At 63.5% G+C, this 49,908-nt stretch carries 47 protein-coding genes, 1 tRNA gene and 3 pseudogenes (1 of these 51 only partly in view); 26 read left to right on the forward strand and 25 right to left on the reverse strand.

Features of this window, described 5'->3' with window-relative positions:
• Nucleotides 1-73 precede the first annotated feature (73 nt).
• Nucleotides 74-337: a DUF2285 domain-containing protein gene (locus I6F38_RS11905; RefSeq protein ID WP_225160440.1), complete on the reverse strand. Its 264-nt coding sequence runs from the start codon at nucleotides 335-337 to the stop codon at nucleotides 74-76.
• Between the two features lie 531 nt (nucleotides 338-868).
• Between I6F38_RS11905 and I6F38_RS11910 the strand changes: the two genes are divergently transcribed.
• Entirely contained in the window at nucleotides 869-1,102 is a 234-nt protein-coding gene (locus I6F38_RS11910; RefSeq protein WP_225160441.1) for a helix-turn-helix transcriptional regulator, read from the forward strand.
• A 170-nt stretch (nucleotides 1,103-1,272) separates the two neighbouring features.
• Nucleotides 1,273-1,689, forward strand: coding sequence for a hypothetical protein (locus I6F38_RS11915; protein ID WP_225160442.1), 417 nt, complete (start codon nucleotides 1,273-1,275; stop codon nucleotides 1,687-1,689).
• Nucleotides 1,690-1,742: 53 nt separating this feature from the next.
• Here I6F38_RS11915 and I6F38_RS11920 read toward each other — a convergent pair whose 3' ends face one another.
• The gene (locus I6F38_RS11920) at nucleotides 1,743-2,069 is read right to left on the reverse strand and encodes a DUF736 domain-containing protein (protein ID WP_225160443.1); all 327 of its coding nucleotides are present in this window, start codon (nucleotides 2,067-2,069) and stop codon (nucleotides 1,743-1,745) included.
• 637 nt (nucleotides 2,070-2,706) lie between these two features.
• Here I6F38_RS11920 and I6F38_RS11925 point away from each other — a divergent pair.
• From I6F38_RS11925 to I6F38_RS11935, 3 genes are all read left to right on the forward strand, one after another.
• Entirely contained in the window at nucleotides 2,707-2,874 is a 168-nt protein-coding gene (locus I6F38_RS11925; RefSeq protein WP_225160444.1) for a hypothetical protein, read from the forward strand.
• Between the two features lie 250 nt (nucleotides 2,875-3,124).
• A complete protein-coding gene (locus tag I6F38_RS11930) occupies nucleotides 3,125-3,268 on the forward strand; it encodes a hypothetical protein (protein ID WP_225160445.1) in 144 nt (47 codons plus the stop codon).
• Nucleotides 3,269-3,403: 135 nt separating this feature from the next.
• Nucleotides 3,404-3,682: an HU family DNA-binding protein gene (locus tag I6F38_RS11935; RefSeq protein WP_225160446.1), complete on the forward strand. Its 279-nt coding sequence runs from the start codon at nucleotides 3,404-3,406 to the stop codon at nucleotides 3,680-3,682.
• A gap of 276 nt (nucleotides 3,683-3,958) precedes the next feature.
• On the opposite strand, the gene I6F38_RS11940 is transcribed toward I6F38_RS11935, so the two are convergent.
• Both I6F38_RS11940 and I6F38_RS11945 read right to left on the reverse strand, forming a co-directional pair.
• On the reverse strand, nucleotides 3,959-4,399 hold the full coding sequence (locus tag I6F38_RS11940; protein ID WP_225160447.1) for a hypothetical protein: 441 nt from the start codon (nucleotides 4,397-4,399) through the stop codon (nucleotides 3,959-3,961).
• 146 nt (nucleotides 4,400-4,545) lie between these two features.
• The gene (locus I6F38_RS11945; protein ID WP_225160448.1) at nucleotides 4,546-4,713 is read right to left on the reverse strand and encodes a hypothetical protein; all 168 of its coding nucleotides are present in this window, start codon (nucleotides 4,711-4,713) and stop codon (nucleotides 4,546-4,548) included.
• A 312-nt stretch (nucleotides 4,714-5,025) separates the two neighbouring features.
• Between I6F38_RS11945 and I6F38_RS11950 the strand changes: the two genes are divergently transcribed.
• A complete protein-coding gene (locus tag I6F38_RS11950) occupies nucleotides 5,026-5,235 on the forward strand; it encodes a hypothetical protein (RefSeq protein WP_225160449.1) in 210 nt (69 codons plus the stop codon).
• Nucleotides 5,236-5,308: 73 nt separating this feature from the next.
• Here I6F38_RS11950 and I6F38_RS11955 read toward each other — a convergent pair whose 3' ends face one another.
• The 10 genes and pseudogenes from I6F38_RS11955 to I6F38_RS12000 form a co-directional block, all read right to left on the reverse strand.
• On the reverse strand, nucleotides 5,309-6,238 hold the full coding sequence (locus I6F38_RS11955; RefSeq protein WP_225160450.1) for a DUF2493 domain-containing protein: 930 nt from the start codon (nucleotides 6,236-6,238) through the stop codon (nucleotides 5,309-5,311).
• A gap of 329 nt (nucleotides 6,239-6,567) precedes the next feature.
• On the reverse strand, nucleotides 6,568-7,635 hold the full coding sequence (locus I6F38_RS11960) for a toprim domain-containing protein (protein WP_225160451.1): 1,068 nt from the start codon (nucleotides 7,633-7,635) through the stop codon (nucleotides 6,568-6,570).
• Nucleotides 7,635-11,635, reverse strand: a pseudogene (locus I6F38_RS11965) (strawberry notch family protein). The gene I6F38_RS11960 and the pseudogene I6F38_RS11965 overlap by 1 nt, the downstream one beginning before the upstream one ends.
• A 274-nt stretch (nucleotides 11,636-11,909) precedes the next feature.
• Nucleotides 11,910-12,323: a hypothetical protein gene (locus I6F38_RS11970; RefSeq protein ID WP_225160510.1), complete on the reverse strand. Its 414-nt coding sequence runs from the start codon at nucleotides 12,321-12,323 to the stop codon at nucleotides 11,910-11,912.
• Between the two features lie 99 nt (nucleotides 12,324-12,422).
• Complete coding sequence (locus I6F38_RS11975; protein WP_225160452.1) at nucleotides 12,423-14,567, reverse strand: ParB/RepB/Spo0J family partition protein; 2,145 nt, start codon at nucleotides 14,565-14,567, stop codon at nucleotides 12,423-12,425.
• Between the two features lie 256 nt (nucleotides 14,568-14,823).
• Entirely contained in the window at nucleotides 14,824-15,792 is a 969-nt protein-coding gene (locus I6F38_RS11980; protein ID WP_225160453.1) for a zincin-like metallopeptidase domain-containing protein, read from the reverse strand.
• A 104-nt stretch (nucleotides 15,793-15,896) separates the two neighbouring features.
• Nucleotides 15,897-16,387 (reverse strand): annotated as a pseudogene (locus tag I6F38_RS11985) (DUF932 domain-containing protein); the annotation flags it as partial.
• 711 nt (nucleotides 16,388-17,098) lie between these two features.
• Nucleotides 17,099-17,758 carry an isoprenylcysteine carboxylmethyltransferase family protein gene (locus tag I6F38_RS11990; RefSeq protein WP_225160454.1) on the reverse strand — a complete coding sequence of 220 codons (660 nt, stop codon included), beginning with the start codon at nucleotides 17,756-17,758 and terminating at the stop codon, nucleotides 17,099-17,101.
• Between the two features lie 170 nt (nucleotides 17,759-17,928).
• Nucleotides 17,929-18,861 carry an alpha/beta hydrolase gene (locus I6F38_RS11995; protein ID WP_225160455.1) on the reverse strand — a complete coding sequence of 311 codons (933 nt, stop codon included), beginning with the start codon at nucleotides 18,859-18,861 and terminating at the stop codon, nucleotides 17,929-17,931.
• Between the two features lie 293 nt (nucleotides 18,862-19,154).
• On the reverse strand, nucleotides 19,155-19,466 hold the full coding sequence (locus I6F38_RS12000; RefSeq protein ID WP_225160456.1) for a DUF4336 domain-containing protein: 312 nt from the start codon (nucleotides 19,464-19,466) through the stop codon (nucleotides 19,155-19,157).
• Between the two features lie 1,195 nt (nucleotides 19,467-20,661).
• Here I6F38_RS12000 and I6F38_RS12005 point away from each other — a divergent pair.
• Nucleotides 20,662-21,183 carry a hypothetical protein gene (locus I6F38_RS12005; protein ID WP_225160457.1) on the forward strand — a complete coding sequence of 174 codons (522 nt, stop codon included), beginning with the start codon at nucleotides 20,662-20,664 and terminating at the stop codon, nucleotides 21,181-21,183.
• Nucleotides 21,184-21,948: 765 nt separating this feature from the next.
• Here the strand turns inward: I6F38_RS12005 and I6F38_RS12015 are convergent.
• Nucleotides 21,949-22,227, reverse strand: a pseudogene (locus tag I6F38_RS12015) (helix-turn-helix transcriptional regulator); the annotation flags it as partial.
• 289 nt (nucleotides 22,228-22,516) lie between these two features.
• Between I6F38_RS12015 and I6F38_RS12020 the strand changes: the two are divergent.
• Complete coding sequence (locus I6F38_RS12020) at nucleotides 22,517-22,768, forward strand: DUF2285 domain-containing protein (protein ID WP_225160459.1); 252 nt, start codon at nucleotides 22,517-22,519, stop codon at nucleotides 22,766-22,768.
• A gap of 211 nt (nucleotides 22,769-22,979) precedes the next feature.
• Nucleotides 22,980-23,192 carry a hypothetical protein gene (locus I6F38_RS12025; RefSeq protein WP_225160460.1) on the forward strand — a complete coding sequence of 71 codons (213 nt, stop codon included), beginning with the start codon at nucleotides 22,980-22,982 and terminating at the stop codon, nucleotides 23,190-23,192.
• Nucleotides 23,193-23,265: 73 nt separating this feature from the next.
• On the opposite strand, the gene I6F38_RS12030 is transcribed toward I6F38_RS12025, so the two are convergent.
• Nucleotides 23,266-23,715 (reverse strand): PIN domain-containing protein, encoded by a 450-nt coding sequence (locus I6F38_RS12030; protein ID WP_225160461.1) that lies wholly within the window; start codon nucleotides 23,713-23,715, stop codon nucleotides 23,266-23,268.
• The gene (locus I6F38_RS12035; protein WP_225160462.1) at nucleotides 23,712-24,014 is read right to left on the reverse strand and encodes a hypothetical protein; all 303 of its coding nucleotides are present in this window, start codon (nucleotides 24,012-24,014) and stop codon (nucleotides 23,712-23,714) included. The genes I6F38_RS12030 and I6F38_RS12035 overlap by 4 nt, the downstream gene beginning before the upstream one ends.
• Nucleotides 24,015-24,570: 556 nt before the next feature.
• Here I6F38_RS12035 and I6F38_RS12040 point away from each other — a divergent pair.
• The gene (locus tag I6F38_RS12040; protein WP_225160511.1) at nucleotides 24,571-26,229 is read left to right on the forward strand and encodes a recombinase family protein; all 1,659 of its coding nucleotides are present in this window, start codon (nucleotides 24,571-24,573) and stop codon (nucleotides 26,227-26,229) included.
• Here I6F38_RS12040 and I6F38_RS12045 read toward each other — a convergent pair.
• A tRNA-Met gene (locus I6F38_RS12045) sits at nucleotides 26,186-26,262 on the reverse strand. The two genes, I6F38_RS12040 and I6F38_RS12045, sit on opposite strands and share 44 nt — an antisense overlap.
• Before the next feature lie 317 nt (nucleotides 26,263-26,579).
• Here I6F38_RS12045 and I6F38_RS12050 point away from each other — a divergent pair.
• Nucleotides 26,580-27,995 (forward strand): aldehyde dehydrogenase family protein, encoded by a 1,416-nt coding sequence (locus I6F38_RS12050; RefSeq protein ID WP_225160463.1) that lies wholly within the window; start codon nucleotides 26,580-26,582, stop codon nucleotides 27,993-27,995.
• A gap of 114 nt (nucleotides 27,996-28,109) precedes the next feature.
• Nucleotides 28,110-29,717: a GMC family oxidoreductase N-terminal domain-containing protein gene (locus tag I6F38_RS12055; protein ID WP_225160464.1), complete on the forward strand. Its 1,608-nt coding sequence runs from the start codon at nucleotides 28,110-28,112 to the stop codon at nucleotides 29,715-29,717.
• A 287-nt stretch (nucleotides 29,718-30,004) separates the two neighbouring features.
• Here the strand turns inward: I6F38_RS12055 and I6F38_RS12060 are convergent, their stop codons facing one another.
• Nucleotides 30,005-30,766, reverse strand: a complete 762-nt coding sequence (locus I6F38_RS12060) for an SDR family NAD(P)-dependent oxidoreductase (RefSeq protein WP_057017838.1) — start codon at nucleotides 30,764-30,766, stop codon at nucleotides 30,005-30,007.
• Between the two features lie 110 nt (nucleotides 30,767-30,876).
• Between I6F38_RS12060 and I6F38_RS12065 the strand changes: the two genes are divergently transcribed.
• The 3 genes from I6F38_RS12065 (at nucleotide 30,877) to I6F38_RS12075 (ending at nucleotide 33,294) form a co-directional block, all read left to right on the forward strand.
• Nucleotides 30,877-31,392 (forward strand): CvpA family protein, encoded by a 516-nt coding sequence (locus tag I6F38_RS12065; RefSeq protein ID WP_225160465.1) that lies wholly within the window; start codon nucleotides 30,877-30,879, stop codon nucleotides 31,390-31,392.
• A gap of 133 nt (nucleotides 31,393-31,525) precedes the next feature.
• A complete protein-coding gene (locus tag I6F38_RS12070; RefSeq protein ID WP_225160466.1) occupies nucleotides 31,526-32,308 on the forward strand; it encodes an SDR family oxidoreductase in 783 nt (260 codons plus the stop codon).
• Between the two features lie 38 nt (nucleotides 32,309-32,346).
• Nucleotides 32,347-33,294 (forward strand): NADPH:quinone reductase, encoded by a 948-nt coding sequence (locus I6F38_RS12075; protein ID WP_225160467.1) that lies wholly within the window; start codon nucleotides 32,347-32,349, stop codon nucleotides 33,292-33,294.
• A gap of 181 nt (nucleotides 33,295-33,475) precedes the next feature.
• On the opposite strand, the gene I6F38_RS12080 is transcribed toward I6F38_RS12075, so the two are convergent.
• A complete protein-coding gene (locus tag I6F38_RS12080) occupies nucleotides 33,476-33,889 on the reverse strand; it encodes a DUF3775 domain-containing protein (protein WP_057017842.1) in 414 nt (137 codons plus the stop codon).
• Between the two features lie 119 nt (nucleotides 33,890-34,008).
• Between I6F38_RS12080 and I6F38_RS12085 the strand changes: the two genes are divergently transcribed.
• From I6F38_RS12085 to I6F38_RS12100, 4 genes are all read left to right on the forward strand, one after another.
• On the forward strand, nucleotides 34,009-34,857 hold the full coding sequence (locus tag I6F38_RS12085) for an MBL fold metallo-hydrolase (RefSeq protein WP_225160468.1): 849 nt from the start codon (nucleotides 34,009-34,011) through the stop codon (nucleotides 34,855-34,857).
• 140 nt (nucleotides 34,858-34,997) lie between these two features.
• Entirely contained in the window at nucleotides 34,998-35,840 is an 843-nt protein-coding gene (locus tag I6F38_RS12090) for a fumarylacetoacetate hydrolase family protein (protein ID WP_050385678.1), read from the forward strand.
• 142 nt (nucleotides 35,841-35,982) lie between these two features.
• A complete protein-coding gene (locus I6F38_RS12095) occupies nucleotides 35,983-36,597 on the forward strand; it encodes a glutathione S-transferase family protein (protein ID WP_038385276.1) in 615 nt (204 codons plus the stop codon).
• Nucleotides 36,598-36,912: 315 nt separating this feature from the next.
• Entirely contained in the window at nucleotides 36,913-37,782 is an 870-nt protein-coding gene (locus I6F38_RS12100) for an MBL fold metallo-hydrolase (protein ID WP_225160469.1), read from the forward strand.
• Nucleotides 37,783-38,014: 232 nt separating this feature from the next.
• On the opposite strand, the gene I6F38_RS12105 is transcribed toward I6F38_RS12100, so the two are convergent.
• The gene (locus I6F38_RS12105) at nucleotides 38,015-38,557 is read right to left on the reverse strand and encodes a methylated-DNA--[protein]-cysteine S-methyltransferase (protein WP_057017846.1); all 543 of its coding nucleotides are present in this window, start codon (nucleotides 38,555-38,557) and stop codon (nucleotides 38,015-38,017) included.
• 144 nt (nucleotides 38,558-38,701) lie between these two features.
• Here I6F38_RS12105 and I6F38_RS12110 point away from each other — a divergent pair, with 144 nt between their 5' ends.
• Nucleotides 38,702-39,511, forward strand: coding sequence for an alpha/beta hydrolase (locus tag I6F38_RS12110; protein WP_225160470.1), 810 nt, complete (start codon nucleotides 38,702-38,704; stop codon nucleotides 39,509-39,511).
• Nucleotides 39,512-39,562: 51 nt separating this feature from the next.
• Here the strand turns inward: I6F38_RS12110 and I6F38_RS12115 are convergent, their stop codons facing one another.
• Complete coding sequence (locus I6F38_RS12115) at nucleotides 39,563-40,018, reverse strand: carboxymuconolactone decarboxylase family protein (protein WP_028341912.1); 456 nt, start codon at nucleotides 40,016-40,018, stop codon at nucleotides 39,563-39,565.
• A gap of 110 nt (nucleotides 40,019-40,128) precedes the next feature.
• Here I6F38_RS12115 and I6F38_RS12120 point away from each other — a divergent pair, with 110 nt between their 5' ends.
• From I6F38_RS12120 to I6F38_RS12140, 5 genes are all read left to right on the forward strand, one after another.
• On the forward strand, nucleotides 40,129-40,995 hold the full coding sequence (locus tag I6F38_RS12120) for a sigma-70 family RNA polymerase sigma factor (protein WP_225160471.1): 867 nt from the start codon (nucleotides 40,129-40,131) through the stop codon (nucleotides 40,993-40,995).
• Nucleotides 40,996-41,117: 122 nt separating this feature from the next.
• Nucleotides 41,118-42,299 (forward strand): M20/M25/M40 family metallo-hydrolase, encoded by a 1,182-nt coding sequence (locus I6F38_RS12125; RefSeq protein ID WP_249794148.1) that lies wholly within the window; start codon nucleotides 41,118-41,120, stop codon nucleotides 42,297-42,299.
• A 307-nt stretch (nucleotides 42,300-42,606) separates the two neighbouring features.
• On the forward strand, nucleotides 42,607-43,281 hold the full coding sequence (locus tag I6F38_RS12130) for a GntR family transcriptional regulator (RefSeq protein ID WP_212056821.1): 675 nt from the start codon (nucleotides 42,607-42,609) through the stop codon (nucleotides 43,279-43,281).
• A gap of 73 nt (nucleotides 43,282-43,354) precedes the next feature.
• Nucleotides 43,355-44,155, forward strand: a complete 801-nt coding sequence (locus I6F38_RS12135) for a phytanoyl-CoA dioxygenase family protein (RefSeq protein ID WP_050425629.1) — start codon at nucleotides 43,355-43,357, stop codon at nucleotides 44,153-44,155.
• Nucleotides 44,156-44,307: 152 nt separating this feature from the next.
• Complete coding sequence (locus I6F38_RS12140) at nucleotides 44,308-45,615, forward strand: Gfo/Idh/MocA family oxidoreductase (protein ID WP_225160472.1); 1,308 nt, start codon at nucleotides 44,308-44,310, stop codon at nucleotides 45,613-45,615.
• Nucleotides 45,616-45,837: 222 nt separating this feature from the next.
• Here the strand turns inward: I6F38_RS12140 and I6F38_RS12145 are convergent, their stop codons facing one another.
• Nucleotides 45,838-46,923, reverse strand: coding sequence for an NAD-dependent epimerase/dehydratase family protein (locus tag I6F38_RS12145; protein WP_225160473.1), 1,086 nt, complete (start codon nucleotides 46,921-46,923; stop codon nucleotides 45,838-45,840).
• 308 nt (nucleotides 46,924-47,231) lie between these two features.
• Here I6F38_RS12145 and dctP point away from each other — a divergent pair, with 308 nt between their 5' ends.
• On the forward strand, nucleotides 47,232-48,320 hold the full coding sequence (gene dctP / locus I6F38_RS12150) for a TRAP transporter substrate-binding protein DctP (protein WP_028341905.1): 1,089 nt from the start codon (nucleotides 47,232-47,234) through the stop codon (nucleotides 48,318-48,320).
• 267 nt (nucleotides 48,321-48,587) lie between these two features.
• On the opposite strand, the gene I6F38_RS12155 is transcribed toward dctP, so the two are convergent.
• Together I6F38_RS12155 and I6F38_RS12160 are read right to left on the reverse strand one after the other, a co-directional pair.
• Nucleotides 48,588-49,223, reverse strand: coding sequence for a hypothetical protein (locus I6F38_RS12155; protein WP_225160474.1), 636 nt, complete (start codon nucleotides 49,221-49,223; stop codon nucleotides 48,588-48,590).
• A 249-nt stretch (nucleotides 49,224-49,472) separates the two neighbouring features.
• A protein-coding gene (locus tag I6F38_RS12160; protein WP_225160475.1) for a hypothetical protein crosses the window boundary here: on the reverse strand, nucleotides 49,473-49,908 show its 3' portion. It continues 113 nt past the right edge of the window; the window shows 436 of its 549 coding nt (coding positions 114-549); its start codon lies off the right edge, out of view; the stop codon is at nucleotides 49,473-49,475.

The following is a 49,908-nucleotide window of genomic DNA, read 5'->3' on the forward strand; positions in this document are numbered from 1 at the left end:
TCCGGCAAACTAGACCCAAAGGTTGCATCGCGCGTGATCGCAATTTGCGCAATGGGAGAGCGCGAGCGCCTGCTCACTGCATCCGCGGTTCCAACAGATACCGATAACCTGCCTCCGTCATCCATCTGGCGCGAGCGAGGTGGCTATCATGGACAGTCTTGGCACGATCGGGTTCTCGGGCGGGGTCGAGACCGAAGATCACTTCGACGACCTCACGCCAGTCGGCGCCCTCTTCTTCAGCCATTAGCAACCGAAGATAAATTGCAAGGTGTTGCTCGTCATAGGCGTTGACGCGGTCGGTCAACGGCGGCTGATCCTGGAATGCCATCTCGTCCATTGCAATGATCCCCCTTCCGGTCGAAGCAATGCGTTCCATAGTTCCATGTACTGCGAAACTGTCTCAGAATGCGAAAAAGTCAGAAGACGTTTTGTCGCGCCGCGATGCGCGGGCCGCATCACGGCGCTCCCGGAAACGGCAAACAACGCCTCGGTTCGAGGTGGCGTGCAAGGTGCGTGAATCGCACACGCCACCGGATCCGACTCCACACAAAAATTTAGATACACAGAGTTCGTCCTGGTTTGTGAACTGATCCAAAGTTGCGAGGATTGTGTATTGAGCAATTCCTCCAACTTCCGGCCACTACGGTTCTCGTGCTTACGGTCCAAGGCCCGGATACATCTCACGATTTATCCAAAATCCTACCGTTGCCTATGAATTCTGTTCGCGAACCCGGAACGAGCTCACAAACCTTGAACCATCTTGCGAAACCTCGCACGCCGACATCGGACGCCATGAATAGCATGGCGCCGCACGAATCGGAACGATCGTTCCTAGAACGATCGTTCCGATCGAGGTTCCCTTATCGCCATGGATCTCAAGGAGGTCATGGCGATCAATCTGCGTCGATTACGTCATGCGAAGCAGATGACGCAGGAAGAATTGGCCGATCGCGCCGGAGTGAGCGCCCGTTACGTCGGCGCAATCGAGCGCGCCGACGTGTCGGCCAGCGTGACCGTGCTCGGCCAAATCGCGGAGGCACTGAACGTTGACGCAACCGTCCTGATCAAACGAACGGCGGTTCATCCTCACCGTAGTCGATAATAGGGTGTGTTTGTGTTGCGTCGCGGCCCTGGCACATTGCAAATCAACTCCCGCGTTGCATCACGCACAAGTGGATAGGCGGCTCCGCGCAAATCTGCTTTGTCTCCAACGACGCTTGTGCTGGTCCAGGGACCGAAGGGCGTAGTTCGCGAGACGGAACCGTAGGCTTTATGACCCTATACGAACACTTCCCCGCCGACATGCGCGACGTCGTGGACGCCTACGTCGCGGACCTCAAGCCTCAACCGTGGCCAATTCGCTTCCTCGCACTGATTGATCTCCTCGAAGAGAAGTTGGAGACGAAGTCCGCTCCTCAACGCCGGCATCTGATTCAGCAATGGAGTGGCATAGTGACGGCCACGTTGGAGCACTTGCAGTCCGACAGTTCGGTCGTCGAATGTCTGGGGCTGATGAGCATAAGTTTCAACGATCAGTGGCGCGCTCAGGCGCTCGGCCAGATCGAACGGGATCCTACGGTGCTGGATCGTTTGGTCGCAATTTGTCCCCACTGGGAGGACATCGTCGAGGGCGTATTGGATGCCAATCGAAGGCGACCGATCAAGGCGGCAGGGGTCGCCCGTCGCTGATCGGCAAGGTAATGCCCCGCCCGGACCAGCCGGGCGAGGCATTGTGGATCGGGTCAGTCGCCGTTGCGACGGCTGGGACGGGACCAGATCAGGCTGAAGCCCTCGCCTTCTTCGTCGGCGAAGAGGTTGGCGAAGATCGGAGCAGTGAAGCTCGGATCGTCGAGCTTGAGACCCAGATAATCGCGGCCCTCGTTGGAGCGCTTCGACCAGGCGGCCCCGATCTCCACACGGCCGACATAGATCCGGTGGCTGGGGGCGTTGTCGCCCGAGCGGGTGGTTTCGGGGACGATACGGACGTTCCTGGCCTGAAGCGAGAGGGTGACGATTTCGCCGTTGAACTCGTTGTTGCCGGTCTTCTTGAAGGTGCCGATGGTCGCCATGGTAGTTCTCCTTGATCTCTGTTTTCCGAGCCCGCACCTTGCGGCCTCGATGGTGATCGACAGGCCGGAGGCGATCGACGGCGCACCCCGCAGGGGCTCGACAGCAAAGGAGGAACTTTCTTGGCTTGCGCGAGGAATGACGGCGGAGCCGGCAGGGGAAGAAAGTTGTGACGCCGCTGTTGCGCCATAGGCGGTCGAGGCTTCAGCCGGCCTTCGGCCAGATCCATCCATCGAAGAGGCCGTTCGGTGCGCTCGATCCGAACAGAGCTGACATCAAGGAGAACATGGCAAGTTTCGAGTCCCGCCGAGAAGCCGGTCCACTGAATTCAGCAGTGATTGGCTCTTTGTGCTGACGGGCGCAGATTTCCGCTTCCGCGATCACTGCCTCGGGCACACGCTCCGCTCACGAGAGTCGCCGGCCGTACCTGTGATCCGCCGCTTGGTCGATCACTCACAACGATCGCCATCGTATCTGCCTCTCTGCGATGATCGGTCAAGCCTCGACGCTTAGGCCGCTCTCAATCCGGCTTCAAAGACAAGGACCGCGAGCACTCTGGGTGCCTGATCCAGTCCAGCTCTTCCGGTGTGACGCTAGCAGGTCCCCGGCAAGATCAGCCCTGTTGGTTCGGGCGCGGTCATGCCGGTGAAGCGGATGAACGCCGTGGTGCTGACGGCAATCGCACAGACGGCAGCAGATATTGTGTACCAGGTCGGTGAAGGCATCGCCATCTGGACGATCTCCATACGTGACGCCGTACCGGCGTCGGTGGCGAGCCCGACGCAACCTCACGAATGCCCTTTGTGACGTGGATATCTATACCGGAGCAGGGCAAACGCGCGGATGGAACAGTGTGTGATCGTCGATTGATTGGCGCGATATTCAAGAGCGACGGCCGCGAAGGTCACATTTTCATCAAGAACCACATGCAATCTGTCGCCTGATCGTCGCGGCCGGACGTACGCCGTGGCATGACGGGGCCCCGGCTTTCATGCCGGGGTTTTCCGTTTTCAGCGAGTTCGAAAGTCCGCCACTGCAAGGAATTTTGGATTGGCCGTTGAAATTTAAACTCGCCGATATTAAGCGCGCGCTACAAAAGAGCCGCGCTAATTATGACGAGCTCGGTCCGGCCATCACCCAGAAGAATGCAGCCAATCGCCGGCTTGCGCGCCAGACCCGTTCCCGAAAGCTGCCGACCTAAGCTGAATCTATGGGATAATTCGCGCAAGCGGCCAGGCCGCGTCTTGACGTGGCTGCGATGCGCGCCCCTCTATGCTGAGAGCGCCGAGGCTGCGCGCAGCCGATTGCAACCGACATCCCCGAGGAACGCCACACCATGACCACTTCCGCTGAAATCGCCGACGAGATCGCCAAGGCGTACAATCTGCCAAAGGCGCAAGCCAAGGCCATCGTGGACGGTGTCTTCAAGTCTATCGCCGATGCAGCGGCGAGCGACGCTGAAACCAATGTGCCGGGCTTCGGCAAGTTCAAGGTGAAGCACACCCCGGAGCGCGACGGCCGCAATCCCTCGACCGGCGCGGCGATCAAGATCGCGGCGTCGAGGAAACTGACGTTCGCCCCGGCCAAGGCTCTCAAGGATGCGCTGAACGGCTAAAGGCAGGGGCGCAAGGCCGGGACCCTTGTTAGGCCCCTTGTCCGAGGGTTCTCGATGCGGACCAGCCGTGCCGCGAGGAAGGCGAGCGTGCGGATCGGACCGGTCAACTCGTTGTTGCCGGTCTTCCGGAAGGTGTTGATGGTCGCCACAGTGTCTTCCTTGATCTCTGTTTCCGCGCTCGCACCATCAGTGCTCAAGCCGCGCTTAGCGCAGGCTCGATGATGAAGGCTTGGTGCCAGTCTGGATGCCTGAACGGGCCCCATCGTCGTGCCGATATCAGCCACGCGCCAAGCGCTGCTTGGCTGGTCCGCCTGCGGCCATTCCGGTGAGGCGGACGAAGGCCGTGATGCTGACGGCAATGGCCCCGACGCCCCCGAAAATCGTCTGCCAGGTGGGTGAAGGCATCGCAATCTGGGCGATTCCGTGCGCCGCGCTGTAACCCGCGAAGGTGGCGGGCGCAACATAGAGGAGGATGATCAGGAGCCGGAGCCAGGTGCATGTCACGAAGGCGAGCGCGAGTTGGCCGATGCCGAAGGTTGCGCCGCCCGCTACGAGAGCCACCGCGATGCCGCCGAGCACGCCAGCCCCCGTATGGAAGGCCCACATGCCGATCGTCACGCCAGCGAAGAAGGGCAATGCGCAGACGGCAAGCGTGAAGAGCAGCCAGCCGAAGAAGCCGATAGCGAGGATAACGAGCAGTGGTCCGAAGATGGTCATGGTGGTGGGCTCCGTGAGATAAGGGCCTGACGGTCGCGCCTTCCACCACCACCACGGCGCGAAAATGAGTATAGCTGCAGACAGGTGCCAGCGGGAGCGATAATCCCGCTGGCCTTGCGCAGTCCAACTCGCGTAGCGATGCACCTTCATGGTTGGAAGGGATCGAATTCGTGAACGATGGCGGCGGGATCGCCATCGTACTCACCGGACGGCATGACGCCGTAGGCGCCTGTACCAGACTGGAAGACGACGACACAGACCATGAGAGTGGTGGCGAGATTCCCGCCATTAGCGAATGCGAGGGCTTGAGACATTGATCCGGCTCCTGTGCTGAAGCGGGGACGATCCCCGCGCGACAGGCGCCCGATGTGTCGGGCCGAGGGCCGCAATCACCGCGCAGACGAAGACGGAGCGCCGGCACGCTCAGGCGTAAGCCGACCCCTTGTGGATTGATGGCGTCAGGCCTCTCGGTCCGACCAAGGATCAGCGCCGATAGACGCGGGGTGGCGCCCGCCGGCAGGAGACGTGCCTCTGAACCTGCAGCAACGGCGCATATCGCCGCTCTCTCCAGCCGTTGGCCGATCGGCTAAGGTGTATTGCGACTTGGCATGATGGAGTGAGGCGCCATGGCGGAATTCACGGGGCGCGACCTGCACCTGGTAAAGAAGGCGCTCGCCATTGCGGTGCTGGCGATCGAGCGGCAGCCGGGGCCGCTTCAATCTGTGTCTGACCAGAGCGACATGAAGGCGCTGCTCGACGAGCTGATCGAGAACGATGCGGAGTTGGCGCACTATGCCCGTGCGGCACGGATCGCCGTAACGGGTGAGCCGGACTGAAAAGTGGGTTTGCGGAAAGCCGGCGATCCGCCTTTCCGCTCTCAAGTCACTACGCATTGCGGCGAGAGCGGCGCTATGCGCCGCCGAACCTCCAGACCGGGATGCCGAGCTTCTTCGCCTTGTCGGCGAGATTGTCCTGGATTCCCGTGCCCGGGAAATGCATCACCCCGATCGGCAACTCGTTGAGCATCGCGTCGTTGCGCTTGAACGGAGCGGCCTTGGCATGCTTGGTCCAGTCGGGCTTGAAGGCGATCTGCGGAACCTTGCGATTGTCGGCCCACTTGGCGGCGATCAACTCGGCGCCCTTGGGCGATCCGCCGTGCAGCAACACCATGTCCGCATGCTTGGCGTGCACCTGGTCCAGCTTGGCCCAGATCAACCGGTGATCGTTGAAGTCGAGACCACCGGTCAGCGCGACTTTCGGGCCGGGCGGCATGAGCAGCTGATGGTCGGCGCGCTTCTTCGCAACCAGGAAGTCGCGGCTGTCGATCATCGCGGAGGTCAGATTGCGGTGGTTGACCTTCGACCCGTTGCGCGGTCGCCAGACGGAATGGGTGTGGCGTTCGAACTCATCGGCGGCCTGGTCGCGCATCAGCTCGAAGGCGTTGCGTCGCTCGATCAGCGTCTGCCCCTCCGCTGTCAGTCGTTCCAGCTCGACGGATTTGATCTCGCTACCATCCTGCTCCCGCTGCGAGCGCTGCTGCGCCAGTTCGTTGTCGTCGAGCTCGCGCTCGATCCTGTCGATGGCACGATGGAAGACGTTCACTGTCGACCAGAGCAGGTCTTCGAGGTCGGGCTCAAGACGGGTATCGGACAGCGCCACCACGAGGGCATCGAAGATGTCGACGATGCTGCCGACGAGGACTCGCGCCTCAGGGAGCCGCCGGGGATCGGGCTCATCGTGGAAGGGACGGTAGCCATGGAGCTGAAGTTCCTGGAGGACTTGATCGGTCGGAGATGAGTCGTGGTGCGGCTCGAAATCGTCGCCTCGGTTGGTGGTCATTGCGGCTTTCCTCTCGTCGGGTCGACCGCGCCCATCGCGGCCTTCATGGCGACGAAGGCGGCGGGCGGAACGGACTTGCACCCGCAGCGCAGCGGAGGGCCGGAGCGTTAGCGGAGGACCGAAGGGGGCCGACTATTTTGCCTCGCGATGTAAAGGCGGCTCAGCCGCCGACGGAAAATAGTCGGCCCACGAGGTTGCCGGTCCGGGCCGCTTGCCGCCCGATCGCCCTCTCAGAAGGTCGTGGGGCGGTCCTTTCCGGCGCCGAGGGGAAGCAGGACTACCGGCCTCGCGGTAACGAAGCGGCCGCATCGCCCCTCATCCCGTTACGGTTATGCCTCCAGCTCCACAAAGCGCGCGACGTCCTGCACTGCGATCTGCACGCGGCTTGTGGCCCGAAGGGCGTCAAATCCGAGCAGGCGAAGATCCTCGTTGAAGTCACCAAGCCGCGGCGAGATCACGATTGCTTCAATCCCGACCGCCTGCGCCCGATCGATCAAGGCCGTCATGGCGCCGTCACCGGCAGGATCGTCGTCGCGGGCGATGTAGAGCCGGCGGAGCGTGTCCGGAAAGAGGATGGCAGAAAGATGCGCCGCCGAGAGGGCTGCGACCATCGGCATGGTCGGCAAAGCACAACGGAGCGACAGCATCGTCTCAATGCCCTCGCCGGCCGCCATCACTTCGCCGGCTACGCCAAATCGAACGGCGTGACCAAGCAGGTCGCCCATCGCTCGTTTCGGCGTGTCGATCAGCGCCTTGCCGAGTGATGTCTCGCTGAAGCCACCGGGGTCAAGCCAGGTGCGATGCGCGCCGGTCAGGTGGCCTGAGAAATCGGTGACGGCGGCGATCATCGCCGGCCAGGTCTCGGTCGGGCCGTGGTCGTCGGGTCGGTAGTAGCAACGCGGGTGAAAACGCAGACATCCGGTTTCGTGCAAAGCCGTAATGCCGCGATTGCGAAGATACGTTTCTGCGAGCGTGCCTGCGATCGGCCGCGACACGCCGAAGAGCCGCCGCGCCGCCTCTGGCGACCCGAGTGGCGCGGGCGATTTTCGTGACGGGGGCCGATTTAGCTCTACCTCCAGTTCTGGACGCGGCAGACTTAGAAAGCGTCGGGCCTCATTGGCGACGTCGCGAAAGTGAGTGAAACCGCAGCTCTCGCGGATCACGTCGAGGAGGTCGCCATGTTCGGCCGAGGCGGCATCTCGCCAGTGCCCGGCGGCGCCAGGGCCAGATTCCGGTCCGCTGAGCCGGACGAACATCGACCGGCCGTGCGTATTGCGGACGTCGCCTACCGTCCAGTAGCGGCCCTGGCGCCGCCCATTGGACAGGTAATGGCGGCACACCGCCTCGGCGTCACGCGCGAGACGGCGGGCCAGTTCGGATGCGTCGTCGCGGGCCATCAGGCGGCTTCCCGCTCACTGACGCGCGCGACCGGATAATGGTCGAGCACCTTTGCCAGCACCGCGGCACCGGTCTCGTTGGTCGGCACGAACATGCGCAGCTTCCACGAGATGATCTCGCTGAAGAGGCCGTACGCGCGCAGCCGCTCACGCATCGCATCGGTGAAGCCGGACAGCTCGATGCGATGGGCGCCCATCACGCGGACGCGACGGAGCTGCAGATCCTCGGCGAGGTTAAGGACGGTGCGCCCCTCCATCAGCGCCGAGAAAGCCTCGTGTGGGGTCAAGCTGCAGGTCGCTGCCGGGCAAGCGTTCGCCGCCCAGGCCGGCGAGACCCTGCGACCGATGATGCGTTCGCCATCCTCGGTCTGAAGCCGATAGATCCGGGACGACTCGTTCGGCAGACGCTTCCAGATCGGCAACAGCAAGCCCGCGACAATGTGCAGTGTGTTCTCGGCGAACTCGGGGACGTCGAGGAATTCGCCGTTCCATGCTGCGGCGAACGTCTCGTGATCCGCCGGCTGCCAGTGGCTTTCGTCCATCATCTTCATCGAAGCATGATGGTGCTCCATCGGGCGGATCAGCCGGACGCGGCGTTCGATCTCGCCGTCATCGAGCATGAAGCTCGGCGCCGGAATCTGCACCGCGGCGCGCCCCGAGCGCGCGTTGACCAGCAGTACCGCTAGAGGATCGGCGAGACGATCGAGCGCTTGATCCAGCGTCATGGGGCGATTGCGCCGGCGTTCCGTGATCGTGAGCAGCCGGGTTTCTGCCCCGGTCGCGGGATACGTGTAGATCGGGTGCCGATCGGCGACGACAAAGCTCTCGGCCTGCAGTGTCTCCAGGCCGACGTCGTAGACGCCGCTGGCGATGGCGCCCTCGACCTTGGCGTTCAGCAACTGCTCGAAGGCCGTGAACAGCAGACCTTGCAGGTCGATGGTGAGCGCGAGCAGGCGGTTGAGGAACGTCGTGATCGGCGGCAGCTCGTCCTTGATGCCGTTGTCGTCCACGAGCTTCAAGCCCGTGGCGTCCTCGAAGGTCTGGAGCGAGCAGCCTTCTAGCTTGCCGCGCGCGAGCAGCAGATAGAGCTGCCGCAGCGCATCCCGGGCGTAGTGGCTCTCAAGATTGTCCTCGGGCCGGAACAGGCCCTGGCCGCCGGTCTGGCGCTGGCCGCGCGTGATGGCACCGAGCGTGTCGAGCCGGCGGGCAATGGTCGAGAGGAATCGCTTCTCCGCCTTCACGTCGGTTGCCACGGGGCGGAACAGCGGTGGTTGCACCTGGTTGGTGCGGTTCGTTCGACCGAGGCCCTGGATCGCGGCGTCGGCCTTCCAGCCCGGCTCGAGCAAATAATGGACGCGAAGCCGGCTATTCCGCGCAGAGAGCTCGGCGTGGTAGCTGCGACCCGTGCCGCCGGCTTCCGAGAAGACAAGCACTTGCTTCAAGTCGTCCATGAAGGCGGCGGTCTCTGCGAGATTGGCGGAGGCCGAGCGGTTCTCGACGGCAAGGCGGTCACTCCGGCGCACCACGCGCCGCGAACGTCCGGTCACCTCCGCCACAAGGTCCGTGCCAAAACGCTGCACGATCTGGTCGAGCGCGCCGGGAACCGGCGGCAGTGAAGCGAGCCGTTCGATCAGCTCATTACGGCGGCCGACGGCCTCGCGGCTCTCGACCGGCTGGCCGTCGCGGAAGACGGGCCGCGACGAGAGATTGCCCTCGGCGTCGGTGAAGGGCTCATAGAGCTGCACCGGGAAGGAATGGGCGAGGTAATCCAACACGTACTCGCGCGGCGTGATGTCCACGCGCACGTCGTTCCATTCCTCAGGTGGAATTTCGGCGAGCCGGCGCTCCATCAGCGCCTCGCCGGTCGACACGATCTGGATCACGGCGGCATGGCCCTCGGCCAGGTCCCGCTCAATCGAGCGAACCAGGGTCGGTGTCTTCATGCTGGTGAGCAGGTGACCGAAGAAGCGCTGCTTGGCGGACTCGAAGGCCGAGCGCGCGGCCGACTTCGCCTGGCGATTGAGCGTGCCGGTCTCGCCGGTGATGTTGGCGGCCTGCATTGCCGCGTCGAGATGATTGTGAATGATGGCGAACGCACCGGCGTAGGCGTCATAGATGCGCCGCTGCTCGTCGGTGAGCTGGTGCTCGACCAGTTCATACTCGACACCGTCGTAGGAGAGCGAGCGGGCGGTGTAGAGACCGAGCGACCGGAGATCGCGCGAGAGCACCTCCATTGCCGCGACGCCGCCCTCCTCGATCGCCTCGACGAACTCGGCGCGCGTGGCGAACGGAAAATCCTCGCCGCCCCACAGGCCGAGCCGCTGGGCGTAGGCGAGATTGTGGACCGTGGTGGCGCCGGTCGCCGAGACATAGACGACGCGGGCATCGGGCAGCGCATGCTGCAGGCGCAGGCCCGCACGGCCCTGCTGCGAAGGCGCGACATCGCCCCGCTCGCCCTTGCCGCCACCGGCATTCTGCATGGCATGGCTCTCGTCGAAAATGATGACGCCGTCGAAGTCGGAGCCCAACCATTGAACAATTTGCCGGACGCGCGAAAGCTTCTCGCCGCGGTCGTCGGACCGCAGCGTAGCGTAGGTTAAAAATAGGACGCCTTCGGCCAACCGGATCTCGCGCCCCTGAGGGAAGCGCGAGAGCGGCGTGACCAGCAGACGCTCCATGCCGAGCGCCGACCAGTCGCGCTGCGCGTCCTCGAGCAGCTTGTCGGACTTCGAGATCCAGACCGCCTTGCGCCGGCCCTGCAGCCAGTTGTCGAGGATGATGCCGGCGGACTGGCGACCCTTGCCGGCGCCGGTCCCGTCACCGAGCATGAAGCCGCGACGGAAGCGGACGGCGTTCGGTGCGTCGTCGCGGGCGGCCGTGACGAGGTCGAAGGTCTCGTCAACGGTCCAGGCACCGGCGAGATAGTTATCATGCGCTTCGCCGGCATAGATCACCGTCTCAAGCTGGGCGTCGGACAGAATGCCGTCGCTGACGAGGTTCGCCGGCAGGCGCGGCCGATAGCTCGGCTTCGGCGGCGCGACCGAGGCCATCGCGGCCGACTGCACCAGCTTGGTCGGGTGCGCCTGCGCGCCGGGGATCCGGATCGATTGGAGCCGGTACTCTTCGTAGATGGCCTCGCTGAGATGCGCGTCCTCGGGCGGCGTCCAATCGGTCGTCTCATAAACGAGGTCAACCGCTTCGGGGTCAACGACCGAGGCCTTGGCCAGCCGCCCGGCCGGCCGCGCGAGATAGCCGCGCACGCTGCGAGGCGCCGGCGCTGCTGACATGGGACGCGCGCCAATTGATGCGACGCTCAGACGAGGTGGAACGTGTTCACCGATCCAGCGGAGCAGCGTTGGAACGTCGGGCGCCATTCTCGGCGACTCCGGGAACGTGTTCGGGTCATCGGCCGGCACCTTGTCGATGATCGTCAGGCGCGTCTCGATCGTGATGCCGTGCTTGGCATAGACCGCGCCGGCGATCGCGGCGGTGAACACCACGCGGCCGCGTTCCTGCAACCGGACGAAGGCGTCGCGCCAGACCGAGGCTTCGGGAGAGAAGTTGGCGCCTGATATCGTGACCAGCCGGCCGCCATCGGCAAGACGCGCCAGGGCCGAGGCAATTGCTGGAAAGCCTCGCTCTCGGCAGAGCGGCGCGTGTGGGTCGGCAGAAGCCCCGCGATCTTGTCCAAAGCGAAAAGTCGTGAAGCCGCTGAATCAGCTTTGCGGAAGAGCGCCTTTCCGTATTTGCGCAGAAACAGGACGGTGGCGGCCTCGCAAGCGTCATAGGCCATCTTCCAGTCCCAGGCGCCTGTCGCGTCGGATGCGCCGAAGGCCGCTTCCATGGCGGCGCGGAGAATCGCGGTGTCGATACGCTGGCCACGTTCGAGATGCGGCAGGAGCTGCTCAGCCGCAGCGATGATGACACTGGCGCCCTCGGGAGCGCGAACAGGCGAGATCGGAGCGGCCGGGTCGGCCGCGATCGGGGAAAGGTCAGTCATGGAGGAAGCCTTCAGGAGAGCGGGAACGGGCGAGCCGATCGGCGCTCTCTCTGACCGCGCCGGCTCAAACCCGTCCCGGCCGTCCTCTCCCTCTCAGCATCAAGGCCGTGCCCGACATGAGAAACGGCGCGCCACCGGATGGCGGCGCGCCGCGCACAGAGCGTTCCTCAGGATCCGAACGGCCGAGATGGCGAGGCCTGACCATCGTCAGCGGCGGCGGCCGCTTCCGCGAGGTAGCTCGCATCGGCTTCGACGACAGTGACGATGTGTTTCGTCATGACGCAGCTCCCTCGATCGGGTCGTCTTCGCCCGCGAGAATGGCCTCGGCTTTGGCGATGGCGGCGTCCGCCCGCCGGCGCCAAAGCTCGACATCCACTGAGCCTGCTTCCGGCAGGTGCGTGAGTATCTTGAGCAGGCCGAGCAGCACCTCGAAATGGCCGGCCTTGCGCTGGACCTGCTCGCCGAAACGTGAGGCAAACGGCAGGTGCCGGCCGCTATAGGCAGCGTCGCGGCCTTCCCAGGCACCGGTAACATAGGTCTCACCAGACGATTCAACGTCCGACTTGTTGCCGTCCCAGCCCTCGTCGGCGATCGCAAGATCGCAGGCTTGGTCGAGCGTTTCGGCGTCGTAAGTTCGCTGCCGATAGATCGGCAAATGATAGGTCGTCTCGATGGTGAAGAGGGGCACGAGAGCCTCCAGAATGCAAAAGCCCGGCTTACGCCAGGGCTTTGGGGTGAATGGCAATGAAAAGACGCGGGACGGCTTCGGCCATCCCGCGCAGTCGAGTTATTCAGCCGCGATCATGTGCGGCTCGCCCGCTTCATCGGCCGAGGTTTCCTCCTCGTCGCCGGCGAGGAATTCCGGCAGCGCATCGCCATCGCCCTCGGGCTCCGCGGCATCGACAGCCGCCGCCAGTTGGGCGTCGGGCATCCGCAGGGGCTCGGGCAGCCAGCTGGTCTCGGCCAGGAGCCGTTCGGCCTCCTTGGCCATGTCGCCCTTCTTCAGATGATCGATGAGCTGCGCGGCCCGCTCGCCGGCACCCTCCCGCACCGCCTCCAGGATGCGGCGCTTCGGCAGGCGGCCGAGATAGTTCTCGACGGTTGGGCGCCAACCGGACGCCACCATGTCGAGGTCGACGGCCCGGGCAATGCGATCGGCCTCAGTGATCCGCTGCTCTACGGTGTGCGGCGTGGCGCCGCCGCCGTAGCGGTCGCCCTTCTCGTAGAGCGCGTTGACGCCGAATGAGGCGCAGTGTGCAAAGAGCGCCGCCTGCTCGTCGCCCGTCAGACCGGTGAGCCAGTCCCAGAGATCGACCTTGTCTTTCGGCAGGCGCTCCTCCCAGGTCTTGTGGCGCCCGTCGATCGCTTTGGCGGCCGGTGTGTCCTTCAGCCCTTGCGCCTGCACCGGGAAGCTGGCGTTGCGCACCGATACCTCCATCGCCGTCCCGTAGGAGGAATAGCGGGAGAAGACGTCGAGGCAGAACTTGTACAGCACTGCCTGGAAAGCGACCGAAGGCGTGATCGCCAGCCTGTCGCGCAGCGCCAAAGTTCGCTCCGCCGTGAGCTCGGTCAGCAGGCGGTCCGGCAGCGGCTTCACCGCATCATCATCCTCGTCCTCTGCCTCCGCGACCTGCCCGCCGATGGTGATGACGGCGCGCTGGATTCCCGGCGCTGATGGTTCGGCGCCGTCGAGGGGCGCGGCAGCGGGTCCGCCATCGCTGCCCTGCTCTGGCTCGGTCACGGGCGGCTCGTCCTCAGGCCGGACGTAACCGCGATCAACCAAGAGCGCGCCTTCGGCGTCGATGCCGACGAACACACCCGCGCGGGCGATGTCGGCAGGCTGATAACTGATGGGTCGATCGTCGAAGACGGCGAGAGCCGTCTCGATTTCGCCAAGTCGCTGGTCAACCTCGTCGGGAAGCTCATCCGCGCCGTCATGCTCGGCTTCGAGCCTGGCAAATTCGGCCTTGAGCGCCTCGATGGTCGCCTGCTCGTCGGCGGTGAGACCGGCGGGTACGCCGTCCAGCTCGCGCAAACCACGAGCATGCCCGTAGGGGAAGTCGATCGCGACCTCGATCCACTTCCAGCCTTCGGCGGCGATCGTTTCCGCCTCTGCCTTCAACTTCTCGGCGACCAGACGGTCGAGCAGAGCGACGTCCTCCAGCCAGCCGCCGTCGTCGGACTGGAACAGGTCGCGCAGCAGCACGCCCCCGGCCGCCTCGTATACGTCGAGGCCGACAAACACGGCCCGCCGGTCGGAGGCACGCACCGTCTTTTCCGTCAACATGCGGCGGATCTGGTAGGGCTCCTTCTGCCAGGAGCCGGAGATAGCTTGCCAGACCTGCTCTTGGCGGCCGTGATCCGCGGTGACGGGGAACGCCATCAACTGCTCGAGCGACATGCCGTCCTCGGCATAGACATCGAGCAGCGCGGGCGAAACCGAGGCGAGGCGCAGGCGCTGCTTCACCACGTTGACCGACGTGAAGAAGGCGGCGGCGATGTCCTCCTCGGACTGCCCCTTCTCGCGCAGAGCCTGGAAGGCACGGAACTGGTCGAGCGGGTGCAGCGGCGCGCGCTGGATGTTCTCGGCGAGCGAGTCGTCCTCGGCGAGAATGTCGGTCGCCGGATCGCGCACGACGCAAGGCACCGGCGCAGTCTTGGCCAGGCGCTTCTGCTTCACTAGCAGCTGCAGCGCCCGATAGCGACGCCCGCCGGCCGGGATCTCGAACATGCCGGTCTCGGCGCCTTCGACGTCGAGGACCGGCCGGACGTTGAGGCTTTGGAGCAAGGTGCGGCGGGCGATGTCCTCGGCCAGCTCCTCGATGGAAACGCCGGCCTTCACACGCCGGACGTTTGACTGGCCAAGCACCAGCTTGTTGAAGGGAATGTCGCGCGAGGACGACAGGGTGATCTTCCGAACGGCAGTAGCCATGGGTGATACTCCGCGACGGCCCGACCCAAAGCCTCTCTGGGCCTCCAAGCCGTCACGAAGCGCAGCGCCGCCCTCTTCCTCTCAAGGGCAGCGCTGCGAAACCGGCAATCAGGAAAGACGGAAAGCCACGAAACCGGAGACACGCCGTTCCGCATCTCCGGCTTTCCGGGTATCAGGTCGCGCGGTCGAGTAGCTTCCTCGCGCAGGCCTCCAGCTGGAGAACGTCATCGCCCAGCATCTTCAGGTCCGCGCCCTGCTATAACGTGCCAGCGACAAGAGGAAAATGAGACTGGTATGCGTCCGTCTCGTCGGGGGCTGCGGATGACGTCTGACGCTCCTCAGCAGATACGGGCTGCTGCGCGTGCATCCAGTCGGCGGCCTGCTGCGCCTTGCTGGCGGCAGTAAAGATAGCCCGAGGATCGTCCTTCAACACTTCGATCCACGACGCAATATACGCTGCATGATCGGGACGCGGATGATGGGCTATGCCCAAATCGGCAAGAACAAGCCCGCTGAGAATCTCCACGCAACATTCCTCGGCGGCATAGGCAGCCGAGCCGAACCGACCCGAGAGATCGCGGTCAAGGCGGTGCTTTGCCCCTGATGCATGGCCGTCCTCATGCAGCCAGACGGCATAGAATGACGCGGCATCGCGGAAGGAGGCGAAGTCCGGCATGAATACCGTGTCCGATGACGGGAGGTAGTAAGCCTCGGATCCGCCGAATATAGTCTTGATCCCGAGGTTGGCGATGAAAGCTTCCGCATGCGCCAGGCGCTCGCTCTCTGGTAGGACGTTCGTCGGCGGGCGCTCGTATCCGTCCACCTGAGCGACGTTGAACACCGAGAATGCTCGGGCAAACATCCGCCGATCGGCGCCATCGTCATCGTCGTCAGCCGGCTCGGACGGAGCGACCTGCTTCCACAGCACAACAGTGGTAGCGCGTTCGCCCTTGCACACCTGCGCGCCAGCGTCCCGCCATTGCCGATAGGTGCCCCACAGGCCATCGCTGTAATGGCTGGCCGTGGCTGCAACCCAGAGCGCCACCGTGTTTATACCCCGGTAGCGTTTACCCGAAGCGACGTTGGTTGGGCTGGCAGCACTCGTCCCGTTGTGGAACCACGGCGCACGCCACTGGCCTGCACCTTGCTCGATTGCCGCGATGATCTCGGCGGTGATATGCGTGTAAACATTGGCACGCGCTCCGGACTGCATCCTGAAAGACATCGTGATAGCTCCTTGGGAGCGACGCGAGCGCACGAGATCGCCACCGCTTGCGGGGCGGCGTCAGGCTCAACGTCGATGGGAAGGGATCAGTGAAAAGCTGGTGAGACAGCTTCATTGTTTAGATAACGGCCATATTCGGGACCCGTAGCGGCGCGAAGCTCGACGCGACCATCCTCTATCTCGAGCGTCTTGAGCTGCTCCGCCCGATGAGAGTTGAGGCCGAACTGCGGGTTGATGCCAGCGAGCGGGCGCCGCAAGCTGACGGAGGTAAGCCGCCGACGCTCCGACCAAGCTGACAAGTTGGCCGAAACTCCAGTGAGTCGGCGCGTCGGAACCGGGCAGCAGCAGAGCGAGGCGCTCGGCATCGTCGCGACGGCCTCAACCCGGATCGCAGCGCTCTCGAGCGTTCGGGTCCAGCTTCGCTCGGTCCGTCTACGCACCGTGGCATAGAGGTCCACAAGGATAGATAGCGCTCGTCCGCTGGCCGCGAGAACCATTCCGACGATACTCGGCCGACGCGCTCGCCGCGGGTCACGTCCACCTTGTAGCCGCCGACATGGTCGCGGGCGGCGCTCAGAACTTCGACTTGGGTCATGGGTTATCTCCACGACAGGCGCTGGAGGCCTCTCCTCCGTTCTTCAACCCGTCATGGCGAAGCCCGTCCGCCCTCTCACTCTAAGGGGGCGTTGTGGGGTTCTCCCCACAGAAGGGGTCGGCCGAGACCTCAGACTCGGGCGTAGGGGAAGGCTTTCCCCTGAAAGCGCATTTAAGGGCGGAATACGCGACATCCGTGCGTGTTCGGCGGCCTTGCCGTCTATCGCGACAAAGCGGCCGCGAACATGAAGCAGCGATCTTTCGAGCAGATGATCAGTGATCTTCACGGCGAAGGAGACGCAATCCCGATGGTGGACATTCACCAAGTTCAGTGGCGAACTTCAACGGTAACGGCGAACCTCAAATTTGAGGGCGTAGCTTCACCGTTTTTTGTGCACACGAAATTCAGAGAGAAGTCCAGGTAATCGTCCCGTCCATCTTAAACTCGATAGTGGCCTGCGACTGATCCTGCGCTTCAATCACGGCGGTGGTGGCTCCGGTCGCGGGTCTATGCCCGAGACTAGAGCCTGACCGACCGAAGAGCTGGCCGCGCAGACATCATTTCTCAGTCTCCTCCGATAGCAGACATCCGGGGGACTAAGGCGAGGGTCCGAAATGGGCCCACTTGCAGACATGGCTCGCTTGCTTCCTCTCTGAGATAGCAACGGCCCGGTTTGGTGAGGAGCATGCTTTCCCAAAGGAGGTTTGGCTTTCACCAAATCCCCGGGACGAGCCGCCATCGGACCCGCGCGGCGTAATCCGAATAGCCCGCAAGCTCTACCTGAAGAATTCGATCCTCCGTGATAATGCGATAGAGCAGAAACGGCAGGCTGAAGATCACAACAAGCGCGGCCGCGAGCCAAGATCCAAGTGCGGGTCCGCTTGCCGCTATGATCAGAATCCCGCCGCTGTATCCGGGATGGCGGACGAAGGCGTAGGGGCCCGTGGTGACGACACGCTGACCGCGGTCGGTCTGGATGCGAATGACCGAGGAGAAAAACCGGTTGACGTGCATAGCCCATAGTGCCAGCGCGTAGCCGGCTGCGAACGTGAACAGGCATATGCCTTGCAGCCAGCCGGGCACATCGTCGCTCCAATGCAAACGGCCACGGTCGAGCCCGGCAACGATCCAATGCATGAACAGAACCAGCGTGAAGACCCTCAACGCGAGCGGCGGCTTCTTGCCGCCCGGCCGCATGCGTTCGCGCAAGAGGTCCGGATCGAGTGCCGCGAACGAAACGATCATGACGGCGGCGAAAATTGCGAGATACGCCCAAAAGCCCAGGATTGCGACCGTCCCGGCTGGCGCGAACAATGCGGCGGCCGCGGCCACTACGAACAAGGCTGCCTTGAGGTAGGCCGAGACTGGCATCCGCTACCTTACCATTTCAGAGGAAGCGAAGTGGTGCCCACACATGACCCTAGATCCACCACCGTGGGAGCCTGCACTTGTGAGTCGGTAGGGTTTCCCGACTTTGACGATGCGATCGACATACGAAGCTAAATGCGCGCCGGGTTCGGTGGCCGATTCTGTTACCGGCACTAGGCCGTCGTACTCCGCGGCCCTGGCATGGCCAGGATTAACCGCGCCACCTGCTCCGGCTCATCCAGTTGGACGAAGTGTCGAGCACCCAGGATCAGGAATAGTTCGGAGCCCGGGAGGAACTCGTGGAAGGTTCGGGCGACGCCGCTGTTCAGGGAAGGATCGGCGTCGCCAAATATGATCCGGACCGGGCGTCTGAACTCTTTCAGCTTGGGGATCATTTGTGCGCGCGATCGGACCATGGGCAGTAAGTCCTCGTTCAGGCGAAAGAAGGCAGGGCGTGCACTGGGCGTGGCGTCGAACTGTTGATAGAGTAGCGGTACAAACTCACGTCTGACATCCGCATCTCGGATGAACCTCCCGACCTGCCACCAGTACATCCGGCGGAAGAGCCAGTTCCCGAACATCCGCGACACAGGCCTCGCGACGTTTCTGATCACCGGCGTGGAGAAGAGCCAGATCGCCTCCGGCCGCCGGAGGGTCGGCATTTCGCAGTAGTACGTGTTCAACAACACCAGGCCGGCTACGCGCTCAGGGCGGGCCAGTGCCAAATCGATGGCCGGAGGGCCCGAGGCATCGTGCGCGACGAGGACGACTTGCCCGAGCCCCAGTTGGGTTATGACGGCGTCGAGGTCACCAACTTGATTGTCGGTGGTGTAAGGGTAGCCGGACGGCTTATCCGAACTGCCCCACCCGAGAAAATCAAATAGCACGACCCGGCGCGGCGGCGAGAGGTAAGGAGACAGACGGTCGTACAGGTGTACGTTGTCAGGGAATCCGTGCATGAGAATAATCGCCGCTTCCGCCCCGGGGTGATCTCGGACGTAGATCCGGTGTTGGTGCCGCTGAACAAAGGTTTCTTGGTAGGCCATCATTCCCTCGGGACCGAGCTCCGCGCCGCCGACAAGCCTGATGAATTCGCGTCGTTTCATCGGATCACCTCGCCGCAAGCGAGGAGGTCCTGAATCGAGGTGGGCGCGGTCGGCGCCTCCGACCGAAAGGATAGCACATTTGTGTAAGGCGGGAGACTGCTGCGCTGCGGTTAGGACCGCTTGGGCCCAGACGCGGAAATTGGCTCTCGGCGCGGCCGAACGAGTTTTATTTTCAAGACGCCGGCCCTCCAAATATCCTCCTGATGACTTCGTCGCCATGAGACTCGAAACACCGGCCATGGCTGAGCACAATGCGCTCCGGACGCCAAGAGTGGATTTTTGCGAACGCTGCTTTAGCCTTGTAGTAGCGGCAGCCGCATGCCAAAGAATATTTGCCCGCGGGGATGGTACATCCCGCTGAGCCTTGTAGCCGTTCGCCAAGGTTCGGGCATCTTGTCCAACTCGATGTTGATAATCGTGTCCGTGAGAACCAGCGTCTTCGATTTCTTGTGAAAGAAGATGAACTCTTTGAAGTACCCACCGGGAAATAGCGTCTGGTCGATGTCTTGCCGCCATTCTTCTGGCGGATCGAAATCGAGGTCTCGCGCAACGTGACATCGATGTGCCGAGCGCGCGCTCTTTGGCGTACACGCGGTGAAGCCCATGGGATCGCATCGGGAAAGGCTTTCGACCACTCTCCGATATGAGAGTAGTGAAACTGGTTGGGTGACACGAGATGTCGGATTGTCCCCATCCGTTGCAGTTCGCTTGCCAGCGCCTCATCAAATCTGATCGGCGACTGCAGGAACAGATCACCATTCGAAAGGCGCACGACCGTCATTCGTGTAGTGAAAGGCAGCGGTAACCTGACGCCACCCACGGTCAAGTACTCGAATGGCCCGTCGACTATTCCGATGTCCGGCCCATCGGCTTAAATACGTTGATTGGTTCGTAGAGAACGGCACCCACAGTCATATTCCGGATAGCGTCTTGCATCGAGTATCTCTGATCGCGGGATGTCTGCAACGGGTCAAACTGCGACTTCACCCGACCGGCAAAGCGTGACCGCTTCCATCCTCGAAGGAGACATGTGGCGGGCCCTAAAAGGGGGCTTGACGTCAGAGATCGGATTACAGAAGGGGATCGTTACCCGCATGGGCCGAGACCCCGTTTCCGTAAGGGAGTCGGCAAGCGCAGCTCATAGAGCCCGGTTCGCGACAACGGATGCGCCCTATCTGCAATACGAAAATCGCATCTAGGACGTGGTCTTCGCCAGCGATGAACAAACCGCACCCCGATCTTGTCCAGTCTGTCTCGACGCCGTCAAGCCTAGGCTGCCGGGTCTCGACGAGCGCTTCAATAATGCATCAGGCGGTGACGTGTCGAACAGAGCCAGCACGACTCCTGTACGGGCTCTGCCTCTCTTGCGTCGAACTGGACGGCCCACGGGTCGATGTGATGGGCCTCGGTGACGCTTTCGTACTGAGCGCAGATGGTGCATGGACGCCGTGGGGTCGGGATCGAAGGCAAGCCGTGCCGCGGCTAAGACGCAGCCGTGGATGGTCTCTGAACTTGATGCACCTCACGCGAGATGAATTATGTGACCTCGTTGGCAGGATCGAAGGCGCCCGCTCCTGCTTCGCCCCAGTCACGACAGACCGGCTGAACGCCCTGACCAGCCTCGGCAACATCCGGCGCGTGATGGTGAGCAGGGACTTGCACTATTAATTGTAGATACCTGCACTCCGCTTGTCGTTTTCCCCAGCAAAGAGGACGGGCGCAGATGTCGAACGGTTCGAATTGGAATACCCATAATTACCCGCTGGCAATTTCGCGTCCCCCGCATCCATGGAGTAAAAAATGCTCGAAAGAGAGGAAGCGGTTGAGGCTTTAGCTGGTACCTTGATGGGCCTGGGCGCTCCATTCACGCTGCCCGAGGACTGGATCATCCTCTGCGACGACGACGATCTGCGCCATCTACCGCGGACAGCAGCAAAGAAGCTGCTGGCGAAAGCGAAAAAGGAAACGGCGCGTCGGTGGCTATGGGAACGTTTTGATCCCAGTGAAATGGACATGGAGCTCTCGGAAGAATCCGAAGACGGCACCGAGGAATTCGACGACAAGCTGCTAAAGCAGCGAGCCATCAATTCCATCGACGATGTCGTGTCCACGGTCAAATCACTGCGAGAGGCGCAGGCAAATGCTCCGAGCTGTCCCACACAATCAAAGGCTCGTGAGGCGACGGTGGCGGCGCGCGTGGCGTTCGGATATCCAAAGGAACGGCCAGCCAGGACCGATTGCTTCGATGAAGACGTGCGTCGCCAGTGCCGACTCATCATCAACCATATCTACAGTGGTACAGTGAAGCCCTCCGGACGGTAGTCCACTTGATCAGCACCGACAATCCTGAATTCGTAAAGATCGGATTCACCTCTTGCCTTGAGCGTCGATTGGGATCCCTGCGGACCGCTTCCCATATCGAGCCCACAATTCACCTGACAATCCCAAGCACGGCATCACTTGAACGCGAACTTCACACGCGCTTCGAGGCGGTTCGCTACAATCGCAAATGGTTTCGGCTGACGGATGAAATCAAGACATTCATTGCCTCAGAGAGAGAGAAGGTTGACGCTTAACGCTGCCCTACATTGAAGCCGACAGAAGTGCGCAATTGGTTATTTGCTGGAGGAACGGCTTATCCCACGACGCGGATTGACGTTCCGCACGCAACCTAACCGATGAGCGTCGCACGCACTCCTGTTGAACGGCAGCCCAACGAAAAGCCCCGTCCTTTTTCAGGACGTGGCCACACTGATCAGTGTGCATTGATTACTGCACACTACGCCTTCAGATACAATGTTTCGGTGATCGTGAGGCATCATCGGGTATGTCTTCAGAGACGATTTATCCGTCGCGCTGGTGCGGAGAATGCCAATGGCGTTTGGTCTGCCCTTGCTAGCAGGCCGCTGCCGGGCTTAACCCGACAGAGAACTTACAGTGCGCCTATTGCAGACAGGCGGGCTAGCTGCGGAACGCTTTCGTTCTATGTGAACCATTGCGTCCTCAGCCTGGTCGTTTCGTCGGTCGTTTGGCTGTCTTGACCATCTCAGTCTTGGTCCCGAGGACGTCCGCGGTCACCGCTTCGGGTTCCTTCCTACGACGTGGACGCGCTGGCTTACGGCCTTTCGGCAATATCTTGGGAGCCTTCGCACGTTTGGCTGGACGAACAAAGAATTCCGACAAATGAACGTCCAGCGTTTTGGCGATGCGGTCGAGCAGATCGATCGTCGGGTTTGTCGATTGCCGCTCGAGGCTAGACATGTAGGAGCGATCAATCCCGGTCTGATAAGCCAACTTCTCTTGCGAGATGCCGCGATCCACGCGGATCCGACGAATATTCCAGGCCACAAGCGCACGAGGTTTCATGCGCCAAGCATGCCTTTCGCTCGTGCCGTCAAACCACTGGCTATAACCCAACTATTAGGGACCAGGCTCACCAGAACCACCGCCGCACACGACACCGTCGAGATATCGTGGACGGTCGCGCCGTTATCTCGGCAATGAGCAGGGCTCCGTTTCTGGTAGTGCTCATCTTCCAACAGCGAAATTTCGCGTTTGCCCATGAGTGAGCTTGGCTTCATGGGGAGGCGACAGAACGACTATAAAAAGCCCACAATCTTCAGAAATCCTTCTCAGCTTCAGTTGGGAGACTCCTATGCGACGCGACACCGCACCGAGCGAACCGACCTTGACCCCGTATGACCGCGAGCATGCGGTGACCTATATGCGTATGCTGGATGCAGACGCAGAAGGCGCCGACTGGCGAGAAGTCGCAGAGATCGTGCTGCAGATCGATCCCAAACGCGAGCCGGAGCGTGCACGCCTTGCCTATGAGAGCCACCTCTCCCGTGCCAGATGGATGGGCAGGCACGGGTACCGGCAGCTGTTGCGGAGTGGTTGGGCCTAGCCCTCGATTAGGCCTCGCAGGACGGCTTCCGCACGCAGGGAGACGGCCGTGTAGTGCTGCGCGGCCTTAATGGACTTCGCCGATCCGGATCTTTCTGTCGCGCTTCGTCACCGGAAACTTGCAAATGGGAGGAGGTTCGTCCGGCCCTCGTCAACATGGTTGCGGCCGCACGTGAGTTGCGGGCGGCTTCCTGACGCTTACGGAGAATGCGATGCAGTTCTGGATCAAGTGCACCCGCTTTGGCAAAGCGGAGCCGTACTACGTGAATATCTCGCTGGTCGGCGGGATGTCGCGCGAAGGCGGAAGGACGATCCTGGATTTCGTCGGCAGCAACGCCCAGACCATCGAGGTGAATGAAACGCCGGAAGAAATTCTGGCGATTCACCTCGACGCGTCGGAAGGCCAGCCGTCGCAAAGGTGGTAGGCGAATACGAGGTGCTCGAACTCGGTGCCGCTGAAATCCCCGAAGTGAATCGGCCGGACCGTCCGAGCTATCGTCACCTGCCTACCTCCTGGCTCCCAGAGCTACGGAGCGGGTTGATGATCTGAATGTCCTCGAAGTCCTTTTCATTATCGGTCACGACGACGCACTGATTGGCTTCGGCTACAGCGGCAATGATTGTGTCTAGCGCGCTTCGCGAACGGCCTTTGGCTCTGCTGTTGGCCATCAGCTGTGCCCACACGAGGCCAGCTTTCTCGTCGAACGACAGGACGCGGCCAGCGAACAGCGCTTGCGGACCTTCCGGGCCCGCGAACCAAGTTTCAAGGCTGTTGCGCTTCTTGCCCTTTGGTTTCTCTAAGATGCCTCGGCGGATTTCGGCGACGGTAAACGAAGCAATGAAGAGGTCGTCGTCCTTCTGAGCCCCCATCCAAGCCAGCAGCGAGTCCGACGGCTCCGGCTTTATGATGTTGCTGATGATATTGGTATCAAGGAGGTAACGCGTCACAGATCGACCTTACGCCCCTCTTCTCGCGGACGGCTGAGGTCGAGATCCGCGCCGACCATAGGTGAGCGACGCAGCGCGGCGAGAATACCGCCCGCTTTCGGAGGCTCACCCGCCACTGCCTGCCGTATGGTCCGGCGAAGCTGCCCGGCTTCCGGACCGCCCTCCGTCAATTTCCGGGCAAGGGATCGAAGCAGATCGCGGTCGGCGTCGAGCGCCTGGATCTCGAACCGCGCGATGCCACGCTTAGTCAGGCGGGACCGATAATTCTCAAGGGCTCTCTTCTGCGCACTGTTGCTCATCGCGTCCCTCCGTGCTATATCCGGATATATAACCGTATTTTCTTTGGAGCGCAAGGCTGGTGGAACTGTTATCGGTCTCGCCAAATGAAGATGGCCTCTCGAAGGTATGGGTGCCGCCGGGGGATGCCACCATGACCAGACGCCCCTCTTCCAAGGGGGGCGATCACAAAAATATTATGGCTACGACGACGGTCGACCCGTGCCCTGCCGATGCGCTGTCACCCGCCACCATCCGCTCCGATGCGCCACAGGCCATTGACTTACAATACATTTTCATCTTGCCGATGCACCGTTACTGGGCATCATTGTCGCGAAGCGGGGTATTCCGCGCTAGGACAAGGACCCGATCGTGGCGCGACCGCGACGTACAACAGCCGAACAGCTTCTTGTGGTCGCTGACGCGACCCGCGAACCGGTTGCGCTTGCGTCATCAAAGCCCGATCCACGCCTCCTCAATCTGGTCCGACTGCTGGCGCGACAGGCCGCACGGGACTTCGTTCGAGCCGAAACTGATAGCCGGACGCGAGATCGCCTTCCGGAGTAAGGAGGCCGCCTCGTGAAGGTCGCGCTCTACGCCCGCTACTCATCTGACAATCAGCGAGATGCTTCAATCGAGGATCAGTTACGGCTGTGCCGCCTGCACGCCGAGAAGCAAGGCTGGACGGTCGTCGACAGCTATACCGATCGCGCAATCTCTGGCGCGTCGCTGTTGCGTCCCGGCATTCAGGAACTGATCAGCGATGCGATGCGCGGCAAATTCGTCGTCGTGCTCGCAGAAGCGATGGATCGCCTGAGCCGCGATCAGGAGGATATCGCCGGACTGTTCAAGCGTATGGCCTTCGGCGGTGTGCGTATCGTTACGCTGTCGGAGGGTGACGTGACGCATCTGCACGTCGGTCTCAAGGGCACGATGAACGCCCTCTTCCTGAAGGATCTCGCCGACAAGACGCGCCGCGGGCTGCGCGGCCGCGTCGCGGATGGCAAGTCCGGTGGTGGGCTCTGCTTTGGGTATGACGTGGTGAAGCAGTTCGCGGCGAATGGCGAGCCGATCCGCGGCGATCGGACGATTAACGAGGCGGAAGCTGCCGTCGTACGCCGTATCTTTGCGGACTACATTGCCGGCAAGTCGTCCCGCGCGATTGCTTTTGAGCTGAATAAGGAAGGCGTGCCTGGACCACAGAACGCCGAATGGGGGCCGTCAACGATCCATGGCAACCCGAAGCGCGGCGTCGGCATCCTCAACAACGAACTTTATGTCGGGCGCCTCGTCTGGAACCGGCTCCGCTATCTGAAAGACCCGGATACGGGAAAGCGGGTGTCGCGCCTCAATCCTGAATCCGAGTGGGTGATTCAGGAGGTTCCGGAGATGCGCATCATCGACCAAGAAGTTTGGAATGCGGTGAAGGCACGCCAAAAATCACTCGCCTATGAGGCGTCTGAGCCCGGCGACAACCCGTTGAATGAGCGGCGGCGCCCGAAGCACCTGTTTGCCGGCCTCGTGAAGTGTGGCTGCTGTGGTGGCGGATATACGATGATCTCGAAAGATCTGCTTGGTTGCGCGACATCGCGGAATAAGGGCACCTGCGAAAACCGCCAGAACATAAGGCGAGACGCCCTTGAAGCTTCCGTGCTTAGCGGCCTCCGGACACACTTGATGGAGCCCGAGCTGTTCAAGGAGTTCTGCGACGAATTTACTCGCGAGGTGAACCGGCTGCGGATTGAGCGCAGCGCAGACATCATCAGTCAGCGCAAAGAGTTGGAACGCGTTCAACGGGACTTGGATCGAGCGATCCAAGCCATCCTGGATGGTGTGCCCGGCGCTCAGCTCAAGGAAAAGATTGGTGGTCTTGAAGCCCGCAAGGCCGAACTGACCGAGTTGCTGGCGAACGCTGAGGAACCACCGCCCCTTCTGCATCCGAACATGGCGGAGATATACCGCCAGCGGGTCGCAGCGCTTTACGAGAGCCTACTGAGCGCGGACGGCACGGCCGAGGCGGCTGAGCTGTTCCGGACGCTGGTCGATCAGGTGACGCTCGTGCCTAACGAAGCCGAACTTGCGATCGTGCTGCGCGGCGACCTGGCTGCGATCCTTCGGTTCGCCGCGAACAAGAAAAACCCCGACATCCTTGCGGAAGCCGGGGTTTTAAGTGCCTTGCTTTCGCAAGAATCGTTGGTTGCGGGGATAGGATTTGAACCTATGACCTTCAGGTTATGAGCCTGACGAGCTACCGGGCTGCTCCACCCCGCGTTAAACCGTTGCGTGCCTTGCAGAAAGGGTGCCTGAGCCGGCCGGCCAACGCTTTTCAACGGCGCCGATCGATCCGTCCGGGGGCTTCCTGAGAAGGCGACCCGGGCCGAGGCCATCGGGTGCGGGGCGTATGTATCAACGTGAGCCCGGTTTGGAAAGCCCCGGATGCGGGTTTTTGAGGATTTTGTGACGTCGAAATCGCCGGCTGTCCCGGCAGGATTTACCGCCGGGAACCGGGCCTTGCCAGACCGCGCGCAAAAGCGGAGCTTGGCGCGCAACAAATCAGTCAAGAAAACGTCATCCGAGGGGGAAATGCCATGGACCGGCCATCGAAGAGCCCGGGGCTGCATGCGCTTGAGGAGGCCTTTCATCGCCAGTTCGAGCTGTCGCGCAGCGAGCCGGCGCCGACATTGCAGGCACGGCTCGACCGGCTGCGCCGCCTGCGCGCCGCGCTGACCGAGAATGAGGCGCGATTCGAGGCGGCGATCTCGGCCGATTTCGGCCACCGCTCCACCGTCGAGACCGCGATCGCCGAGACCATGCTGGTGCTCGGCGAGATCAGGCACGCGGTCAGGCACCTCAAGGGCTGGATGGCGCCGCGGAGGGTCCCGACCACGGTGCAGTTCGCGCCGGCCAAGAACCGGCTGATGCCGCAGCCGCTCGGCGTGGTCGGCATCATCGCGCCGTGGAATTATCCGCTGCAGCTGACCCTGGCGCCCGCGGTCGCCGCGATCGCGGCCGGCAACCGCGCCATCATCAAACCGAGCGAGCTGGTGCCGCGCTTCGCCGAGCTGCTGGTGGAGACGATCGCCAAGAAATTCGACGTCACCGAGCTCGCGGTGACCGATATCGACGACGAAATCGCAAAGGCGTTTGCCGCACTGCCATTCGATCATCTGATCTTCACCGGCTCGACCCGGGTCGGCCGGCTGGTGGCCGAAGCCTGTGGCCGCAATTTGACGCCGGTGACGCTCGAGCTCGGCGGCAAGTCGCCCGTGATCGTCGACGGCTCCGCCGACATCGACGAAGCCGCGCAGCGCATCGCCTATGGCAAGCTGCTCAATGCCGGCCAGACCTGCATCGCGCCCGATTACGCGCTGGTGCCGCAGGCTGCGGTGCAACCCTTCGCGATGCGGCTGCAGGGTCACATGCAGCACATGTTCGGTACCGATCCCGATAACGCCGATTACACGTCGATCGTCTCGGATCGGCACTATGCACGGCTCGAGGGGCTGGTCGCCGACGCCGCCGCGAAGGGCGCGACCATCATGCAGCCGGCAGCGCCGAACGACCGCGAGTGGAAGGCGAGGCGCAAATTTCCGCCGACCGTGATCGTCGACGCGACGCCGGACATGACGGTGATGCAGGAGGAGATCTTCGGGCCGCTGTTGCCAGTCATCGGCGTGCGCGAAGCGGCGGAGGCGATCGCCTTCGTCAACAGCCGCGAACGCCCGCTGGCGCTGTACTGGTTCGGCACCGACAGCGCCGCCCGCGATGCGGTGCTGGCGCGCACCGTCAATGACTGCCTGTTCCACTTCGCGCAGGCCTATCAACCGATGGGCGGCGTTGGCGCCTCCGGCACCGGCGCCTATCACGGCGAGTGGGGATTCAAGACGCTGACCAAGTTCAAGCCGGTGTTCTACCGCTCGCGCTTCAACCGGCTTGCCGATCTCTATCCGCCCTATGGCGCGAAGGTCGCGCGGCTGGAGAAGCTGATGCGGATGTTATCGTAGGATTCACACCGTCATTGCGAGCGCAGCGAAGCAATCCATGGCGCCGCATAACGGATAGATGGATTGCTTCGCTTCGCTCGCAATGACGCAAAACGAAGACCAGGGGGAACATGCGTGACTGACACATTCGATTTCGTCGTGATAGGCGCGGGCTCCGGCGGCTGCGCGGTGACTGGGCGGCTGTCGGAGGATCCGGCGACGTCGGTGGCGCTGCTCGATGCCGGCGGCACCAACGACAATTGGGTCGTCACCACGCCCGGCGCGCTGGTGCTGATGGTCGCGGGCACCGTCAACAACTGGGCCTTCAACACCGTGCCGCAGAAAGGCCTCAACGGCCGCATCGGCTACCAGCCGCGCGGCAAGGGGCTCGGCGGCTCCTCGGCGATCAACGCCATGGTCTACATTCGCGGCCATCGCGCCGACTACGACCACTGGGCCGCGCTCGGCAATGCCGGCTGGGCGTTCGCCGACGTGCTGCCCTATTTCAAACGCTCGGAAGACAATTCCGATTTCGACGGCGAGTATCACGGCAAGGGCGGCCCGCTCGCCGTCAACAAGCTGCGCTCCGGCAATCCGATCCAGCAGACCTTCCTGCAGGCGGCGCAGGAGGCGCAATTCCGCATCCGCGAGGATTTCAATGCCGAGGACCATGAGGGCCTCGGCATCTACCAGGTGACGCAGCGCAACGGCGAGCGCTGGAGCGCGGCGCGCGCCTATGTGCATCCGCATATCGGCAGGCGTCCCAATCTGCGCGTCGAGACCAATGCGCACGCGACGCGCATCCTGTTCGAGGGTAAGCGCGCGGTCGGCGTCGAATACCGCCAAGGCAAGGAGCTGAAGCAGCTTCGCGCGCGGCGCGAAGTCCTGCTTGCCGCCGGCGCGTTCCAGTCGCCGCAGCTGTTGATGCTGTCGGGCGTCGGCGATGCCGCAGCGCTCGGCAAGCACGGCCTCGCCAGCGTGCATCATCTGCCCGGCGTCGGCCAAAACCTGCAGGACCATCCCGATTTCATCTTCGGCTACATGTCCGACAATCCGAACTTCGCCGGCATCTCGCTGAAGGGCATGCCGCGGCTCGTCCGCGCCATCATGCAATATCGGCGCGAGCGCCGCGGCCCCCTCACCTCGAACTTCGCCGAATGCGGCGGCTTCCTGAAGACGCGGCCCGATCTCGACATCCCCGACATCCAGCTGCATTTCGGCATGGCGATGGTCGACGACCACGGCCGCAAGCGCCACGGCGGCACCGGCTTCTCCTGCCATGTCTGCCTGCTCCGGCCGAAGAGCCGTGGCAGCGTCGCGCTGGCCGGCAGTGACCCGATGCAGGCGCCGCTGATCGACCCGAACTTCCTCGGCGAGGAAGACGATCTCGAATCGATGGTGGCGGGCTACAAGACCACGCGGCGGCTGATGGAGGCGCCGGCGCTGCGCGCCCTGCAGCAGAAGGATGTCTTCACATCCAACGTCCGCACCGACGACGACATCCGCAGCATCCTGCGCGAGCGCGTCGACACGGTCTATCACCCGGTCGGCACCTGCAAGATGGGTACCGCCGATCCGCTCGCGGTGGTCGATCCGAAGCTGCGCGTGCACGGCCTCGAAGGCCTGCGCGTAGTCGACGCCTCGATCATGCCGACCCTGATCGGCGGCAACACCAATGCACCGACCATCGTGATCGGCGAGAAGGCGGCCGACATGATCAGGGCGGAGATGCGGGCGGGGTGACCAAATGCGTAGGGTGGCCACAGCGCAAGAGCGCCTTTGCCCACCCTATGAGGCTGCCGTCGCGGGGCCGCACTGGCAAAATATCGAAAACAACCCCATGCAAAGGAGCCGGGGGCTGCCGGCTTCGACACGGCGACTTGACTCGTCGGGCAAATCAGCGGCATTATTCTATTATCCAGAAACCGCGCCGGCTGCCCCGGGCCGTGCTCGTGACTTGATGCGTTGGAATCGTAGCCCGGATGTGAAGCGAGATGGATTGCCGGGTCAAGCCCGGCAATGACGGTCCCTCAATTCAACAGAAACCCGCCATCCACGGTCACCACCGTCCCGGTCATGTAGCGCGATGCGTTGGAGGCGAGCAGCATGATCGCGCCGTCGAGATCAGACTCGGCACCGACCCGGCGCTGCGGGATGCGCTTGGCGAGCCGCTCGCCTGCCGGCGTCGACCAGAAATCATGGTTCATCTCGGTATCGATATAGCCCGGCGCCAGCGCGTTGACGCGGATGTTGTTGCCGGCGAGCTCCAGCGCCATCGCCTTGGTGCCCTGGATCATGCCGGCCTTGGAGATCGCATAGGGCGACACCGCCTTGAGCACGCCTTGTCCGAGCACGGACGCGACGTTGATGATATTGCCCGGCTGCTTGCGCGCCATCATGCGCCGCGCAAGTTCGGTCGCGAGGAAGTAGGCGCCCTTCAGATTAGCGCTGATCACGGCGTCCCAATCCGCCTCGGTCTGCTCGGTCGACAGTTTCTCGATCGCGATGCCGGCATTGTTGATCAGGACCGTGACCGGACCGAGCGCGGCTTCGGCGGCGTCGAGCGCTTGCGCGATGCCGGAAATATCCGCGACGTCCATCTGCACCGCGGCAGCGCGGCCGCCCTTGGCCTTGATCTCCTCCTCGAGGCTTTTCAGCTTCGCGGTCTGGCGCGCGGCCAACACCACCGCGGCGCCATGTGCCGCCAGCACGCGGGCGAACTGCCGCCCGAGCCCCTGCGAGGCGCCGGTGATGAGGATGATTTCTTTACTGACATCGAATAGGTCGGACATCGACAGGTTCCCGGATTCAAGCGGACGAGTGATAGCGACAATTGTCCCTGATGTAAGCAGGTTTGATCAACCAGGGGACAGTAGGAGATTGGGGCAGGAATTCCTCATCCATGAACCTCTTCGATCTTGCCGTCATCCTCGGGTCGGTGTTCGCAGTGGTGACCGGCTTCACGACCGGCCTGTTGCGCAGCGCGGTCACTATCCTGGCCTATCTCGTCGCCATGCCGCTTGCGGTCGCCGCGCTGGCGATGATCGGGCCCCACATCGCGACGCTGCCGTCGTCGCCGTTTCCGCCCAATGGCGTGCTGCTGTTCGGCCTCTTCCTCCTGATTGGCGTCATCCTCGGAAAGATGGCGCGGACGATGCTCGACGACACCATCGGCTCGGAGATCGGGATCGGCGACCGCCTCGGCGGCGCGCTGCTCGGCGCCATCAGGGTCGGTCTCGTCGTGACCACGCTGGTGCTGGTGTTCGATCAGCTGGTGCCGCTCACCAGGCAGCCGCAATTCCTCAACGGATCGCAATTGCGACCGTTGTTCTCCGCGGCCGGACAGGCCGGATTCCGCTCGCTGCCGCCCGAAGCCACCATGGCGATCGAGCGGCTGCGGCGCGAGCAACGCATCTAGCCCGCCGGCCCACCGCACTGTTCCTGTCCGGCATGCACTTATGCATTGCACGTCCCTTATCGGCGCCGCCGAGCTTGGCTAGACTGGTGCCATCAAACCTTTACAAACCGACCGACATCACAGGGAGTGAACCGTGGATCTTGGAATCAAAGGCCGCCGCGCCATCGTATGCGCATCGAGCAAGGGACTGGGCCGCGCCTGCGCGATCGCGCTCGCCAATGAGGGGGTGGATGTCACCCTGACGGCACGTGGCGCCGAGGCGCTGAAGCAGACCGCCGACGAAATCCGCAAGGCGCATCCCGGCGTCACCGTCACCGAGATCGTCGGCGACATCACGACGGCGGCGGGACGCGAAGCCGTGCTCAAGGCCTGCCCCGAGCCGGACATCCTGATCAACAATGCCGGCGGCCCGCCGCCGGGCGATTTCCGCAACTGGACCCGCGACGACTGGATCAAGGCGATCGACGCCAACATGCTGACGCCGATCGAACTGATCAAGGCGACCGTCGACGGCATGATGGCGCGCAAGTTCGGCCGCATCGTCAACATCACCTCGGCGGCGGTGAAGGCACCGATCGAGATCCTCGGCCTGTCCAACGGCGCCCGCGCCGGCCTCACCGGCTTCGTCGCCGGCCTGTCGCGCAAGACCGTGATCAACAACGTCACCATCAACGGCCTGCTGCCGGGCCCGTTCGAGACCGACCGCCTGCGCGGCACCGCAAAGCCCGAGGCCGAGAAGCGCGGCATTTCGGCCGAGCAGGTGCTGGCCGAGCGCGCCAAGCTGAACCCCGCCGGCCGCTTCGGCGATCCCGACGAATTCGGCTATGCCTGCGCATTCCTGTGCGGCGCCAAGGCCGGCTTCATCACCGGGCAGAACCTGCTGCTCGACGGCGGTGCTTTCCCAGGTACGTTGTGAGAGCTGTTTGGTACGAACGGACCGGCGCGGCGCCGACGGTGCTTACCGTCGGCGAGATGCCGACGCTCGAGGCTGGTCCCGGTGAAGTCCGGGTTCGCCTCGAGGCCTCCGGCGTCAACCCGGCTGATGTCGGCCGCCGCAGCGGCAACTATCGCGCGATGGAATTCCCGCGCGTGATCCCGAACAGCGACGGTGCCGGGATCATCGACCAGATCGGCGAAGGCGTCACCCGCTTTGCCGTCGGCGACCGCGTCTGGCTGTTCAACGGCCAGCGCAACGGCCGCGCCTTCGGCACGGCGGCCGAATACATCACGCTCGCCGATTACCTGGTGACGCCGCTGCCGCAGGACGTGTCGTTCGCGGCAGGTGCTACGCTCGGCATCCCCTGCATGACCGCGTGGTGCGCGCTGTTTGCCGACGGTCCGATCTCCGGACAAACGGTGCTGGTCACCGGCGGCGCCGGCGCGGTCGGCCACTACGCCGTGCAATTGGCAAAGTGGGGCGGCGCGCGCGTGATCGCGACGGTGAGCTCGCAAGTCAAGGACGTCGAGGCGCGGCTTGCCGGCGCGGACACCGTCGTCAACTACCGGACCGAGGACGTCGTCTCGAAGGTGATGGCCTTCACCGAGAACCGCGGTGTCGACCGCGTGATCGACGTCGATTTCGGCGGCAATCTCGCGACCACGCTGAAGATCATGGCGATGAACTCGACGATCGCGGTCTACGCCACCAACGGCAACCGCACCCCGACGCTGCCGGTGCGCGAATTGATGGAGAAATGCATCACCGTGCGCTCGCTGGTGCTGTTTGCGCTGCCGCCGCCGCTGCTCGCGGCCGCGCAGGCCGACATCACCCAATGGCTGGCGTCGGGCACCCGCGTGCACAATATCGCCGGGCAATTCGCGCTGGCGGAGACCGCCGACGCCCATCTCGCCGTCGAGAAGGGCGACAAGATCGGCACCGTGATCGTCGACTGCGGGCGTTAGCACGGTTTCTCCTTCCTACTCCCTCTCCCCGTTCTTACGGGGAGAGGGTTGGGGTGAGGGGCTGTCACCGCAAAGCGGTGAAGGCAAAGATTGCGGAGGCCCCCCTCACCCGGAATTCAAGCTACGCTTGAATTCCGACCTCTCCCCGCAAGCGGGGCGAGGTAAGCAAGGAGCCGCATCCTTAGTGGATCGGCGTGATGCGTTCGTCGCTCGGCCCCAAGCCAAACTCGTCGAGTCCTTCAGCCAGGAGATCGCCGAGCATCGGCTCGCCCAACAGATAGTTGGCGACATGGCCGGTGCGTCCGCGCGCCGCCTCGCGGCGGAGATCGGCCCATTCCTCGATCGTGCCGTCGCCGCGGCCGAGCCGCATCAGGGCGACGAGGTCGACCTGCTCGTCCTCGCTGAGCGCGTTGATGAAGCCGGTGATCTCGCGCGCCACCGGATCCGTGCCGTCATCCTCCAGCACATCGATCATGTCGTCGTCGGCGCCGTTCGAGCCGGAGTCGGGATCGACGAGCCCCTCCTTGACGTCGAATTCCCGCGCCTTCTCGATCAAGAAGCCGACCTTTTCAGGGGAGATTGCGAGTTCCGGCATTGCACACTCCTTCGTCCAACGAGGCGGTAACGCAGGAGGCGCCGACTTGATCCATTGCGTCGGCGTGCGGAAACCCGCATGGTCCGGCAAGAGCAACAAAAAAATAGAGGACACGCCGCATGCACTGGACCGTTGGCAAGGTCAGGATCACCAAAGTCGTCGAGCTCGAGACCGTCGGCAGCACCCGCTTCATCCTGCCGCTGGCCGGCCGGGAGGAGATCCAGAGCCTGCCCTGGCTGATCCCGCATTTCGCCAACGAGGAGGGCCGGCTGAAAATGTCGATCCATTCGCTGCTGGTGGAGACGCCGGAGCAGCGCATCATCGTCGACACCGGGCTCGGCAACGACAAGCAGGGCCGCAACGTGCCGACCTGGAACAACCGCAGCGATCCGTTCCTGGAGAAGCTGACCGCGGCCGGATTTGCCCCTGACAGCATCGACACCGTGCTGTGCACCCACCTGCATGTCGACCATGTCGGCTGGAACACCAAACTCGTCGGCGGCAAATGGGTCCCGACCTTCGCCAATGCGCGCTACGTGTTCGGCAAGACCGAATACGAGCACTGGCGCGACCACAGCGACGATCCCGCGCATGCCGCTGTGTTCGCCGATTCCGTGAAGCCGATCGCGGATGCCGGCAAGGCCGAGCTGGTGCCGAGCGACCACCGGCTGACCGAGGAGATCACGCTGATCCCGACGCCGGGACACAGCCCCGGCCATATGAGCGTCCACATCAGGTCCGGCGGCGAGGAAGGCCTCTTGACCGGCGACGTCGCGCATCATCCCTGCCAGATGTACCACCTCGACTGGTCGTCGACCGCGGACTCCGACCAGAAGCAATCGGCCGCGACGCGGCGCGAATTGTTCTCGCGCTTTGCCGATACGTCGACGCTGGTGATCGGCGGGCATTTCAATGCCGGCCACATCAAGCGCGACGGCAACGCCTTCAGGTTTATCGCGCTGGGCTGATTGGACCGAAATGGCCTTGAAATAAGGCTTGGCAGCAATGCAGCGCGCTCAGGGCGGTTGAATTTCCCGGCGCGCTGTTCCATGAAGCGTGTCGAGGTATACCAGTAACAATCCTCAGGACATCGTAGGGAGTGATCAACATGAAGCTTGTTCGTTATGGCGAAAAGGGTGCGGAAAAGCCCGGTCTGATCGACAAATCCGGCCAGCTCCGCGACCTCTCGGCCCATCTGAAGGACCTGACCGGCGATGCCTACACGCCGGAATCGCTGAAGAAGCTTGCTGCCCTCGATCCCGCCTCCCTGCCCGCCGTCGCCGGCAAGCCGCGCTTCGGCGCCCCCGTCACCGGCATCTCCAAATTCGTCGCGATCGGCCTGAACTATTCCGACCACGCCAAGGAAACCGGCAACCCGATCCCGTCCGAGCCGATCTTCTTCCTGAAGGCCAACACCGCACTGTCGGGCCCGAACGACGCGGTCGAGAAGCCGCGCGGTTCGACCAAGCTCGACTGGGAAGTCGAGATCGCCGCCATCATCGGCACCCGCGCCAAATATGTCTCGGAGGCCGACGCGCTGAACCACGTCGCCGGCTACTGCATCTGCAACGACGTCTCCGAGCGCAACTTCCAGATCGAGCGCCTCGGTCAGTGGACCAAGGGCAAGTCGCACGACACGTTCGGTCCGGTCGGCCCGTGGCTCGCCACCAAGGATGAAATCGCCGACGTCCAGAAACTGTCGATGTGGCTCGACGTCAACGGCCAGCGCCGCCAGACCGGCACGACCTCGACCATGATCTTCACGATGGCGAAGTGCATCTCCTACGTCTCGCAGTTCATGACGCTGCTGCCCGGCGATATCGTCACGACCGGCACCCCGCCCGGCGTCGGCACCGGCATGAAGCCGCCGCAATATCTCAATGTCGGCGACGTCGTGACGCTCGGCATCGAAGGCCTCGGCGAGCAGCGTCAGGAAATCGTTGGAGCGTAAGCGCCCACGCTGTTCCTGAATTCGTCATGCCCGGGCTTGACCCGGGCATCCACGTCTTAGGTCTTCCACGGAGGCAAAGACATGGATGGCCGGGTCAAGCCCGGCCATGACAGAGGAAAGAGCCTTCGCAAGGAATTCCCCCATGAAACTCACCTTCTCTCCCGCCTCCCCGTTCGCCCGCAAGGTGCGCATCGCGGCGATCGAGCTTGGCCTGATCGACAAGATCGAGCTGGTGCCGGCGACCGTCGCGCCCGGCACGGCCAACGACGAATACTCCAAGATCTCGCCGCTGAAGAAACTGCCGGTGCTGATCCTCGACCATGGCGACGTCATCCTCGATTCCTACGTCATCGTCGAATATCTCAACGAGCTCGGCGGCGGCCGGCTGATCCCGGGCTACGGCCCGCGGCGCTGGAAGCTGAAGACCGATCACTCGCTGCTCAACGGCATGCTCGATTCCATGCTGCTGTGCCGCTACGAGAAAATGGTGCGGCCGCAGGGCTCGCTGTGGCAGGCCTGGCACGACGATCACTGGAACAGGGCCTGGGCCGGCATGGCGCGGTTCGAGAACCGGCCGGACGTGCTGAACGGCTCGTCCTTCGACATCGCGCAGATCGGCCTCGTTTGCGTGCTCGGCTATGCCGATTTCCGCTTCGCCGATTGCGGCTGGCGCAAGGCCTATCCCAAGCTCGACGCCTTCTACCAGAAAATGCTGGAGCGGCCGTCGGTGAAGATCTCGGCGCCGCCGGCGGCGTGACCAAGGCAACAGCGGGGAGCATGTGACGCGCGAATGCCTCCCCGCCTCTCACCTCCCGGCGCAGGTCTTGTGCATCGCCGGCCGGGCTCAACCACGACCGGACAATATCCCGCCGTCATTGTCGCGATCTCGACCTTGTGATGATGACGACGGCAGCCCAGTACGGCCAGCCGAAGGAAGGCCTTGCGGCGATGGATATCCTTGCCAACATCATCATTCCCGCCGTGCGCGACGCTAACTAGAATTTTTTTGCGCGTTTTCCTCACGCGAATCGGACTCCACCTCGCTCGAAAGCGCCAACGCCAAGGAATCACCATGAGCCTGAAGTTTGCCGCCGGCGATCTCACCATTCATCGCATCGTCGAGCAGGAGACCACGTTCCTGCCCGCGCACGACATGCTGCCCGGACTGACGCCGGACGTGCTCGCCGAGAACCGCGGTTGGATGCAGGCCACCGGTGCACTCGACGACAGCGACACCTTGATCCTGGCGTTCCAGTCCTATGTCGTGAAGACGCCGCACCACACCATCCTGATCGACAGCTGTATCGGCAACGACAAGCCGCGGCCGGCGCGGCCGAAATGGAACATGAAGACCGACGACAACTATCTGCGCAGTCTGGCGTCAGCCGGCTTTTCGGTCGGTGACATCGACTATGTGATGTGCACGCATCTGCATGTCGATCATGTCGGCTGGAACACGCGGCTGGAGAACGGCCGCTGGGTGCCGACCTTTCCAAATGCGCGCTACGTGTTCGACAAGGCCGAGTTCGACTACTGGACCGAGAGCAACGCGAAGGCGGAGGTTCCGCCTTTCGTGGACAGCGTGCTGCCGGTCGTCGAGGCCAAGCGGGCGGAGATCGTCGGCCATGATTTTGCGATCGGCGACCATGCCCGCATCCTGCCGACGCCCGGCCACACGCCGGGCCACGTCGCCTTCGCCTTCGGCCGCGGCAAGGACGCTGCGGTCTTTTCGGGCGATCTGATGCACTCGCCGATCCAGACGCATTATCCGGAGCTGTCGGCGAAGTTCGATGTCGACCAGGCGCAAGCCGCGAAAACGCGGCGCGGCTTCCTGGAGCGTTATTGCGACACCGACACGCTGTGCTGCCCCGCGCATTTCCCCTCGCCGTCGATTGGCAAGATCAGGCGGAAGGGCAGCGGGTTTGTGTGCGAGACGGTGTAACGTGAGCCAAACTCGCGATAGTCGCTCTCTGCCACCCTCCCCTGGAGGGGTCGAGACGAGCGTAGCTCGCTCTCTGGGTCGGCTCACATGAAGCGCAGCGCAATATGAGACGGGGTGGAGTGATCTCTCAACGCGAGCAGCGCCCGTTACGAGAGACCTTCACCCCACCTCGGTTCGCATTTCATGCGAACCGATCCTCCCCCTCCAGGGGAGGATAAGAAGAGCGTGCACCTCAATCAAACAAGCTCGGCGTGTGGTTCACGATCGCGCCTTCGATCTGCAGCATCTTCAGCTTGGTGACGACGCCGCCATTGGCCGAGAAGCCGCCCGGCTTGTTGCCCGCCGCAAGCACGCGGTGGCAAGGCACCACGATCGGGCACGGGTTGCGGCCGAGCGCCTGGCCGACATCGCGGGACAGTTCGACCCCGCCGAGCTGCTTGGCGATGTCGCCATAGGTTACGGTCTTGCCCGGCGGGATCTTCCGCGCGATGTCGTAGACGCCGCGGTTGAATTCCGGCACGCCGTCGAGATCGAGCACGATGTCGGCAAGGTCGTTCGGCTTGCCGGCGAGCAGCTCGATCATGCCGTCGATCGCGTGCTGCACCTCGGCCGGCGGCGCCGCCTCGGTAACCTCGCCGTTGCGCTGGAAGATCCGCTTGCGGGTCTTCTCCTCGGTGCCCATCGGCAGCTGCACGCCGGTGACGCCGTGCTCGCCCCAGACGACGCCGCAGGCGCCGATCATGGTCTCGAAGATTGCAAAATGCTGGCCGGTCATGGCTCGCTCCAGATGTTCCCTTCAGCTCTCGCGTGAGCTTGCTGTTGATCCGGAATCTAGGCTTGGAGAATGTTGCTATCCACCCGAATTCCGTGGGAACTTCGGCCAAATCAACAACATCTCCTGCCTCTCCGCGAGCCCAAAATGCACAGCCTCCACGTCAACGGTTTCGACATGCCCTATCTCGATGTCGGAGAGGGCCCGCCGCTGGTCTGCGTGCACGGCTCGCTGTGCGATTTCCGGATCTGGTCGGCGGTGCTCGGCCCGCTGACGCGGCGGCACCGTGTGATCGCGGTCAGCCTGCGGCATTTCTTCCCGGCGCATTGGGACGGCATCGGCGACACCTATTCGATCGCGCAGCATGTCGACGACGTGATCGCCTTTATCGAAAAATTCGACACCAGACCGGTCGACCTGATGGGGCATTCCCGCGGCGGCCATATCTGCTTCCGCGCCGCGCAGCGGCGGCCGGACCTGTTGCGCAAGCTGATCCTCGCCGAGCCGGGCGGCGAGCTCGACGAGACCCTCGATCCCGATTTCAAGCCGGGCCCCTCGCCGCTGGCAGCACGCTTCGCGGCATGTGCGGCGGAAATCGCCAAGGGCGATATCGACGGCGGTTTGCAGATCTTCATGGACGCGCTCGAAGGCCCCGGCGCGTGGAAGCGGATTCCGGCAACCTCCAAGCAGCTGCTGCGCGACAATGCGACCACGCTGATCGGCCAGACCCGCGACCAACGCCCGCCATTCTCGAAGGCGGACGCGGAAGCGATCAAGACACCGACGCTGTTCATCGGCGGCGCCAACACCAAGGGCATGCTGCCGAAAGTGCTGCACGCGCTCGCCGCCAATGTGAAGGGTTCGCGCATCGAGATGATCCCGGGCACCACCCATCCGATGTTCGAGCAGGCCCCGCAGCGCTACTGCGAGATCGTGCTGGAGTTTCTCTCCGCTTAGGCGGTGCACCCTCTCCCCTTGTGGGAGAGGCGAAGCAAGAAGGTTACTCTCTCACACCTTCCAGGCGCCGACCGGCTGGCGCACGGCGACATTCAGCCGGTTCCAGACGTTGATCGCCGCAATGCCCAGCACCAGCGACGCAAGCTGCTGCTCGTCGAAGTGCTTGGCCGCCTCGTCCCACACCGCGTCCGTCACCGGATCCTCGCGGTCGCTGAGCCGGGTCACCGCTTCGGTCAGCGCCAGCGCGGCGCGCTCGGCCTCGGTGAAATACGGCGCGTCGCGCCAGGCACCGACCGCGAACAGCCGCTCGTCAGTCTCGCCGGCACGCCGGGCGAGCTTCGGATGCATATCGACGCAGACGCTACAGCCATTGATCTGGCTGGCGCGCAGATGCACCAGTTCCAGCAGCTTTTCCGGCAATGCCGGTTTGGTGCTCTCGCTCAGCGCCTGCAACGCCTTCATGGCCTCGGGAACAACCATCACCGGGTGGTTCATGCGGGCTTTCATCATGTCATTCTCCTGATTTGTCCTTTGACGCCGCTGCGCCGATCTGTTGTCACATCGGCGCAGTTTCGTTCGTCATGGCCATGACGGAGCGGACAAAGGGAATGTGACCGATGGACGAGAAACAATTTCTGGCCGAGCAGTTCGAGGCCAACCGGCCGCGCCTGCGGGCGGTGGCCTATCGCATGCTGGGCTCGACCGCCGAGGTCGACGATGCCGTGCAGGAAACCTGGCTGCGGCTCGGCCGCACCGACGCTGCTGCGGTCGACAATCTCGGCGGATGGCTGACCACGGTGATCGCGCGCATCTGTCTCGACATGCTGCGCTCGCGCAAATCGCGCCGCGAGGAGCCGATCGGCCCACATGTGCCGGAGCCGATCGCGGACAATCCGTCCGAGCGCGAGACCGAGATGGCCGATTCCGTCGGCGCCGCGCTGCTCGTGGTGCTGGAAACGTTGGCGCCAGCCGAGCGGCTGGCTTTCGTGCTGCACGACATGTTCGCGGTGCCGTTCGAGGAGATCGCGCCGATCGTCGGGCGCACACCGGCCGCCGCGCGGCAGCTCGCCAGCCGTGCCAGGCGTCGCGTGCAGGGTACGCCGCCCGCACCGGATGCCGATCTCAGCCGGCAGCGCGGCATCGTCGAGGCCTTCCTCGCGGCATCCCGCAACGGCGATTTCGAAGGGCTGCTGGCTGTGCTGGCGCCCGACGTCGTGGTGCGCGCCGATCAGGCAGCGCAGCGGCTCGGCTCGCTGCCGGTGATCCGCGGCGCCACAGCGGTGGCCGAAAGCTTCAAGGGACGCGCACAGGCAGCGAAAGCCGCTCTGGTCGATGGCGGGATCGGCGTTGCCGTCATCTTCGGCGGTGCGCTGCGCATCGTGCTGCGGGTCACGATCTCCGGCGACCGGATCGCGGCGATCGATGCGACCGCCGACGCCTCGGAGATCGAGACCTTCGATGTCGAGGTGCTCGAGCGCGGCTGACACAGCTGGAGGCAGCAAAGTCGCAATGCTAGTGTCTTCCTGCACAGGGAGGACGATCATGAAACTATCCATCAAATTGCTCGCGTCGGCCGGCCTGCTCGCTCTCGCCTCCTCCTCCGCCTTTGCCGCCGCAGAAGCTGCGTGCGGCCGCCGAGCAGGCCCAGCCGGCAGTGATCGAGAGCCTGCAAGACATGGTGCTGATCGAGTCGGGCTCCAGCGATGTCGAAGGCCTGAAGAAGATGGCCGACTACACCGAGGCACGGCTGAAGGCGCTCGGCGCCAAGACCGAGCGGCGCAAGACCACGAAGGGCGCCGGCGCCGACATGGTGATCGGCAGCTTTGAGGGCACCGGCACGAAGAAGCTGATGCTGATCGCGCATATGGACACGGTCTATGAGCACGGCATCCTCGACACCCAGCCCTACAAAATCGACGGCAACAGGATCTATGGACCCGGCATTGCCGACGACAAGGGCGGCATCGCCGTCATCCTGCATGCGCTCAAGATCCTGAACGATGCGGGCTGGCGCGATTACGCCAAGCTCACGGTGTCGTTCAATCCGGATGAGGAGGTCGGCTCGATCGGCTCCGGCGAGATCATCGCCGAGCTCGCCGACCAGCACGACGTGGTGCTGTCCTGCGAGCCGACGGTGGCGCCGCCGGTCGCGAAAAATGAGAGCTTGCTGCTCGGCGCCAGCGGCACCGCCACCGGCACGATCGATGTGAAAGGCAAGGCCTCGCATGCCGGCGCGGCGCCGCAGCTCGGCCGCAACGCGCTGATCGAGCTCGCACATCAATTGCTGCAGACCCAGGACGTCGCGAAATCGATTCCGGGCACGCAGCTGAACTGGACCACCGCGAAGGCCGGCACCGTGCGCAACCAGATCCCCGATCACGCCACAGCCGGTGCCGACATCCGCCTCACCATTCCCGACGGCGTGCAAAAGCTGCAGGCCGCGCTCGACGAGAAGGCGAAGAACAGACTGATCGCGGACACCGAGGTGACCGTGAAGGTCGTCGCGGGCCGTCCGCCGTTCGTCGCCGATGATCGCGGCCGCGCGCTCGCCAGGCAGGGACAGGCGATCTACACCGAGCTCGGGCGCACGCTCGACATCGCGGAAATGACCGGCGGCGCGACCGACGCCGGCTACGCCGCGCGCAGCGGCAAGGCCGTCGTGGTCGAAAGCTTCGGCCTCGCCGGCTGGGGCTATCACGCGCGCGACGAATACATCGACACCAACTCGATCGTGCCGCGGCTCTATCTGATGACGCGGACGCTGATGGAGCTGGGCAAGGCGAAGTAGCGGGGCGCGGAGGCGCAGCAGCATCCTTTGAAACAGCGCGCCAATCTTTAGCGCCGGCGCCCGGGGCCGCCCCTCTCCCCAACCCTCCCCCGCAAGGGGGGAGGGAGCCTAACCGATCTGCTCACCTCACTTGATTAGACCCCCGCCGGATGCACGGAGCGGCGGTGTCACCTCTCTGACCGTCTCATAAATCATTGTTATTTCAATCGCTTAGTATTTCGCTGTCCTCCCGCCTTGACCGCTTCCATAACCCGCAGTAGATTCATTTCCGAACACGGAATTCCGTATTCCAAACTGGACAGTCGGTATGATCCCGTTGGACCCGCTTCCAAACCTCATCGACCAGGTTTACGGGCGATTGCTCGAAGCGATCATCGACCGCACGCTGCTGCCTGGTCAGCGCATCACCCAGAACGAACTTGCCGATCGGCTCGGCGTCTCGCGCCAGCCGATTTCGCACGCCCTGCATCTATTGCATCGCCAGGGCCTTGTCGCGGAGAGCGGCAAACGCGGCTTCGAGGTGACGCAGCTCGATCCGCAGCGCATCCGCGAACTCTATGAAGTCCGCGGCGCCATCGATGCGCTGGCGGCGCGGCTTGCCGCTGCGCGTGTAAAGGAAGATGCCGCGGCGCGCGCACAGCTCGAAGCCGCGCTCGAAGCCGGACGCGCGATTGACGACGGCACGCCGCTGGCGCGCCTGATCGCACTCGACGTCGATTTCCACAGCGCGATCTATCGCCTCGCCGGCAATTCCGCGATCGAGGAGATGATCGCGCCGCAATGGCCGCATATGCGCCGCTCGATGGCGACCGTGCTCGCCGAGCTCGATTACCGCGGCAGCGCCTGGACCGAGCACGAGACCATCGCCGCGCATGTTTTTTCCGGCAATGCCGCAGCGGCAGAAGCCGCGGCGCTGGCGCATGCGCAGACGGCAGGACGGATGACCGAGGAGAAACTGAGGGCAATCGACGTGGCGGCGTGACGTTCACGCCGTCGTTCCGGGGCGGTGCGGAGCACCGAACCCGGAATGACAATAACAACAGGAGGAAAGCACCATGAAACTGACCCAAGAGCAGGTCGAATTTTTCCATCGCGAAGGCTGGCTGTTCCTGCCCGAGCTGTTCAGCCAGGAAGAGGTCGATTTCCTCGCGCGCGAGGCAGTCTCGATCTATGACGCCAACCGCCCCGAGGTGTGGCGCGAGAAAAGCGGCGCGCCGCGCACGGCCTTCGCCGCGCATCTCTACAATGAGGCGTTCGGCACCCTAGGCGCGCATCCGCGCATGATCGACCCCATCGAGCAGCTGTTCGGTGAAAAGGTCTACATGCATCAGTTCAAGATCAACGCGAAGGCGGCCTTCACCGGCGACGTCTGGCAGTGGCACCAGGACTACGGCACCTGGAAGCGCGATGACGGCATGCCGGAGCCGCGCGCGATGAACATCGCGATCTTCCTCGACGAGGTGATGCCGATCAACGGCCCGCTGATGCTGGTGCCGCAGAGCCAGACCGCGGGCGATTTGAAGGCCTCGCACGATCTCGAAACCACGTCCTACCCGCTGTGGACGCTGGACGAAGAGACGGTGACCCGCCTTGTGAAGCAGGGCGGCATCGTCGCGCCGACCGGCAAGCCCGGCGGCATGCTGATGTTCCACGGCAATCTGGTGCACGGATCGAGTGGCAACATCACGCCCTACCCGCGCAAGATCGTCTACCTGACGCTGAACGCGGTCTCGAACTACATCCGCACCCCGACGCGGCCCGACTACATCGCGCACCGCGACTTCACGCCGATCCAGACCGTCGCCGACGACGCGCTGCTGCGGCTCGCCCGTGCACCGCGGCAGGCGGCGGAGTAACGATCGAACACACTCGTCATGCCCGGGCTTGACCCGGGCATCCACGGACAAGCAAAAGTGCTCTCGCCAAGACGTGGATGGCCGGGTCAAGCCCGGCCATGACGATTTTGGTGACGGTCCTCGCCTCGGCGCACCAACATCGGATCCACATCATGAACCTGCATCACCTCCTCAAAACCCGCGCCGCCGCCGGCAAGCCGGTGCGCGTCATCCTGATCGGCGCCGGAAAATTCGGCTCGATGTTCCTGTCGCAGGTGCCGCACACGCCGGGGCTTGAGGTGCCCGTGATCGTCGATCTCGACCGTGACCGCGCGCGCGAGGCGTGCCGCACCGTCGGCTGGGACGACGCGCGGATCAGCGCCACCACCTTCACCGACGACGGCGCGCGTGCGATCGCCGGTGGCGCATTCGATGTCGTGGTGGAAGCGACCGGCAATCCTGCCGTCGGCATCCGCCATGCCCGCGCGGCGATTGCCGCCGGCAAGCATGTCGTGATGGTCAATGTCGAGGCCGATGTGCTAGCGGGGCCGCTGCTCGCCGAGGAGGCACGCAAGTCCGGCGTGGTCTATTCGCTGGCCTATGGCGACCAGCCGGCGCTGACGGCCGAGATGGTCGACTGGGCCCGCGCGACAGGCTTCCGCGTCGTCGCTGCCGGCAAAGGCACGAAGTACCTGCCGGCCTATCACGACGTCACGCCGGACGGTGTGTGGCAGCATTACGGGCTCACCGCCGGCGAGGCGCAATCCGCCGGCATGAATCCGCAGATGTTCAACTCCTTCCTCGACGGCACCAAATCCGCGATCGAGATGGCGGCGATCGCCAATGCCTGCACCCTCGACGTGCCGTCGGAGGGATTGCTGTTTCCGCCCTGCGGCGTCGACGACCTGCCGCATGTGATGCGGCCGCGCGACAAGGGCGGCGTGCTTGAGAAATCCGGCATCGTCGAAGTGGTGTCGTCGCTGGAGCGCGACGGCCGTCCGGTGTTTCGCGATCTGCGCTGGGGCGTCTATGTGGTGCTGGAGGCGCCCAACGATTATGCCGCCGATTGCTTCAAGCAGTACGGCCTCAAGACCGACGCCTCCGGCCGCTATGCGGCGATGTACAAGCCGTATCATCTGATCGGACTCGAGCTGAACATCTCCGTGCTGTCGGCGGCGCTGCGCAACGAGCCGACCGGGCAGCCGCGCGGCTTCCGCGGCGACGTCGCAGCGGTGGCCAAGCGCAATCTGCGCGCCGGCGAGATGCTCGACGGCGAAGGCGGCTACACGGTGTGGGGCAAGCTGATGCCGGCCGCCGCCAGCCTCGCCGCCGGCGCATTGCCGATCGGGCTTGCCCATCGGGTGAAGCTGAAGAGCGACGTCGCCCATGGCGCTGTCGTGCGCTGGAGCGATGTCGAGGTCGACGAGAGCAACGATACGATCAAGACGCGCAAGGTGATGGAAGCCGCGTTCTCGCGGTAGCGCTTCTCGCTAACTCGTCGGCCAATTCACCGCGCGAGCTGTGCTCTTCACCTCTCCCCGCGCTTTGCGGGGAGAGGTCGGATCGCATCGAAGATGCGATCCGGGTGAGGGGCGAGGCACGGTGCTCAACAAGTTCTGTTCTGCCTGCCGGATAGAAGCCCCTCACCCCAACCCTCTCCCCGTAAGAACGGGGAGAGGGAGAAGATGGAGCGCGGCTCAATACTACGGCAGCAGCCGGCTCGCCTTCGCCAGCTTGAACCACTTACGGAACATGGCTTCCGTATCCATCATCTCGGTGAAGCCGGCCTGGTTGATCTTCACCGTCGAGACGATCGACGGCGGACCAGCTTCAGTCTGTCCGTAGCGCATGCTGTAATCGGCATATTGGAACGACAGGCCGACGAACTCCTCCAGGCCGGGCGCGATCAGGTCGTGCGTCCTGCGCAATTCGTCCCACTGCGCGATCCATTTCGGATATTGCTGCGCCAGCGACAGCGGCACGTGCCGGCCCGGCGTCATCTCGAGCGCATCCGATACCGCCGGCCAGATATTTTCCCAGGTGAAGACGTCGCCATTGGTGACGTTGAACGCTTCATTGCGCGCAGCCTCGGCGTCGCCCGACCAAGCGATCGCGCGTGCCAGCAGATCGACATCGACCGCTTGCGCGACGCGCGGCGCGCCGCCCGGATAATCCAGCGGCCTGCCCTGCGCGCGCAGCACCGCCGCGTAGACGCCGAGCGGCGGGATCAGATCCATCGCGCCGCCCATGGCTTCGCCGATGATCAGGACCGGGCGCAAGATGCTCCAGTGCCAGCTCTTGCCCCGCTGCAGCTCGCGCAGGAAATTCTCCTGCGCCCAATAGAAATTCGGCTGCTCGTACATCTCCGAACGGCCCTCGCGTGCCGGCACCGTGAGCGGCCGGACATGCACGCCATAGGCCTTGGTGCCCTGCAGCAGCGCGACATGCTTGAGATCGGGCGCGACGGGTTCGAGCACGCCCATCAAATTGCGCAGCATCCGGTCGTTGGTTTCGATCTGCCCGGCATCGCGCCAGCCATCGACCAGGCTGGGCGCCTCATAGAGCGCGGCGTAGATCAGGTGCGTTGCGCCGCCGAGCTCCGCCGCAGCGCGACGGCAATCCTCCGCGCTGGTGAGATCGATTCGCACATGCCGCGCGCCGTAGAGATCGCGTGGCTTGCGGCGCGACAGCGCAATGCACTCGCAATCGTCGGATGCGCCGAAGTGTCGCAAGGCGGCGTTGCCCACGAGGCCGGTTGCGCCGGCAACCACGATTTTCTTGTTGGCCATGTCCTTGAACTCCCATCAACCCACCCGCCCTGCGTAGCAGATCGCGGCAGGGCCGGCAGCCATCGCGGCGGGTATCGGATGAGACCGACAGCGCCGATTGTCCTTCGCACCTGCAACGAAGGCAGGCGCTTGATTTCCTCCGGCAAACGATCATCCTGACCGGCGGAACCGGAAACTCGGATTTCCACAACAAGAGCCCGTCGAGGGCCACCGGACACATTCATCACAGAACGTCGATCGATCGGCGAAGAAAGACGACACCAAGATCGTTCCCCTTGTCGAGGTATCGGCACACAGGAGGGATACGCATGAAACGTCGTGAATTCTTGAAGGCAGGCGGCGTCGGCCTGGCTGCGACGGCGGTCGCCGCGCCCGCGGTCGCGCAATCGATGCCGGAGGTCAGGTGGCGGCTCGCGGCGAGCTGGCCGAAGGCGCTCGATACGCTCTATGGCGGGTGTGAATTCTTCTGCAAGCGCGTCGCCGAGATCACCGACAACCGCTTCCAGATCCAGTCGTTCGCCGCCGGCGAGATCGTGCCCGGCTTGCAGGTGCTGGACGCCGTCTCCAACGGCACGGTCGAGATGGGCAATACCGCGCTGTATTACTACTGGGGCAAGAATCCCGCCTTCACCTTCGGCACGTCGCTGCCGTTCGGCCTCAACACGCGCCAGCACATTTCCTGGCTGCAATGGGGCGGCGGCACCGACCTGCTCAACAATCTGCTCGCAGAATTCAACTGCATCGGCATTCCGACCGGCTCGACCGGCGCCCAGATGGGCGGCTGGTTCCGGAAGGAGATCAAGTCGATGGCGGATTTCCAGGGCTTGAAATTCCGGGTCGGCGGCTTCGCCGGCACCATCATCGCCAAGGTCGGCGGGGTGCCGCAGCAGATCGCCGGCGGCGACATCTATCCGGCGCTGGAAAAAGGCACCATCGACGCCGCTGAATGGGTCGGGCCGTATGACGACGAGAAGCTCGGCTTCGTCAAGGTCGCGAAGTTCTACTACTACCCCGGCTGGTGGGAAGGCACCGGCCAAGGCCACAATGTGATGAACAAGGACAAGTGGAACGCGCTGCCGAAGCACTATCAGGCCGCGATCCAGGCCGCCTCCGAAGACACCTTCACCTGGGTGACCGGCAAATATGATGCGGTCAACCCGCCGGCGCTGAAGCGCCTGATCGTGGCCGGCGCGCAGTTGCGCCCGTTCCCGCAGGAAGTGCTGGAAGCCTGCTACAACGCGGCCAACGAGATCTATGCGGATCTTTCCAAGAGCAACCCGCATTTCGGCAAGATGCATGCGAGCCTGGCCGCCTATCGCAACGAATCGCTGGCCTGGATGCAGGTCGCCGAGCTCTCGTTCGACAGCTTCATGATGCGGATGCGCACGCGCACCTGAACCAGACGATGGCTTTACACTGCCGTCATTGCGAGGAGCGATAGCGACGAAGCAATCCATTTCTCCGCTTGCGGTGAGATGGATTGCTTCGCGGAGCCTGTCATCGGGCGCGCGTTCGCGCGACCCGTTGGCTCGCAATGACGGGGCTGGAGCAGCGCTTATTATTTCGTTCATCTTGAGCCGGGCGCGTTCCGAGACAATAAAAAAGCCCCGGAGAATTTCTCCGGGGCTCTCTTCCTGATTCGATTCCTGATTCGATGCGACGCATTAATTGTCGTCGCTGCCGCCGAACTCTTCCATCAGCTTGTCGTAGCTCTTGGTCACGAGATCGATGTTGCCCTTGTTCTCGACCGCGGGCGGCGGCGACTTCAGGGCGTCGTTGAGGTCGGCGAGCGCATCCTTCTTGTCCTTGGCCGACATCTTCTTGTCGGCCTGGACCTGGGCGATCTGCGCCTTCAGCACGGCCTCGGGACCGATATACTTCTTGGTCTGCGGATCGAAGCCGCCGAGCACCAGCGAGATGTTGTCGACAACGTTGTTGTACTCGTCATAGCTGGCGAAGCCGTTCTTCTTGACGATGCCCTCGAGCTGGCCGACGATCTTCGGATCCGGCTTGGCGTCCTGGGAAAGCTTCGCGGTGATCGGGTCCATTTCCTTGGCCGCGGCGAGCGCGCCATCGACCTGCTTGTCGGTCAGCGCGATCTGCTTGATCGGCGGGGCCTGGTCCTGTGCCGGAGCCGCAGCCTGCGCGGGTGGCGCGGCTTGCGCGGGCTGCTTGGCCGGCGGCGCCATCTGCTGCTGCTTGGCCTGCGCGAATGCGCCGCTGTTCGACGCCGCGGTCATGGCGATCGCGAGACACGCGACGCTCAGCGCAGCAGTTACGGGACGGACGATCTCACGCATGGAAGTCTCCTTGTTGGGGCAGGTTTTGCCGAGCTTCTTGGGTGGAACAGGTACGGAAATCGAAATGAACGGCCCATGAACTTTGGTCGTAGACGATGAAGGTCAATCGTGGCCGAATCATCACAAAGCGTTCAAGGAGTGTTGATCGCAATGCCCAGCCAGCAGTCGAGCAGCACAATGGGATCGCGATCAGCGGCGTGGCCGAAGTCTATGCGCACCCGTGCACGGCGAGCGCTGACGGTCCGCCGCTCAGGAGTTCTTCTTCAGTTTGAATGACTCGAAGAACCTGTCTTTGTTTGCAGCGATCAGGTCCCGATAGGCATTGGGAAACTCGATCGTCAATGTGTAGCGCGTGCCTTTCGCATCGATGCAGCGCATGTACATGGTCTTGCCGCCATCGCTCACCGTCAGGGTCAGAATCTCGGCATCGCCGCTTGTCCTACGGCCGACGTCGGAAACCTTGTTCGCCGGATTTGCGGCCAGCGTTTTCGGGATTGAAGCGAGATCCGGCGGCGGCTTGTTGCCGGGCGGCAGTTCGACCGCGACAAACTTGATTCCTTCGGAGCTCTTGCCGCCGACCACATGCGTGGTCTCACCGGTCTGCGCGTCGCGCGTGGTGAAATCATTGAACGGAATCGGCAGCAGCACCGAGAAGGAGCCCTTGCTCGATACGGCAAGATGCCAT

This window comes from Bradyrhizobium sp. BRP56 (genome assembly GCF_020194035.1).
GTDB lineage: Bacteria > Pseudomonadota > Alphaproteobacteria > Rhizobiales > Xanthobacteraceae > Bradyrhizobium > Bradyrhizobium australafricanum.

Coding starts and splice junctions, on each gene's coding strand:
- I6F38_RS12065 (WP_225160465.1), top strand. CDS start 30,877: ATGAACCTCTTCGATCTTGCCGTCATCCTCGGGTCGGTGTTCGCAGTG.
- I6F38_RS12130 (WP_212056821.1), top strand. CDS start 42,607: ATGATCCCGTTGGACCCGCTTCCAAACCTCATCGACCAGGTTTACGGG.
- I6F38_RS12140 (WP_225160472.1), top strand. CDS start 44,308: ATGAACCTGCATCACCTCCTCAAAACCCGCGCCGCCGCCGGCAAGCCG.
- I6F38_RS12080 (WP_057017842.1), bottom strand. CDS start 33,889: ATGCCGGAACTCGCAATCTCCCCTGAAAAGGTCGGCTTCTTGATCGAG.
- I6F38_RS11935 (WP_225160446.1), top strand. CDS start 3,404: ATGACCACTTCCGCTGAAATCGCCGACGAGATCGCCAAGGCGTACAAT.
- I6F38_RS12000 (WP_225160456.1), bottom strand. CDS start 19,466: ATGGGCTTCACCGCGTGTACGCCAAAGAGCGCGCGCTCGGCACATCGA.
- I6F38_RS12095 (WP_038385276.1), top strand. CDS start 35,983: ATGAAACTCACCTTCTCTCCCGCCTCCCCGTTCGCCCGCAAGGTGCGC.
- I6F38_RS11910 (WP_225160441.1), top strand. CDS start 869: ATGGATCTCAAGGAGGTCATGGCGATCAATCTGCGTCGATTACGTCAT.
- I6F38_RS12145 (WP_225160473.1), bottom strand. CDS start 46,923: ATGGCCAACAAGAAAATCGTGGTTGCCGGCGCAACCGGCCTCGTGGGC.
- I6F38_RS11960 (WP_225160451.1), bottom strand. CDS start 7,635: ATGGCCCGCGACGACGCATCCGAACTGGCCCGCCGTCTCGCGCGTGAC.
- I6F38_RS12120 (WP_225160471.1), top strand. CDS start 40,129: ATGGACGAGAAACAATTTCTGGCCGAGCAGTTCGAGGCCAACCGGCCG.
- I6F38_RS12020 (WP_225160459.1), top strand. CDS start 22,517: ATGCGACGCGACACCGCACCGAGCGAACCGACCTTGACCCCGTATGAC.
- I6F38_RS11980 (WP_225160453.1), bottom strand. CDS start 15,792: ATGTCTTTCAGGATGCAGTCCGGAGCGCGTGCCAATGTTTACACGCAT.
- dctP (WP_028341905.1), top strand. CDS start 47,232: ATGAAACGTCGTGAATTCTTGAAGGCAGGCGGCGTCGGCCTGGCTGCG.
- I6F38_RS11945 (WP_225160448.1), bottom strand. CDS start 4,713: ATGTCTCAAGCCCTCGCATTCGCTAATGGCGGGAATCTCGCCACCACT.
- I6F38_RS11905 (WP_225160440.1), bottom strand. CDS start 337: ATGGACGAGATGGCATTCCAGGATCAGCCGCCGTTGACCGACCGCGTC.
- I6F38_RS11920 (WP_225160443.1), bottom strand. CDS start 2,069: ATGGCGACCATCGGCACCTTCAAGAAGACCGGCAACAACGAGTTCAAC.
- I6F38_RS11950 (WP_225160449.1), top strand. CDS start 5,026: ATGGCGGAATTCACGGGGCGCGACCTGCACCTGGTAAAGAAGGCGCTC.
- I6F38_RS12035 (WP_225160462.1), bottom strand. CDS start 24,014: ATGAGCAACAGTGCGCAGAAGAGAGCCCTTGAGAATTATCGGTCCCGC.
- I6F38_RS11955 (WP_225160450.1), bottom strand. CDS start 6,238: ATGACCACCAACCGAGGCGACGATTTCGAGCCGCACCACGACTCATCT.
- I6F38_RS12105 (WP_057017846.1), bottom strand. CDS start 38,557: ATGACCGGCCAGCATTTTGCAATCTTCGAGACCATGATCGGCGCCTGC.
- I6F38_RS11940 (WP_225160447.1), bottom strand. CDS start 4,399: ATGACCATCTTCGGACCACTGCTCGTTATCCTCGCTATCGGCTTCTTC.
- I6F38_RS12090 (WP_050385678.1), top strand. CDS start 34,998: ATGAAGCTTGTTCGTTATGGCGAAAAGGGTGCGGAAAAGCCCGGTCTG.
- I6F38_RS12135 (WP_050425629.1), top strand. CDS start 43,355: ATGAAACTGACCCAAGAGCAGGTCGAATTTTTCCATCGCGAAGGCTGG.
- I6F38_RS11995 (WP_225160455.1), bottom strand. CDS start 18,861: ATGAAACGACGCGAATTCATCAGGCTTGTCGGCGGCGCGGAGCTCGGT.
- I6F38_RS12060 (WP_057017838.1), bottom strand. CDS start 30,766: ATGTCCGACCTATTCGATGTCAGTAAAGAAATCATCCTCATCACCGGC.
- I6F38_RS11990 (WP_225160454.1), bottom strand. CDS start 17,758: ATGCCAGTCTCGGCCTACCTCAAGGCAGCCTTGTTCGTAGTGGCCGCG.
- I6F38_RS12100 (WP_225160469.1), top strand. CDS start 36,913: ATGAGCCTGAAGTTTGCCGCCGGCGATCTCACCATTCATCGCATCGTC.
- I6F38_RS12155 (WP_225160474.1), bottom strand. CDS start 49,223: ATGCGTGAGATCGTCCGTCCCGTAACTGCTGCGCTGAGCGTCGCGTGT.
- I6F38_RS11915 (WP_225160442.1), top strand. CDS start 1,273: ATGACCCTATACGAACACTTCCCCGCCGACATGCGCGACGTCGTGGAC.
- I6F38_RS12025 (WP_225160460.1), top strand. CDS start 22,980: ATGCAGTTCTGGATCAAGTGCACCCGCTTTGGCAAAGCGGAGCCGTAC.
- I6F38_RS12110 (WP_225160470.1), top strand. CDS start 38,702: ATGCACAGCCTCCACGTCAACGGTTTCGACATGCCCTATCTCGATGTC.
- I6F38_RS12115 (WP_028341912.1), bottom strand. CDS start 40,018: ATGAAAGCCCGCATGAACCACCCGGTGATGGTTGTTCCCGAGGCCATG.
- I6F38_RS11975 (WP_225160452.1), bottom strand. CDS start 14,567: ATGGCTACTGCCGTTCGGAAGATCACCCTGTCGTCCTCGCGCGACATT.
- I6F38_RS12050 (WP_225160463.1), top strand. CDS start 26,580: ATGGACCGGCCATCGAAGAGCCCGGGGCTGCATGCGCTTGAGGAGGCC.
- I6F38_RS12005 (WP_225160457.1), top strand. CDS start 20,662: ATGCTCGAAAGAGAGGAAGCGGTTGAGGCTTTAGCTGGTACCTTGATG.
- I6F38_RS11925 (WP_225160444.1), top strand. CDS start 2,707: ATGCCGGTGAAGCGGATGAACGCCGTGGTGCTGACGGCAATCGCACAG.
- I6F38_RS12085 (WP_225160468.1), top strand. CDS start 34,009: ATGCACTGGACCGTTGGCAAGGTCAGGATCACCAAAGTCGTCGAGCTC.